The organism is Nonomuraea corallina (assembly GCF_027620315.1).
Taxonomy (GTDB): Bacteria; Actinomycetota; Actinomycetes; order Streptosporangiales; family Streptosporangiaceae; genus Nonomuraea; species Nonomuraea corallina.
In genome coordinates this window covers 1-45,901 of the sequence record NZ_JAPNNL010000038.1, presented here as the reverse complement: position 1 = coordinate 45,901, position 45,901 = coordinate 1, and the positions used below count along the sequence as shown (strand labels likewise).

Here is a 45,901-nt window from a genome sequence, read left to right as displayed (position 1 = left end):
CCGCCAGGTCCGGCAGCGGCCGGTGGCCGCGGTAGGCCGCCACCCGCCTGGCCAGCTCGTGCCGTTCGGCGGCCACATCCTCGGCCAGCGCGTCGGGCGTCAGCCCCAGCCGGTCCAGCAGCCGCAGGTCGAACACCGGCTCGCCGCCCTCCGCGATCGCCCCGACGCCGAGCTCCGGCGACGGCGGGTAGCCGATCTTGCGGGTGACGAGCACGTCGAGCACTCCGCCGAGCCCGCGCACGATCGGCTCGGCCACCTCCACCCCGCCCCGCGGCAGCGCGAGCACCACCGGGTCGCGGATGCCCGCCAGCCGCTCGGCCAGCCGCATCCCCGCCTCCGCACGGTCGACGAACACGCACTCCATGAGGTCCCCGTACCCTCGCATCCGCGTCTCCATCAGGAACGCCAGGACCGGCGGGCGGGGGGCCTTCCGGAGAGGGACCCCTCTCCGGAAGGCCCTCGGTTCACGGGCGGTTGCGGCCGGAACGGCGCATCTCCTTGTGGATGGACTTCCACCGGCTCTGCAGCTCCTTGCGCAGGCGCGCGTCCGTGCGGGAGGCCATCCACGCCGCCTCCCGCTGGAGCTTGCGCCAGCTCTCCAGCCGCCGCTCCGGGAGTCCGCCGCTCTCCAGCGCCGCCAGCACGGCGCACCCCGGCTCGCTCCCGTGGCCGCAGTCGTGGAAGCGGCACTCCCGCGCCAGCGTCTCGATGTCGGCGAAGACCCGGTCGACGCCCTCGTCCATGGCGTAGAGCCCGACCCGCCTGATGCCCGGCGTGTCGATGACGAGGCCGCCGCCGGGCAGCGGGATGAGCTCCCGGTGCACGGTGGTGTGCCGGCCGCGCCCGTCGGCGGCGCGTACCCGCTGGGTCTCCATCACCTCGCCGCCGGCCAGCGCGTTGACCAGGGTGGACTTGCCGGCTCCGGAAGGACCGAGCACGACGGCGGTGCGGGAGCCGTCGAGGTAGCCGCGGACGACGTCGACGCCCTCGCCGCGCAGCGAGGAGACGGCGTGCACGTCCACCCCCGGCGCGGCCTGCCGCACGTCGGCGAGCAGGTCGTCGAGGCCGTGCCCGAACAGGTCGGACTTGGTGACCAGCACCACCGGCGTGCCGCCGGACTCCCAGGCGAGCGCCACCAGGCGCTCGACGCGGCCCAGGTCGGCCAGGTCGGTGGCGTGCATGGACGGCTCGGTGACGAACACCACGTCGACGTTGGCCGCGAGCACCTGGCCCTGGCCGTCGCCTGACAGCCCGCCGCGCGAGTCGCGGCTGACGCCGCCGCGGACGAACGCGGTGGTCCTGGGCAGCACCTCGTCGAGCTCGTAGCGGCCCTCGGGCAGCGGCTTGAGCGCGGCCCAGTCGCCCACGCAGGGCAGCGCGACGGGGTCGGCGGCGGCCGCCCTGCGGACGCGGGCGCCGTGGTGGACGTGCTGCCGGCCGTCGGCGGCGATGACCTCGGCCGCCCCGCGGTCGACGCGGGAGACCCGGCCGGGCACGGTGCCGTCGGGCAGTTCGGCGGCGCGGGAATCGGTCCAGCCGAGCAGGGAAAGATCGAAAGACAACGGAGTCACACCTTTGCAGGTCGAGAAGGGAAACCGGGCGGTCTCAGGCGAACGCCCGGAGGGAGACGGCACGCAGGCAGAACAGAACGACCCGCATGGTCCTCACCTCCTCGATCCGTTTCGCCGCGACTCTACGCACTCCGTACGCGGGCCCGCAACGGGTTTTCGGCCTGCCCGGTTGAACCGCAGGGGCGGCGTTGCCGTACCACCTGCCGACGGACTCGAGAAAGGGGAATGATGCGACTGAGCACGTATCCCCCACCCTCGGCCGAGGGAGCACCCTCCATGGCCAAGCCGCGATTACGACACTGGCTGAGGCGCGTACGGCCCGACCCGGAGACGGTCGTGTCGGCCCTCTACCGGCAGTACCACCGGCCGCTGCTGTCCTTCGTGATGCGCCTGACCTCGGGTGACCGGCAGTGGGCCGAGGACGTCGTACAGGAGACCATGATCCGCGCCTGGCGCAGCGCCGAGCAGCTCGATCCGGAAGCGGCCTCGCTGATGCCCTGGCTGGCGACCGTCGCGCGACGTATCGTGATCGATGACCGGCGGCGCAGGGACGCCCGGCCCCAGGAGCAGGGTGACGGCCCGCTGGAGCACATGCCCGTGCCGGATGAGATGGAGCAGCTGCTGCACCAGGTGGTCGTGTCCGAGGCGCTCAAGGCGTTGTCGCCCGCGCACCGGGAGATCCTCAACGAGACGATCCTGCGCGATCGTTCGGTCAACGAGGCCGCGCAGGCGCTCGGCATCCCCGTGGGCACCGTCAAGTCCCGGGTCTACTACGCGGTGCGCGCGCTGCGCGTGGCGCTGGAGGAGAGGGGGGTGACGGCGTGACCTCGCGCGTGGAACACACCGACGTGGGCGCCTACGCCCTGGGGCTGCTGGACGAGGACGACCGGCTGGCGTTCGAGACCCACCTCCTCGGCTGCCGTTCCTGCGCGGCGGAGCTGTCCGACCTCGCGGGCGTCGCCCAGGCGCTGCACGGGCTCGGGCCGGTGACCGACGACCTCCCTGAGGATGAGCCCGCCGAGGTCATCGACCTGCTGCGGCGCAAGCAGGCGGCCGACCGCCGCTCCCGCAGGGGAACGTTTCTGCTCGGGGTCGCGGCCGCCGTCGCGCTGATCGCCGGCGGGCTGGTGCTCGGCGCGCAGATCGGCGCCCAGAACGCGCCACCGGCCGCCCACAGTCGGCTTGGCCCCGCGGAGCAGTTCTACGCGATGGGCACGCCCGTGCCGGGCACCGGCAGGGACGGCGTGACGGGCGGGCTGGTGCTGGAGTCCAAGGGCTGGGGCACCCACGCGGCGCTCAAGCTGTCGGGCGTCGAGGGGCCGCTGGAGTGCGAGCTGGTGGCCGTCGGCAAGGACGGCGACCGGCGGATCATGATGGGCTGGGCGGTGCCGCCCGACGGCTACGGCACCGCGGCCAACCCGAACCCGCTCTACATGCACGGGGCGGCCGCGCTGCCGATCGACCGGATCGACAGGTTCGAGGTCGTCACGGCGACGGGGCGCAACCTGCTCACGGTCGACGTCTGACGCCCGGCTCCTGGTCCGGTCACGCCGCGGCGATCCGCTCATCGGTATGTGGTGAGCCGGTCCGCCTTCTCGACCAGGCGTTTCCGGGGTACGGGAGATTTTTTCGTGAATCGTTGAACCCGAGGCGGTCCGGGGGCCGTACTGCTTGCCAGAACAGGGGACTCCTCCGAGGAAGTGACCGGCATGTCAGGGGACGTGCCGGCCGCGCCGAGCCCTTGTCACGGTGATGATCCGTCCACGACGTCGGGAGCCGTCCGGACGGATCTTCCGGCCGGGCGGCGGTCCTGCCTCGCGGACCGCCGTCCGGTCGGCGCCACCGGGGACGTCCGGCCAGGCCCCGGGAGCGACCAGGCCCCCGGGAGAGACCACGCCCCCGGGAGAGACCACGCCCCGCCTCACCCCGGGAGCCCGTGCGGCGGGGCGTCCCGCGCTCACCGCGCTCTGCGGAGTCCGTTTCGGCCGGATTCCGCTGGCCGGGCGTGATAGGTAATCGCCCCGTGGAATTCTTCTGTTATCACCGTGATCGACCCGGTTCGGCGGCGCTCCGCAGCGCCTTGGTGGAGGCGCACTGGTCCTACATGGACCGGTACGCGGACCAGCTGATCGCCCGGGGCCCGACCCTCGACCGGGGCGGTGAGACGGCCACCGGCAGCGTGCACATCGTCGATCTGCCGGATGCCGCCGCCGCGCGGGCGTTCGCCTTCGACGAGCCCACCTACCAGGCCGGGGTGTATCGGGACGTGCTGCTGCGGCGCTGGCGCAACGCGCTGGGGCGGACCATGTGGGACTTTCCCGGCGGCCGGGAAGGCGGCGACCGGTATCTGGTGCTCGGCTTCGGCTCAGGGGAGGCCGTCGACCTCGTCCCGCCGCCCGGCCGGGACGAGCTGATCGCGTACGGGCCGCTGCTGTCGGACGACGGCGCCGCCTGGCTCGGCACGGCGGCGCTGGTCCGGGCGCCGGACCGGGACGCGGCGCGCGCCGTCCTGACCGAGGACCGGTACGCCGGGATCGAGGTCCACGACTGGACGTTCGGCGGGCGGAGGTGACCGGACGCCGAGCGGCGCCGGCCTGAACAGGTCCGGGCGCCACCGAGAAGATCGGTGACGCCCGGGCGCGGGCGTCCTGCCGGTGGCGGGCGGTTACAGGCCGGGGGGAGGGAACTGGGCGGTGAGGTCGCTGATCTCGCGGTGGACCCGGGCGATGACGTCCTCGGCGTCGCCCTTGGCCAGGGCGGTGACGACCTCGTCCATCCACGCCCCGATCTGCCGCATCTCCGCCTCCTTCATGCCGCGCGAGGTGACCGACGGGGTGCCGATGCGGATGCCCGACGGGTCGAACGGCTTGCGGGTGTCGAACGGCACCGCGTTGTAGTTGGTCTCCAGGCCCGCCCGGTCGAGTGCCTGGGCGGCGGGCTTGCCGCCGATGCCCTTGGGGGTGAGGTCGAGCAGGATCAGGTGGTTGTCGGTGCCGCCGGAGACGAGGTCGAAGCCACGGGAGGCGAGCTCCTCGGCGAGGGCCTTGGCGTTGGCGACGACCTGGTGCGCGTACGCCTTGAAGTCGTCGGTGGCGGCCTCGCGCAGGGCGACGGCGATGGCCGCGGTGGTGTGGTTGTGCGGGCCGCCCTGCAGGCCGGGGAAGACGGCCTTGTTGAGCGCGGTGGCGTGCTCGTCGGACGTCGCCATGAGCATGGCGCCGCGCGGGCCGCGCAGCGTCTTGTGGGTCGTGGTGGAGATGACGTCGGCGTGACCCACCGGCGACGGGTGGGCGCCGCCCGCGACGAGACCGGCGATGTGCGCGATGTCGGCGGCCAGGACGGCCCCGACCTCGCGGGCGATGGCCGCGAAGCCCTCGAAGTCGACGGTGCGCGGGACGGCGGTGCCGCCGCAGAAGATGAGCTTGGGCCGGTGTTCGAGGGCCAGCTCGCGGACCTCGTCGAGGTCGACGCGGCCGGTGTCCTTGCGGACGCCGTAGCGGACCGGGTTGAACCACTTGCCGGTGGCGGAGACGGACCAGCCGTGGGTGAGGTGGCCGCCGAACGGCAGGCCCATTCCCAGCACGGTGTCGCCCGGCTGCAGGAACGCCATGTAGACGGCGAGGTTGGCGGGAGAGCCGGAGTAGGGCTGGACATTGGCGTGGTTGACGCCGAACAGCGCCTTGGCGCGCTCGATGGCGACGGTCTCGACCTGGTCGATGACCTGCTGGCCCTCGTAGTAGCGCTTGCCGGGGTAGCCCTCGGAGTACTTGTTGGTCAGGACCGTGCCGGTGGCTTCGAGCACGGCCTTGGAGACGTAGTTCTCAGAGGCGATGAGCTTGACGGTGTCGGCCTGGCGGCGCTCCTCGGCCTTGATCAGTTCGGCGATCTCCGGGTCGACGCTAGCGAGAGAACTCATGACTCTCCTGTCATCATTGACGTCCTTGCGAAGACCCAGGCGCTCGGCCTCCGCTCCCTTCCCGCTCCCCGGTGGTCGGTCCCACCTGATGCGCCAGTCGCGACACCTCCGACGATACTGGATGCGGAGGGGCTCACTTCGCCGTGATCAGCACGTTCCTGAGGACGCCGACGCGGAGGAGGTCCACGTCGACCGTCCTGACGGTCTCCGGCACGCGGCGGAAGACGGCGAAGAAGCGCATCGACTCACCGGCCGCGATGGTGTCGCCCGCTCCCCAGGACGTGCACGCGCATGTGCCGTCCTGGGCCATCGGCTTCCACGGCAGCGGCTCGTCACGGGCCACCAACTGGATGGAGGAGGCGTTGGTGTCACCCAGGAACCGCGTGGTGTGGAACTGGTACAGACTGATCGACTCGGCGCCGGCGTCGTTGGTGACCGTCCATTCGAGCTTGACGTCGGCGCCCTGACGGCGGAGCGAGTCGATTCTGACGCGGGCGCGGACCTTCTCGTTCCAGGCGTTGGTGTGCGTGAACGAGAGCTCCGCCCCGCCCGCCCCTGGCGTGACGACGCCGGTGGGCGTCTGACCGGGGGTGACGGCGGCCTGCGACGGCCCGCCCGACGCGGGAGGCGTGGCCGGCGCGGTGATCGTGCGGGTCGTGCCGGACGGCGGGGAGGTCCAGGGACGCCAGATCGCCAGCGTGCTCGCCAGCGTGACCGCGGCGGCGAGGGCGGCGGCCGCCACCGGCGCGAGCAGGCGGCGGGGTCGCGGCGCGGGCGGGGCGCCGGGGGGCGGGCTCCAGGAGTCGCTCACCATCTGGGTGGCGGTGGCCACCGTGGCGCTGGGGCGGCCCAGGAGGCGGTCGAGGAGCTCCTGGACCGTCGGACGCCTGGCCGGGTCCTTGTGCAGCGCCTGCTCCACCAGCGGGCGCAGCCGCTCGTCCAGGCCGTCGAGCGTGGGCACATGGTGGACGACGCGGTAGAGCACCTCGGGCACGGCGCCGGTGCCGAACGGCGGGCGGCCGGTGCCCGCGTAGGCGATGACGCCTCCCCAGGCGAACACGTCGCTCGCGGGCGTGGTGGGCAGGCCGCCGGCCTGCTCCGGGGCCATGTACGCGGGCGTGCCGGAGATCGTGGCCGACCGGGTGGCGTCGGGGTCGGCCAGCTGGGCGATCCCGAAGTCGATGACGCGCGGCCCGACGGCGCTGAGCAGGATGTTGGACGGCTTGAGGTCCCGGTGGACGACACCGGCCTGGTGGATGGCGGCCAGCGCGGTGGCCACGCCGACGGCCAGCGCCTCCAGGTTGGCGCCGGTCATCGGGCCCTGGGCGTCGATGACGGACGACAGGTCCGGGCCGTCGACGTACTCGGTGACGAGATAGGCGGTGCCGCCGTCGAACCCCGCGTCGAGCACGGGCGCGGTGCAGAAGCGCGCCACCCGGCGGGCGGCCTCGGCCTCCCGGTCGAAGCGCCGCCGGAAGTCCTCACGCCCGGCCAGCTCGGCGTGCAGAACCTTGAGCGCGACCGTGGTGAAGCCGGCGTCGTAGGCGAGGTAGACGGTGCCCATGCCGCCCTGGCCGAGCGTACGGATGAGGGTGTACGGACCGATTCGGCGACCTTGCGGAGTCACACCGCCATTGTGGCGACAGGTCCTGATGCGTGGTTGCGGAACGCTTGATCACGCGGACGTGATCTCATTTCGCGCGGCCGTCGCCGGGCCAGAGCCGGTCGACCTCGGCGTTGAGTATCGCCCCGATGAGCACGGCCAGGGCGGTGATGTAGAGCCAGAGCAGCAGGGCGATGGGCGCCGCGAGCGAACCGTACACGGACACGGGCGAGAACCAGGCGGCGAGCACGGCGCGCAGCACGGTGGCGCAGACGATCCACAGGAACAGCGCCAGGATGGCCCCGGGCAGCTCGCGGAACCAGCGGGTGCGCACGGGGACGCTGACGTGGTAGAGCACGCTCAGGAACAGCACCGACCCGACGATCACCACGGGCCAGTAGAGCAGGTCGATCGGGCCGGCGTACTCGGCGGGCAGCACCCCTTTGAGCAGCGTCGGGCCGATGACCAGGATGGGCATCACCACGATGCCGACGACCAGGCCGACCACGTACAGGCCGAAGGACATCAGCCGGGTGCGGATGATGCCGCGCTCCTCCCCCAGCCCGTAGGCGACGGAGATGAGGTCGACGTACACGTACAGCGCCCGCGACCCCGACCAGAGCGACAGCAGGAAGCCCAGCGAGATGATCGACACCTTGCTGGCGTCGTCCCTGAGCACGTCGGCGATGAGCGGGCGGACCACGGTGTCGATCGTGTCGGCGGTGAACAGCACGCCGGCCTGCTGGATGACCCAGACCTCGATGTCGCGCACCGCCTGCTTGCCGATCCAGGCGCCGAGCTTGGACAGCACGCCGATCAGGCCGAGCACGAACGGCGGCAGCGACAGCAGGGCGAAGAACGCCGCCTCACCCGCCAGGCCGGTGACCCGGTAGGTGACCCCGGCGTTCGTGGCGGCGCGCACGGTGGCCCACGACCTCGAGTCGCGCACCCAGCTGAGCCTGGCGCGGGCCGTCGAGGCACGCGACCTCTTCGGCTTCGAACCGCTACGCGCTTCCGTGGACGTCATGGGCACCCAACGCTCTGTCGCAGTGACTCTCCGGCAAGCTTACGTCCCAGTTCCCCTGCCCTACTCGTTGTCGACGATGCGCGCCCCCAGCGGCAGGAGCGAGACCGGGATCAGCTTGATGTTGGCGACGCCCATCGGGATGCCGATGATCGAGACGAACAGCGGGATGGACGTGATCACGTGGCCGGCGGCCAGCCAGATCCCGGCCACGACGCACCAGATGACGTTGCCGACGAGGGAGAGGGCGCCGGCCTGCGGATCGCGCACCACGGTCCGGCCGAAGGGCCACAGAGCGTAGGCGGCGATGCGGAACGACGCGATGCCGAACGGGATCGTGATGATGAGGATGCAGCAGATGATCCCGGCGAGGGCGTAACCGATGGCCAGCCAGAGCCCGGCGAAGACGAGCCAGATGACGTTCAGGAGGGTGCGCATGCTTCCAGCATGTCACCACGGGCTCCGAGGCACGGGCTGCGGGGGCACGGGCTCGGGGGCACGCTCAGCGTCCCCGGGGCGGCCGGCCTTCGCCCGGCGGGCCCGCGTACGCCTGCGCGATCCCCATCCACGCCGCCGCGGGCTCGCCGGTGATCTCCAGGGCGGTGTCGGACAGGTGGACACGCTGGGTGACGGCCAGGCAGAAGTCGAGCATCGGCCCGCGCACCACGCCGGCGGCGCCGTGCGGGCCCGCCGTCCACGGCTCGCCGCCCGGTGTGGTCAGCTCCACCCGCACCGGCTCGGCCGGCACGGGCAGGCCCCGTACGGTGAAGGCGTAGGGCAGGGCCATGACCCCGATGCGGGCGACGTGGCGCAGCCGGTCGGTGGGCTCGCGGGTGCGGCCGAGCGCGTCGGCGATGTCCTGGCCGTGCGCCCAGGTCTCCATCAGGCGGGCGGTGGCGAACGACGCGGCCGACATGTCGACCCCGTACCAGGGCAGGCGCCGTTTCGGCGGCAGCGTGGCGAGCACGGCGGTGAGCCGGGCCCACGCGGCGCCGAACCAGGCGCGCAGCTCGCCGGCGGGCATCCCGCGCGCCTGCTCCGCCAGCTCGTCGGGGGTGACGGCGGCGTCGGCGAGCTGGGCGCGGAAGGAGGCGGGATCGGTGATCGCGGTGTGGGCGGCGTCGTCGAACCAGGCCAGATGGCTCACCTGGTCGCGGATCGCCCAGCCGGCGGCGGGGGTGGGCCGCTCCCAGTCGCCGGGGTCGAGAGGGTCCAGGAGGGCTTCGAGCGAGGCGGTCTCGGCGCGGAGGTCGTCGAGCAGCTCGGCCATGAGGTCCACGGCCGCCAGCCTAGCCGAGAGCGATAATGCTGTCGTGATCTGCGACAGCTGCAAGGACAGGCGGCACGACGAGTGCCGTGGCGGCTCGTGGTGCGACTGCCAGCATCAGCCGGCCGACGGGGAACAGGAGCGCGAGTCGGAGTTCGGCTGGCCGCGACAGGGATGATCGAGTCCAGACTCTGGACCCGGTATTGGACATCTCGGACGGCCAGAGTATCTTCGTAAGCATGCCAGCGGACCCCATGCTCGTAGGCCGACGCCACGTCGACCTTCTGCGTGTCCGCAGTGCCATCTGTTGCGACGCCCGGTAATCACTCGTTTCTCACCGCTGAGCGCGTCGCACCCTTGATCTTCCCCTGCACTCGATGACGAGGCAGGAGGACGCCCGTGCGCGCGCCCATGAACACAAAGGACGCGCAATGAGCACCCCTGCCAGCCGGCACCACAAGCGCCCGCGCGGCGAAGGCCAGTGGGCCCTCGGTTACCGGGAGCCGCTGAACAAGAACGAAGAGCTGAAGAAGAACGACGACGGGCTGAACGTCCGCCAGCGGATCATCGACGTCTACTCCAAGCGCGGCTTCGACTCCATCGACCCCGCCGACCTGCGGGGCCGCATGCGCTGGTACGGCATCTACACCCAGCGCAAGCCCGGCATCGACGGCGGCAAGACCGCGATCCTGGAGCCCGAGGAGCTCGACGACCGCTACTTCATGCTGCGCATCCGCATCGACGGCGGCCAGCTCGACCTGCGCCAGCTCCGGGTGATCGCCGACCTGTCCAACGAGTACGGGCGCGGCACCGCCGACGTGACCGACCGGCAGAACATCCAGCTCCACTGGATCGAGATCGAGTCGGTGCCGGACATCTGGCGGCGGCTGGAGGAGGTGGGCCTGTCGACCACGGAGGCGTGCGGCGACACCCCGCGCACGATCCTGGGCTGCCCGCTGGCCGGGATCGAGGACGAGGAGGTGCTCGACGCCACCGAGCAGATCCGCGAGATCCACGAGCGCTACATCGGCGACCCCGCCTACTCCAACCTGCCGCGCAAGTTCAAGTCGGCGCTGAGCGGCTGCCCCGCCCACTGCACGGTCCACGAGATCAACGACGTGGCGTTCGTCGGCGTGGTCAACGAGCACGGCGAGAAGGGCTACGACCTGTGGGTCGGCGGCGGCCTGTCGACCAACCCGATGCTGGGCAAGCGCCTGGGCGTGTTCGTGTCGCCGGAACGGGCGAGCGACGTCTACGGCGGCGTCATCGGCATCTTCCGCGACTACGGCTACCGGCGGCTGCGCCACAGGGCCCGGCTGAAGTTCCTGGTCAACGACTGGGGGCCGGAGAAGTTCCGTGAGGTGCTGGAGACCGAGTACCTCAAGGAGCCGCTGCCCGACGGGCCCGCGCCGGAGCGTCCGCGCGGTGACCGGCGCGACCACGTGGGCGTCTTCCGCCAGAAGGACGGCCGGTTCTACGTCGGCTTCGCGCCCAGGGTCGGCCGGCTCAGCGGTGACCGGCTCCACCTCATCGCCGACATCGCCGAGCGGCACGGCTCCGGCCGGGTGCGGACCACGGTCGAGCAGAAGATGGTCATCCTCGACGTCACCGCCGACCAGGTCGACTCGCTCGTGGCCGAGCTGGAGGCCAACGACCTGCGGGTGAACCCGTCCACGTTCCGCCGCCAGACGATGGCCTGCACCGGCATCGAGTTCTGCAAGCTGGCCATCGTCGACACCAAGAACACCGCCGACAGGCTGATCGACGAGCTGGAGCGGCGGCTGCCGGAGTTCGGCGAGCCGCTCACCATCAACGTCAACGGCTGCCCCAACTCGTGCGCCCGCATCCAGACCGCCGACATCGGGCTCAAGGGCCAGCTCGTCATGGACGAGAACGGTCAGCAGGTCGAGGGCTTCCAGATCCACCTCGGCGGCTCGCTCGGCGTCAACCCGGGCTTCGGCCGCAAGGTGCGCGGGCTCAAGACGACCTCGGCCGCGCTGCCCGACTACGTGGAGCGGGTCGTGCGCCACTACGACGAGCAGAAGAAGGAAGGCGAGACCTTCGCCGACTGGGTGCAGCGCGCCGACGAGGCCGATCTCAAATGAGCGGCCGCGCGGTCCCCTTCCACTGCCCCTACTGCGGCGACGAGGACCTGGAGCCCTACCAGGATGACGGGGGCTGGTACTGCCGGTCCTGCGCTCGCGCCTTCAAGCTGAAGTTTCTCGGAATCGGGGTGAACATATGACGCTCGCCGACATCGAGGTCGACCTGCGGCAGCAGCGCGGCGCCCTCGATCTGCAGGACATCGTCGAATCCGCCGCGCTGTTCCTGGAGGGCGCGCCCGCCCGCGAGATCGTCCGCTGGGCCGCCGCCACGTTCGGCGACCGGCTGTGCCTGACGTCCTCCATGAGCGACGCGCTGCTGATCGACCTGGTCAGCAGGGTGAAGCCGGGCGTGGACGTCCTGTTCGTCGACACCGGCTACCACTTCGCCGAGACGGTCGGCACCCGCGACGCGGTGCGGCAGGTCTACGAGGTCAACGTCATCGACGTGCGGCCGTCGCGTACGGTCGAGGAGCAGGATCGCGACCTCGGGCCGCGGCTGTTCGGCCGCAACCCGGACCTGTGCTGCTTCCTGCGCAAGGTGGAGCCGCTCAACCGCGCGCTGGAGCCGTACCTCGCGTGGATCAGCGGCATCCGCCGCGACGAGTCCCCTTCCCGCGTCGGCACGAAGGTCGTGGAGTGGGACGCCAAGCGGCAGATGGTGAAGATCAACCCGATCGCCGCCTGGACGCAGGAGGACGTCGACAACTACATCGCCGACAACGGGGTGCTGATCAACCCGTTGCACTACGACAACTACCCCTCCATCGGGTGCGCGCCGTGCACCCGGCAGGTCGTGGAGGGGGAAGATCCGCGCAGCGGCCGCTGGGCGGGGCTGGGGAAGGTCGAATGCGGCATTCACCTGTGACCCCCGGCCGGCCGGTGCCGCTGGCAGGCGGGACCGGCCCGAGCGTCCCCATGGTGGCGGTGGCGCACGGCTCGCGAGATCCCCGTGCGGCCGCCACCGTGGCGGCGCTGCTCGACGAGGTGCGTCGGCTGCGTCCCTGGCTCCCCGTGCGGACCGCCTACCTCGACCACGCCACGCCCTCGCTCGGGCAGGCGCTGCACGGCCTGACCGAGGCGGTGGTGCTCCCGCTGCTGCTGACCGAGGCGTACCACAGCCGGGTGGACCTGCCGGCCGCGCTGCGCGAGGCGCGCGCCCGCGATCCGCGGCTGCGCGTCCGCTACGGCACGACCCTGGGCCCGCACCCGCTGCTCATGGCCGCCCTGGAACGCCGGCTGGAGGAGGCGGGCGTGCCGGCCGGCGACCCTGACACCGCGGTGGTGCTGGTGTCGGCGGGTTCCAGTGACGCGCGCGCCAACGAGGTGATCGCCCGGCTGGCCCGCGCCTGGCGCCGCCCCGCCGCCGCCCCGTCCTTCACCACCCGCTCCTTCACCACCCGTCCCTGCACCGGCCGTTCCTTCACCGACCGTTCCTTCACCGACCGTTCCTTCACCGACCGTCCCAGCACCGACCGTTCCTTCACCGACCGTCCCAGCACCGACCGGTCGTCCGGCCAGTCCTCGGAGGCTCGGGTCTCAGGGGTGCCGTCCGCCGTCCGGACCGGCAGGCCGGGCGAGGGTTGCGAGCCGCCGCGCGGCTGGTGGGCCGTCGAGCCCGCGTACGCCTCCGCCGCCTCACCGACGCCGGCGCAGGCCGTCGCCCGGCTCAAGGAGGCGGGCGCGCCGCGGGTGGTGGTCGCCCCCTACCTGCTCGCGCCGGGCTACTTCGCCGACAAGGTGCGCCGCACCGCGCTGGAGGCGGGCGCCGACGTGGTGGCCGACGTGCTCGGGGCCGCCCCCGAGCTGGCGCAGGTGCTGCTGGAACGGTACGAGTCGGCGCTGCGCGCCCCGGCGGACGACCTCAGGACCGCCTGACCGCACGTGACCGCCTCCGGCCGCCCCGGGCGTGCCGGAGGGCTGGGTCAGTGGCCGCGGCCGAGGGAGCGGTCGGAGTCGTCGCCGTGGAGCTGGCGCCAGTGCTCGCGCCAGGCCGACCAGCCGCGCTTGATCGGTTTGGCGCGCGAGTCGCCGAGCACCTTCACGTCGCCCATGACCGCGTAGGCGTGCACCCGCACCACCGGCACGTTCATGCCACGCGGCGCCTGCTCCACGTCGACCTTCTTGTCGCCCATGATCGCCAGGCCGTCGAGGTCGACGTTCACCCCGTCAGGAACGATGATCTTCACGTCCCCCATCACGGAGACGGCGAGGATCTCCACCAGGTCGGTGCGCACCTCGGCCTCGCGCAGGTCGAGCACCACGTCGCCCATGACGGCCACCGCGCCCAGCTCCTGGTCGATGCGCCAGGTGCCGCGCCGTTTGGTGTCGCCCATGACGCCGACGAACCAGCGCCGTTTCCTCCCCTCGCGCCGCCGCGCCGGCGGCGCGGGGGCGGCGACGGCGGGCAGGTCCTGCGTGAGCAGGGCCAGCTCGGCATGGGTGGTGGCGGTGTAGGCGGCCTCGGTGCGGTCGGTGAGCTCGGCCAGGGTGAGCCGGCCTTCGACGGAGGCCTCGCGAAGCAGCTCGACCACCGCCTCACGTTCGGCGTCGGAGGCGCGTACCTCCCCGGGGTCAGTCATACTCGCAACATATCGCGTTTTGACGGTGTCGCGGTCCTCCCCCGGGAGGAAAACGGGTGAACCGCTATCGACACGCACCACGTACCAGAAAGTGACACGGACCCCAGCATGGTCCCGGGGCGCGGCCGGGCCAGGCTAGGGTCCGTTGTCATGCATGAGGAACAGCTCTACCGGGCCGCGCTGGACGGCGACGAGAAGACCGTGAGCGAGCTGCTCGCCGACGGCGCCGATCCGGACCGGCCTTATGAGGGCGAGGAGGGCGGGCTGCCGCTGTGCGCCGCCGCCGCCCGTGACCAGGCGGCCGTCGCCGGGCTGCTGCTCGCCGCGGGCGCCGGGGTGGACACCCGGGAGGGCGGCGGCTGGACCGCGCTGATGTGGGCCGCCACCAACGGCGCCGCCGCGACCGCGCGGGTGCTGATCGGGGCGGGCGCCGACGTGGACGCCGCCAACGAGACGGGCGACACGCCGCTGACGCTCGCCGCCCGCCGGGGCGCGCTGGGCGTGGTGCGCGAGCTGCTCGACGCCGGCGCGGACCCGGCCCGCTACGACGGCGACGGCGACACGCCGCACGACATCGCCGCCGACTGGGTGGGCGTCCACCTGGAGGGCGCGCTGCTCGACCAGGTCGAGCAGGAAGACTGGACGTACGCGGTGCACCGGCAGTGGGCGGGCGACGGCACCGAGCTGGTCACCGTCACCGCCACCTCGCCCGACGGGTCGGAGACCGAGCAGGTGCAGGCGCAGCGCGGGCACGCCGCCATCGCGACCCTGCTGGAGGCGGCCGCGGGCGAGTGGGCGCCGATCGAGCGGCTCGTGGCGCGCGCGCTGGCCCACCGCGACCTGGACGAGGACGCGGAGACGTGGTGGGCGGCGGCCGACGCGCTGGCCGCGCGCGGCGACGACAAGACGTACGTGACCCTGACGGAGCTGTGCGCGAGCGAGGACGCCAGGGAGCGCGAGTTCGCCGTGGACGCGATCGCCCAGTTCGGCGTCTCCGGCGACGACCGGCCCTACCTGGAGCGGACGCTGCCGCTGCTGCGCCGGATGACGGTCACCGAGTCCAGCCCGCAGGTGCTGCGGTCGGTGCTGGCCGCGCTCGGCCACCAGGGCGACCCCCGGGCGCTGGCGCCGGTGCTCGACCTGATCCACCGCCCCGGTCACCAGCGCACGATGACCGACGCCATCGCGCTGGCCGACGTGCTGGCGGACGGGACGGCGCCGGACCACGCCGAAGGGCTGGCGCTGCTGATCGAGATGACCGGCGACGACGACGGCGAGGTGCGCGACTGGGCCACCGCGGGCCTGGCGGGGCTGGACGCCGACACGCCCGAGATCCGGGAGGCGCTGGCGGCCCGGCTGGACGACCACGTGCTGCGCGCGGTGGCGGAGGCGGCGCGCGGCCTGGCCAGGCGCGGCGACCCGCGCGCCGCCCACGGCGCCCGGCGGGTGCGGGCCGAGTCCGACGACCCCGAGCTGCTCGAACTGGTCGGCGACGTCCAGGACGCCTGAACGACGCCCGCAGGCCCCCACCCGGGGGCCGGGCGGGCGGCGAGAGGGGGCGTCCCTCGCGGTGAGTTCGCCGCCCCGCGATAAGGTCGGAAGGTCCACTGATCGACAGAGGGAGCAATTCGCATGGCCACGACTCGCACCGCCACGACGCAGTGGAAGGGCGCGCTGCTCGACGGTTCCGGCACCGTTTCGCTCGACACCTCAGGCGTCGGGACCTTCGAGGTGTCCTGGCCGTCCCGCGCCGAGGCCGCCAACGGCAAGACCTCGCCGGAGGAGCTCATCGCCGCGGCCCACTCGTCCTGCTTCTCCATGGCCCTCTCCCACGGCCTGGCCGGCGCCGGCACGCCTCCGGAGTCCGTGCAGACCAGCGCCGACGTCACCTTCCAGCCGGGTGAGGGCATCACCGGCATCGTGCTCACGGTCAAGGCCCACGTCCCCGGCATCACGGCCGAGCAGTTCCAGCAGGCCGCCGAGACCGCCAAGGCCAACTGCCCCGTCAGCAAGGCCCTGACCGGCACCACGATCACGCTGAATGCCGAACTGCTCTAGCCGTACCCCCGACGCGTGCGACAATTAGGTCACATGCGCGACGTCTGGCCGGGCGAACCTTATCCACTCGGCGCTACCTGGGATGGCGTGGGCACCCTTTTCGCGGTGTTCTCCGAGGTGGCCGAGCGGGTCGAGTTGTGCCTTTTCCACGACGACGGCTCCGAGGAGCGCGTCGACCTGCCCGAAGTGGATGGGTTCGTCTGGCATGGCTACCTGCCCGGCGTGATGCCCGGCCAGCGTTACGGCTACCGCGTCCACGGCGCCTACGACCCGGCGCACGGCCACCGGTGCAACCCCGCCAAGCTGCTGCTCGACCCGTACGCCAAGGCGGTCGACGGCGAGCTGCGCTGGAACGAGGCGGTCTTCTCCTACGACTTCACCGACCCGGCGAAGGTCAACCGGCTCGACAGCGCCCCCTTCCTGCCGAAGAACGTGGTGATCAACCCGTTCTTCGACTGGGGCAACGACCGGCCGCCGCGCGTCCCGTACCACCAGACCGTGATCTACGAGGCGCACGTGCGCGGGCTCACCATGCGCCATCCGGACGTGCCCGAGGAACTGCGCGGCACGTACGCCGGGGTGGGGCACCCGGCGGTCGTCGACCATCTGCTGTCGCTGGGGGTGACGGCGGTCGAGCTGATGCCGGTCCACCACTTCCTGCCCGAGCACTTCCTGGTGGCGCGGGGGCTGACGAACTACTGGGGCTACAACACGATGGCCTATCTCGCCCCGTACGGCGGCTACTCCAGCGCCGGGACGCGCGGCGAGCAGGTGCAGGAGTTCAAGGCCATGGTGCGGGCGCTGCACGAGGCGGGCATCGAGGTGATCCTCGACGTGGTCTACAACCACACCGCCGAAGGCGACCACATGGGGCCGACGCTGGGGTTCCGGGGGATCGACAACGTCGCCTACTACCGGCTGCACGACGCCGACCGGCGCTACTACCTGGACTACACCGGGTGCGGCAACTCGCTGAACGTCCGCTCGCCGCACGCGCTCCAGTTGATCATGGACTCGCTGCGTTACTGGGTGCTGGAGATGCACGTCGACGGGTTCCGGTTCGACCTGGCCTCGGCGCTGGCGCGGGAGCTGCACGACGTCGACCGGCTGAGCGCGTTCTTCGACCTGATCCAGCAGGATCCGGTGATCTCCCAGGTCAAGCTGATCGCCGAGCCGTGGGACGTGGGGCCGGGCGGCTACCAGGTGGGCAACTTCCCGCCGCTGTGGACCGAGTGGAACGGCAAGTACCGCGACACCGTGCGCGACTTCTGGCGGGGCAGCCACTCGGCGCTGCCGGAGTTCGCCTCGCGGCTGACGGGCTCGGCCGACCTCTACGAGACGTCGGGGCGGCGGCCGGTGGCCTCGATCAACTTCGTGACGTGCCACGACGGGTTCACGCTCACCGACCTGGTCTCCTACGACCGCAAGCACAACGAGGCCAACGGCGAGGGCAACCGCGACGGCACCGACGACAACCGGTCGTGGAACTGCGGCGCCGAGGGGCCGGTGGAGGATCCGGCCATCGTGCGGCTGCGCGAGCGGCAGCGGCGCAACTTCCTGGCCACGCTGTTCCTGTCGCAGGGCGTGCCGATGCTGTCCCACGGCGACGAGATCGGCCGTACGCAACGGGGCAACAACAACGCCTACTGCCAGGACAACGAGATCGCCTGGGTCGACTGGTCGGGGCTGCGCACGGAGACGCGGCTGCTGGAGTTCGTGCGCAAGCTGGCGGAGCTGCGCAGGCAGCACCCGGTGTTCCAGCGGCGGCGGTTCTTCCACGGTCGTCACCTCGACAACGGCGAGCGCGACCTGGTGTGGCTGACGCCCGGCGGGGCCGAGATGACGTCCGCCGACTGGCACGTCGGCTACGCCAAGTCGCTGATGGTCTACCTGAACGGCGACGCCATCACCGAGCCGGGGCCGCGCGGCGAGCGGATCGTGGACGACACGTTCCTGCTGCTGATCAACGCCCATCACGAGGACATGACTTTCACGCTGCCGGGCGAGGCGTTCGGCGGCGGCTGGACGCTGGAGCTCGACACCGCCGACGACGGCTGCGACAAGCCGTCCGGTGAGGAGCGCCTGGAGGCGGGCGACGTGGTGGCGGTGACGGCGCGTTCGATGACGGTGCTGCGCAGGCCGCGCGACTGAGTTGTCGGGGGCGTGTGCCAAGGTGGAGGAATGCGCCGCATCCATCCTGGCCCGGAGGACGATCCCGACCTCGTACGGGCCTACGCCTATCCCGAGGGACGGCCGTGGCTCCGCCTCAACATGGTGGTCAGCGCCGACGGCGCGGCCTGGGACCAGGGGCTGTCCGGAGGGCTGTCGGGCAGGGCCGACAAGCGGGTGTTCGGCGTGCTGCGCGGGCTGGCCGACGTGGTCCTGGTGGGCGCCGCGACCGTGCGGGCCGAGGGCTACGGGCCGGTCAAGCCGCGCGAGTCGTGGCGGGTGCTGCGGGCGGGCGGGCCGGCCGCGGCGCCGCTCGCGATCGTCAGCCGCGGCCTCGACCTCGACTTCGACGCGCCGCTGTTCCGTGAGGCGGTGAGCCCGACCCTGGTGATCACCTGCGAGAGCGCGCCGGAGGACCGGCGCAAGGCCGCGGCGGCGGCCGGTGAGGTGATCCTGGCCGGTGGCGAGGAGGTCGACCCGCGCCGGGCGGTGGCCGGGCTGCACGCCAGAGGGCTGACGCGGGTGCTGTGCGAGGGCGGGCCGCGGCTCAACGCCCAGTTCGCCGCGGCCGGGCTGGTCGACGAGCTGTGCCTGTCGGTGAGCCCGCTGCTGCTGGGCGGGGACGCGGCGCGGATTCTCGACGGCGAGCCGTCGCGCGCGCGGCTGGAGCTGAGGCAGGTGCTGGAGGAGGAGGGCGTGCTCTTCTGCCGCTACGTGAGGGAGATGTCACCATGACCGAGCCGACATCCGAAGCGCCTGAACCGACACCCGGAGCCGTGCCTGAGCCGGCTCCCAAGGCCGCCAGGAGGGCCAAGGAGCCGGAGCCGATCCCCGAGCTGGACCTGCCGGTCAGGCCGCCGGTCGGGCCGATGCTGGCCAAGCCGGTCAAGGCGATGCCCCGGCAGGACGGCACTCTGTTCTACGAGCCGAAGTGGGACGGGTTCCGCTGCATCGTGTTCCGCGACCGCGACGAGGTCTACCTCGGCAGCCGCAACGAGCGGCCGTTCACCCGCTACTTCCCGGAGCTGGTGGAGGCCGTCAGGGCGGAGCTGCCCGAGCGGTGCGTGCTCGACGGGGAGATCGTGCTGCCGCGCGGCTCCGTGCTCGACTTCGAGGCGCTGCAGCAGCGCATCCACCCCGCGGCCTCGCGGGTCAAAATGCTGTCGGAGCAGACGCCGGCCTCGTTCGTCGCCTTCGACCTGCTGGCCGTCGGCGACGAGGCGCTGATGGAGGCGCCGTTCGCCGAGCGGCGGGCCCGCCTGGAGGAGCTGTTCCCGCGCAGGGGCCGGTCGGTGCGTCTCACCCCGGTGACCAAGAACGACGAGCAGGCCGGCGAGTGGTTCGAGATGTTCGAGGGGGCCGGGCTCGACGGCATCATCGTCAAGCCCGGGGACCAGCCCTACATCCCCGACAAGCGGGTGATGTTCAAGGTCAAGCACGAACGCACCGCCGACGTGGTCATCGCCGGCTACCGCGAGCACAAGACGGGCCCGATCGTCGGCTCGCTCCTGCTCGGCCTCTACGGCGACGACGGCCGGCTGCACCACGTGGGCGTGGCGGCCTCGTTCCCGATGCAGCGCCGGGCCGAGCTGGTCGAAGAGCTCAAGCCGTACCTCGCCGACCTGGACGAGCATCCGTGGGGCCACTGGGCCCAGCAGGCGCAGGCCAACCTCGGCCGGCCGGCCGCCACGCCCGCCACCGGGGGGCAGCGCGTGCCGGGGGCGATCTCGCGCTGGAACGCCAAGAAGGACCTGTCGTTCATCCCGCTCCGGCCGGAGCTGGTGGTCGAGGTCGCCTACGACCAGATGGAAGGCGACCGCTTCCGGCACACCGCCCAGTGGCGGCGCCTGCGGCCCGACCGCACTCCCGAGTCGTGCACGTACGACCAGCTCGAACGGCCGGTTTCGTACAATCTCGATGACATTCTTGCTCGTTGAGGCGAACGATCGCTTATATATCGCTGTATGAGCACCGGTGAAGAGCTGCAGGCGGCCCTGTCCGCCCGCCGCGACCTCGGCCCCGACTACGACGACGCCCTCGCGGCGTCGTTCCTCGACAAGGTGGGGCAGGAGGTCGACCGGCGGGTCGACGAGCGTCTCCGGGCCGCCCCCGCCTCGCGGCAGCGCGGCCCGTCGGACGGCCAGCGGCTCGCCCTCGCCATCGTCTCGCTGTCGCTCGGCACGGGGGCGACGGTCGCGCTCGCCGTGGTCGGCGGCTTCAACCCGGCGTTCCTGGTGATCTGGGCGGGCATCGTCATCGTCAACATCGTCTTCAATAGCCCCCGCGCCTGACCGCCCGACCGCGCTTCCCGGCCGGCGGGCCGCCGGCGGCCTGCGGGCTAGGCGAGCCAGATGAGGCCGGCGAAGCGGCCGGGGTCCTGGCGGCGGTGGGAGTAGAGGTCGCCGGACTCGATGGTGCACCGGGCGTCGTGCCGCACGTCGGGCACCCCCGCCGAGCGGAGCTGCGCCTCGATGCCGGCGCGCAGGTCGAGCGCGGGCGTGCCCCAGGAGGTGGTGGAGCGCGCCGGCGGCACCTTGGCCGCCACCTGGTCGCGCAGCTCGGCGGGCACCTCGTAGCAGCGCCCGCACGCCCCCGGCCCGACGAACGCCACCATCCGCCCCGGCTCGGCCCCCTTGGCCGCCATGGCCTCGACCAGCACGGCGGCGATGCCCGCTTCCGTACCAGGACGCCCGGAATGAGCGGCGCCGGCCATGCGGGCCACCGGATCGGCCACCAGCACGGCCGGGCAGTCGGCGCCCAGGGACGCCAGCGCCAGCCCCGGCTCCGTGGTGAACACCCCGTCGACCGGCGGCGCGTCGTGGCCGAACGGCTCGCTCACGTACGCGACCTCGGCGCCGTGGACCTGCGGCATGAACACGATCGCCCGTACGCCCAGCTCGGCCGCGACCGCCTCGCGGTTGGCCCGCACGGCGGCGGGGTCGTCGCCGGTCAGACCGCCGAGGTTGCGCGTCCCGTACGGCGGGGCACTGACGCCGCCGTGGCGGTCGGTGACGGCGACGTGCACTCCTGGGACCAGCTCCATCCCACGATCTTATGACCGCCCCCGGGCGGCGGGCGGCGGTGACCGGCGAAAGGGGCACCATGATCCATAAAGGGCCGATAGATTCCCCCCATGATTGAGGAGATCAACGAGTCCGCGGCCCAGTCGCGGGCGTCGGTGCTGCGCAGCCGCGCCGAGTCGTACATCGCGTTGGGGCGCCACGACGCGGCGATCGCGGACCTGACCGAGTCGATCGCGCTCGTGCCGGACAACGCGCGCGCCTGGCGGCTGCGCGGCGAGAGCCACCGGCTCATCGAGCGGTACGAGACGGCGATCTCCGACTTCGACGAGGCGCTGCGGATGGAGCCCGACAGCGCGTACGCGCTGGGGTCACGCGGCCAGGCGTACGCCGCGCTGGGCCGCCACGACGAGGCGATGACCGACTTCGAGCACGCGCTGACCCTGTCGCCGGACTCGCTGTGGATCCTGGAGGCCAGGGCGGACGCGCTCGCCGACCTCGACCGCCTGGACGAGGCGCTCGCCGAACACGCCAAGATCATCGAGCTGGACGGCAGCCTGGCCCACTCCTGGCTGTCCCGGGGTGACCTCTACCAGCGGATGGGCCTCTATGCCGAGGCCATCGCCGACTACACCAGCGCGCTGGAGATCGACCCCGGCCACGTGCGCGCCCTGAGCCGTCGCGGGGAGGCGCTGCGCATGATCGACCAGTACGAGGACGCGCTGTCGGACCTCAACCGGGCCATCGAGCTGGCTCCCGACCATGACCGCGCCCTCGGCAGCCGCGGCGCGGTGCTGAGCGAGCTGGGCGACAACGAGTCGGCCCTGAAGGACCTCGACCGGGCGATCGAACTGGACGCCGAGTACGTCTGGGCCTATCGGGTGCGCGGCGAGATCCTCCAGGAGGAGGAGCGCCATGAAGAGGCGATCGCCGACTTCACCCGAGCCCTGCACCTGGAGTTCGGCGACTGACCCGGGCCCGGCTGACCCGCGGGTGGGGGCCCGGTTCGCGGGGCCCCCACCGGATCACAGCGCCAGCAGCGCGCCGGTCCGCAGCCGGTCGCCCGACAGCGGTCTCATCGCGATGCGCAGCAGGACGAGCGCGTTGTCGTCGCCCGCGATGCGGTTGGCGCTGAGCTCGCCGCACGACTGGCAGTGGTGGATGATCAGCCACTCGCCGTCGTCGCGGACCGTGACGCTGACCGGCGCCATGCGGCCCCGGCAGGCCGCCCGCCGGTCACCGGGCACACGGTGGTCGACGTGGCGGCTGGTCAGGCAGTTCGGGCAGTGGTTGCGGTGCGCGGTGCCCGGCGCGTGGACGGGCACGTCGAGGCGGCAGCCGACGCACCGGAAGGCGTCGCCGGGCTCGCCGTGCCTGACGTCCTTGCGGCGCTGCGGCCTGCGCCCGGCCGGTTTCCTGCGTGGCATGCGATCCGCCCCCGTCACAGGTCGCCGAACGTTTCCAGCGGAAACGGCGGCTGGGCGAGCGGGCGGACGGCCATCCGCATGAGGATGAGCTGGTTGTCGTCGCCGCTGATCGGGTTCGACGTCAGCTCTCCGCAGCGGGTGCAGCGGTGAATGATCATCCAGTCGCCGCTGCGCAGCACCGCGATGGAGATCGGCGCCATGCGCGAACCGCACTCCGACGGCCCGCCCTCGGCGCGGTCGAACACGTGCAGCGAGTGCAGGCAGCTCGGGCAGTGGTTGCGCCGTCCGCCTCCGGGGGCGGCGCCGGTCACGGTCAGCCCGCAGCGTACGCAGGCGAACGTGTCGGTCAGGACCTGACGGGTCTTGTGGGTGGACACCCTGGGGTACTCCTTGCCGGACATGCGGGAAAAGGGCAGCAAGGAAGCGCCATGCGGGCCTCGCGACGGTCAGGGCCGACGGGCGTACCGGTCCGGATGACTTGTTACGTACGGGTCCGGATGACGGTACGACCGCGCGTCACGGACGAGTCCGGACGATGGAACGACCAGGCGTCACGGACGAGTCCGGTTGACGGTACGACGAGGCGCGCGTGGCGCGGTCCCGGGCATAGACCCCCCGCTTTCCAGGGCGTGACCGCCCGTGAGACAAGTACCTGGACATCGGGAGCGTAGTCAGCCTCTGTACGGGATAGCCACCGATTTTCGACCGGCCGTGGGAGGGGTTCTTCGCGGCCGGGCTTCTCGGCAGGCGCCTCGGTCGTATCCCGGGCGGCGTTGTGGAGCAGGACTGGAGATGAACCGAATGATGTTCTAGGTTCGGGTGCATGGGCATCGGGCTGACGACTGAACACCGGGCACTCGCCGACTCCGTCCGCGGGCTGACGCGGCGGGAGGCGGGCCACGACGCGCTCGCCCGGCAGGGAGTGCTCGGGCTGCACGTGCCGGAGGATCGGGGCGGGCAGGGCTTCGGACTGCTGGAGCTGTGCGTGGCGTTGGAGGTGCTCGGCGAGCGCCGGGTGCGCGGCCCGTACCTGCCGACGGTGCTCGCCGCCGCGGCGGCCTCCCGCTCCCCCGCGGGCGCGGACCTGGTCGGCGGCCTGGCCGACGGCTCGCTGACCGCCGCCGTCGTCCTGCCGGCGGAACCACCCGCCCCGGACAACGGTCCGACGCTTGCATCCGGCACGAACGATGACCCGACGCATCCACCCGCCGCAGACGACGGACCGACGCGTCCGCCCGCCGCAGACGACGGACCGACGCATTCACCCGCCCCAGACGACGGTCCGACGCGTCCGCCCAGCACGGACGATGGTCCAGCGGGCCTCGTCGGCGGGCACGAGGTGGGTCTCCAGGAAGGGGTGTCGACTGACCGTCCTCACGCGGCCGGGCCGCGGATGGCGCTCGGCGCGGCGGAAGCGGACCTGTTCCTGGTGCCGATCGGGGCGGGCGGCTGGGCGCTGCTCGATCGCGCGGACGTCCTGGCCGAGCCGGTCAGCGGTGTCGACCTGGACCGTGACCTGTGCGCCGTGACCGTCGTGACCGTGCCCGGTGAGCGGGTGCTCGGCGCGGTGCCGGTGCGGGAGCTGGCCGCCGTCCTGCTCGCGGCGGACGCCTGCGGGGTCGCGGCCTGGGCGGTCGCCACGGCCGCGGAGTACGCGAAGGTACGCGAGCAGTTCGGGCGGCCCATCGGCCAGTTCCAGGGCGTCAAGCACCGGCTGGCCGCGGCGCTGGTCGTCGTGGAGCAGGCCCGCGCCGCCGTGTGGGACGCCGCCAGAGCCCTGGACGACCCCTGCCTGTGGCTAGGGGAACGACCTTCGGACGCCACCGCGCGGGAAGAGGCCCCCGTGCCCCCGCCGGCCGGTACGGCGTTGGGCGCGGAAGCGCGGCAGGCCGCGGCAGTGGCCGGTACGGCGTTGGGCGCGGAAGCGCGGCTGGCCGTGGGGGTGGCCGGGGTGCTGGGGGTGGAGGCCGGGGTGCGGTGCGCCGCCGACGCCATCCAGGTGCTCGGCGGCGTCGGGTACACCTTCGAGCACGACGCGCACCGCTACTACCGGCGGGCGCTGTCGGACAGGATGCTGGCCGGGGACCCCGGCGTGTGGGCGGGCGAGGTCGCCGCGCTGGCTCTCGGCGGGGTGCGCCGGTCGATGGAGCCCGACCTGCCCGAGGAGGCGGCCCCGCTCAGGGAAGCGGTACGGGCGCAGGCCGCGTCGCTGCGGGCCGCCGATCCCTCCGAGCGCCGCCGCCGGTTCGCCGAGGAGGGGTGGATCATGCCCCATCTGCCGGAGCCGTGGGGCCGGGCCGCCTCACCGCTCGAACAAGTGATCATCCACGAGGAGTTCCGCAGCCTGAAACGGCCCAACCTCGGCATCGGCGCGTGGGCGGTGCCGTCCATCGTCCGGCACGGGACCCGTGACCAGCAGGAACGCTTCCTGCCCGGGACGTTCACCGGTGAGATCGTGTGGTGCCAGTTGTTCTCCGAACCGGGCGCGGGCTCGGACCTGGCGGGCCTGTCGACCAGGGCCACCCGGGTGGAGGGCGGCTGGACGCTGACCGGGCAGAAGATCTGGACGTCCCTGGCCCAGTACGCCCACTGGGGCATCTGCCTGGCCAGGACCTCCCCGGACAGGCCCAAGCACGAAGGCATCACGTACTTCCTCGTGGACATGGCGGCTCCCGGCGTCACCGTCAGGCCGCTCAAGGAGATCAACGGCGACGCGCTGTTCAACGAGGTGTTCCTCGACGACGTGTTCGTGCCGGACGACCGGGTCGTCGGCGAGGTGGACGGAGGCTGGCGGGTGGCCCGCGACACCCTCGCCCACGAACGGGTCGCGCTCGGCGACTCGTGGGGGCCCGGGTCGCGGCACACCGACCTGGCCGCCTTCGCCGCCCGGCTGCCGCTGCGGGAGGCGCGACGCGAGCAGGCGGGCCGGCTGTGGGCGGAGGGCCAGGCCATCTCGGCGCTCGGCCTGCGCGTCACCCTCTCCCAGCTCGCCGCCGACCGCTCCACACCGGCCGCCCCGGCCGCCCCGGCCGGACCCGCCGCGAACGGCGTCCCTCCGAGCAGGGCCACCACCACGGCCGGCGCCTCTCCGAGCGGGGTCGCCACCGCGTCCAGCGCCTCTCGGGGCCTGATCGCCACCGCGTCCAGCGTCCGCAAACTGCTCGGCATGCGGCACGCCCAGGCGGTGTCCGAGTTCTGCTGGGAACTGGCGCCCGCCGACCCTCACTGGAGCCGCATGATCCTCGCGACCCGAGCCTTCACCATCGGCGGCGGCACCACCGAGGTGCAGCTCAACATCATCGCCGAGCGCGCCCTGGGACTCCCCCGCGACCCGTGACGCCTCCACCCCCCGTTGGCGCCGCTCACGCGTGGGTCCGGAGACGGCCCGCAGCTCCAGGGGAAGGTCAGTCGCGGGCCTTGCTCGGTTGGACGCGCTTCGGCTCGCCCGGCATCTTCGGATAGTTGGGCGGATAGGGCATGTCACCACGCTCGTCCTGGTCGTACCAGTCGAGGAGGGTCTCGATCGAGTACGCGTGATCGTCGATGGCGGCGTGCACGTCGCCCAGCTCGGCGAACCGGGCGGGCACCGTGCGGATGTCGAAGTCGCCCGGGTCGGCGTCCTCCAGCTCCTCCCAGGTGAGCGGGGTCGAGACCGGCGCGTGCGGGCGTGCCCGGACCGAGTAGGCGCTGACGACCGTGCGGTCACGGGTGTTCTGGTTGAAGTCGATGAACACCCGGTCGCCCCTCTCCTCCTTCCACCAGGCGGTGGTGACCAGGCCGGGGTCGCGTGCCTGCACCGCCCTGGCCAGCGCGATGCCGGCGTGGCGCACCTGCACGAAGTCCCATCGCGGCTCGATCCGGACGGCGATGTGGACGCCGCGGTTGCCCGAGGTCTTGACGAAGCCGGTCAGGCCCAGCTCTCCCAGCACGTCCCTGGTCAGGAAGGCGGCCCGGCGCACCGCGTCGAAGCCGACGCCGGGCTGCGGGTCGAGGTCGACCCGGAGCTCGTCGGGATGCTCGACGTCGGAGGCGCGGACCTGCCAGGGGTGGAAGTCGATGGTGCCCAGGTTGGCGCAGTAGGCGATGGCGGCGATCTCGGTGACCCTCAGCGAGTCGGCCGTCCGGCCGCTGGGGAAGGTGACGGTCACGGTCTCCAGCCAGTCGGGGCGCTTGGCCGGCATCCGCTTTTGGTAGATGGCCTCGCTCTGCACGCCGTCGGGGTGGCGCTTGAGGTTGGTAGGCCGGTCCTTCAGCGCGCGGAGCGCGCCTTCGCCCACACTGACGTAGTAGTCGACCAGCTCGCGCTTCGTCGCGCCGATCTCCGGAAAGTAGATCTTGCCGGGATTGGTGACCTTGACGGTCCGCTCTCCCACCTCGAGCTCGATGTACGGCGATGCCATGGGGACGAACCTACCCCGCGCCCCCGACAAACCACGTGGCCACGGAGGTGAAGGGGGCCCGTCCCGGAGCAGCACCGGTGGCGGGACCGGGAGCTCGACGGAACGGGCCCGTGAACGAGACCACTCGCGCCGCCGTTCCGGGCGCTGGCGCGCCACCCGGCCGGCCAGGCGATCGCCGGCGGCGCCAGCACGGGCGTGGGCTGTGCCGCTCTGGCGATCCGGCGAGTGATCCCGCCCCTGGCAGGAGGCGATGACACCCCCTTGCTGACAAAGACGCGAATTCTCCCCAGAAAGGATGCTTCCCCCGATGGAGATCTCTTTTTGCCGCATCTCGTACTCTGAACGTATGGACAAGGTGATCAAGAGTGAGGCCGAGTGGCGCGTCCAGCTCTCTCCGGAGGAGTTCCACGTGCTGCGTGAGGCGGGCACCGAACGCCCGTTCACGGGCGAGTACGTCGACACGAAGACGGAGGGCGTCTACGCCTGCCGGGCGTGCGGCGCCGAGCTGTTCAGGTCCGACACCAAGTTCGAGTCCCACTGCGGCTGGCCCAGCTTCTTCCAGCCGTCCGATTCCGACGCGGTGACGTTGATCGAGGACCGCAGCCACGGCATGGTCCGCACCGAGGTGCGGTGCGCGCGCTGCGACTCCCACCTCGGGCACGTCTTCCACGGCGAGGGCTACCCGACGCCGACCGACGACCGCTACTGCATCAACTCGATCTCGCTGAGGCTCGAACCCGCCGAGTGACAATCTGTTGACCGTACGTATCGGACAGGTCCGGCGGGTAGGACAGCCCGTGTGCCGGATCCATGTGCGTCACCGGTGGGTGACGATCGAGACGATCGGCCGCGTCGTCACACAGCGGTGCGAGAGGTGCTCGAAGACCCGGGTACGGGTGCGATGAGATCAGGGCGTCCCTGAGAGGACGCGCATTCCGGGGGGTGGCGGTGCCGGATGAGGTCGTCCTCGAAGCCCACGACCAGGCAGCGGCCGCGGACGGCGCGGCGTGCGCCCGGTCGCCGGCCTCCTCCCGCCGCCACGGCGCCCGGGCCCGACGCTCCCACCCGCTGAGGCGTCCGGCTCAGGGCAGGTCCGCCACCAGCTCGCGGACCGGCTTGCGGACGCCGGTGTAGAACGGGATCTCCAGCCGGGTGTGCCGCCGGGCCTGGGCGGCGCGCAGGACGCGCATCAGGTCGACGATGCGGTGCAGCTCGTCGGCCTCGAACGCGAGCATCCACTCGTAGTCGTTGAGCGCGAAGGACGAGACGGTGTTGGCCCGCACGTCGGGGTAGTCGCGCGCCATCCGGCCGTGCTCGGCCAGCATCGCCCGCCGCTCGGAGTCCTCCAGGAGGTACCACTCCAGGGAGCGGACGAACGGGTAGACGCACACGTACGCGCGCGGCTCCTCCTCGGCCAGGAAGGCCGGGATGTGTGACTTGTTGAACTCGGCGGGCCGGTGCAGCGCCATCGCCGACCAGACCGGGCGGCTGTGCCGGCCGAGGGCGGTGCGGCGGAAGCGGGAGTAGACGTCCTGCAGGGCCTCGGGCGTCGGCGCGTGCCACCAGAACATGTAGTCGGCGTCGGCGCGCAGACCGGCCACGTCGTAGAGGCCGCGGGTGACCACGTCCTTGCCCGCGGCCTGCTCCAGGAGCTCCTCGACCTCGGCGCCGACCTCGTCGCGGGCGCCGGTGAGCGGCTCGCTCGCCTGGAACACCGACCACATGGTGTAGCGGATCACCTGGTTGAGATCGCGGGCCTTGGGCCGCGCTGCGTCCTGCGTCATGACTCTGATTCTCCTCGCTGGGACAAGTGGTCCAGGATCCGGGTGGCGGCCGTGCGAGCGGTCGCGACGCAGGCGGGGATGCCCAGCCCGTCGTAGGCCGCTCCGCAGACCGCCAGCGCCGGCTGCCCGGACACGGCGGCGTGCACGCGCGCCACCCGGTCGATGTGGCCCACGTCGTACTGCGGCAGAGCGCCGCCCCATCGGGTGACGCGGGAGTCGAGCGGGAGCCCGCGCGCTCCCATGACCTCGCTCATCTCGGCCATGGCCAGCGAGACCAGCTCCGCGTCTTCGCGCTGCAGCAGGTGCTCCTCGCCGATCCGGCCGATGGAACAGCGCAGGAGCACCAGGTCGCGTGACAGGTGAGGCCACTTGACCGAGCTGAACGTGACCGCCTTGACGACCCGGCCTTCGACCGGCGGCACCAGGTAGCCGGTGCGCGCGGGCGGCTCGGGGAAGGCGGCGGCGGGGTAGGCGAGGCTGACGACGGCCATGCTGGCGTACTCGATGCGCGCCAGCTCGGCGGCGGCCGTCGGCACCTCGGCCTGGAGCAGGCGGGCGGCGGCGGGCGCGGGCACGGCGACGATCACCGCGTCCGCCTCGATGATCTCGGGCTCGGGCACCGGCCCGGCGACGAGCCGCCAGCCGTGCTCGGTGCGGTGCAGCTCGCGTACGGTGACGCCGGTCCTGACGTCGGCCCCGGACGCTTTGGCGACGGCCTCCGGCAGGGCGCCCATGCCGGCGCGGAGCGTGGTGAAGACGGGGCCCGCGCCCTTGGGGGCCTCGTCGACGATGTGCCGGGCGGCGGTGAGCAGGGAGCGCTCGGAGCGGGCCGCGGCGGCGACGCGCGGCATCGTCGCCTCCAGCGACAGCCTGTCGGAGCGTCCCGCGTACACGCCGCCGAGCAGCGGCTCGACCAGCCGGTCGAGCACCTCGCCGCCCATCCTGGCCCGGATGTAGGCGGCGACGGACACGTCGGTGCGGACCAGGGTGGCGGGCATGATCCGGTCGAGCGGCACCCGCAGCAGCCCGGCCGGCGACAGGATGCCGGACTTGGCCAGCTCGGCCAGGTCGGACGGCACGCCCATGACCTGGCCCTTGGGCAGCGACCTCAGCACGCCTCTGCTGTAGATGGCCGACGAGGCGGTGCCCGGGTGCACCAGGTCGTCGCCCATGCCCACCGCCCTGGCCAGCTCCTTGCCCTCGGGCCGCCTGGCCAGCATGGCCTCCGCGCCGACGTCGAGGCTGACCCCGGCCACCTCCGTCGCGTACAGCTTGCCGCCGACGCGGGAGGCGCCGTCGAGCACCGTCACCTTGATCTGCTCGCCCGCGCCCTGCTTGAGGTGCCACGCGGCGGCCAGGCCGGAGATGCCACCGCCGATGACGGCAACGTGTGCGCGATTCCCTTCCACGCTTCCTGACGCTACCGCCTCCCGGTCCCGGTCAGGAGACCGGGGGACACGCGCATCAGGGCCCGGCGAACAAGGCTCGCACGGCGGCCGTGCGCTCGTCGTCCCACGTGACGCCGGGGTCAAGTTCGAGGAAGGTGACGCCGATGCCGGCCGCCGCCAGGCCGATGAGCGACCAGTCGGCGGGCGTGGAGGCCCCGGTCGGGTTGGCGGGCACCCGGCGGGTGAGCAGCTCCGGGTCCGGCAGGGCCATCAGGACCAGCCCGCGCATGCTCGCGCAGGCCAGGGTCGCGATGAGCGGGAAGCCGCCGCCGGCCTCCGGGCGCGGCCGGTAGCCCAAGGCGGTCGCGACCAGCTCCCAGCCGCGCGCGACCCGGTCGACGAACCGCGACTCGGACAGTCGCAGCGCCTCCCCCACGTCGGCGCGCAGCTCGCCGTCGGGCAGGCTGAGGAACGTGGCCTGGAGTGCCAGGTAGGTGCGCCACCCGGCGGAGCGGTGGATGGCCTCGAAGTCGTCGGCGGCGCTCACCCGCAGCATCTCGGTGAGCAGGTCGTGCCTGCCCTGCGGGGTGGCCGGCTCGGCGGCGCGCCCGTCGAGCACCGAGCCGAGCAGCCGCCGGGTGGCCTCCTCGTCGACCGCGGAGGCGGGCGCGGCGCCGCGCGCCAGCTCGCGCAGCAGGTCGGCGTGGAAGAGATCCTTGTACGGCCAGCGCCGGTAGACCGCGGTGCGCGACACCCCGGCCCGTTGGATGACGTCTTCGACGCTGATGTGGTCGAGACCGACGGTCAGCCCGTCCTGCTCGACCAGGGCGAGCGCGGCGTCGAGCATCCGCCGCCGCGTCTCCTGGTCGCTCAGGCGCGGCCTGCGGCGGGGAGCGGACTCCGGCATGGACGCCTCCTGGGCGGCTTGGTACGTTGCGTCAATGAGACATGGTATCCCAAGTTTCTTCATTTTAGTGCTCGTGTTCACCGTGCCCTTCCTCGCCGTGGACGCGGTGATCGGCGCGCGGATCCTGCCCGGGCTCCCCCCGGCCGCGCTGGCGTTCGTCTGCCCGGCGGTCGCCGCGCTCTGGCTGGAGTACCGGCGGTCCGGGCCGGCGGGCGCGCGGGCTCTGCTCGCCCGGGCGTTCGACGGTCGACGGGTCAAGGCCACGATCTGGTACGTCCCCGTCCTGCTGCTGTATCCGGCCGTCGTGACGGCGTCGTACGTGGTGCTGCGGCTGACGGGCGCCGACGTGCCCGGACCCGACTTCTCGCTGACGCTGACGGTGCTGCTCGCGCTCGGATTCTTCGCCGGGGCCGTGTGCGAGGAACTCGGCTGGTCCGGGTACGCCACCGCGCCCCTGCGGGAACGGTGGGGCCCGCTGGGGGCCGCGCTCGTCCTGGGAGCGTTCTGGGCGGTGTGGCACTGGCCGGCGCTGCTGCTGGTGCAGCGGCCCGTGTCCTGGATCGCCTGGTGGTCGCTCGGCACCGTCGCCATCCGGGTGATCATGGTGTGGTTGTACGGCCGGACAGGGGACAGCGTCTTCGCCATGGCTCTCTTCCACATGACGGTCAACCTCGGCTGGCAACTGTTCCCCGTGAACGGGTCCCACTTCGACGTGCGGCTCGTCTCGACGATCACCGCCGCGGTCGCCGTGGCCGTCGTCGCCGCCGGAGGCCTGCGGTCGCGACACCGAGACGTGATCGTACCGTGATGGGTCCGATCAAACCCGACCCTGGCCGGAGCCGTTTACCGGTCATGAGGACAAAGCAGACGATCGCCGCGCTGCTGTCAGGGTGCGCGGCCCTGCTGCTGGCAGGATGCGCCGGAGGCGGCGAGGTGGCGTCGGTCGGGTCCGCGGACGCGCCCGCCGTCGCGGCCGAGCAGGCCCCGGTACGGCAGACGCGCGCCCCGGCGGGCGGCGACGGTCAGGCACGCGACGAGGCGGGGCGGGCCGGCGGCGAGGCGGGGCGGGACCCGGCTTCAGGTGTGGAGGTCACCCGGCAGGACCGGGAGGTGATCTACACCGGCCGGATGACGGTCCGGGTGAAGGACGTCGCGGTCGCCGCTCAGCAGGCCAAGGACATCGTCACCGGGGCGGGCGGCCATCTGGCCAAGGAGGAGACCCGCTCCTCCGAGCACGCGAACGCGTCGGCGGAGCTGGAGTTCAAGATCCCGCCCGCGCGCTATCCGGACGTGCTGACCCGGCTCGGCGGTGACCTGGGCGAGCGGCTGTCGCTGAACCAGCAGACGGAGGACGTCACCCTCATGGTGGCCGACGTGGAGAGCCGGGTGAAGTCGGCAGAGCGGTCACTGGAGTCGCTGCGCACGCTGCTGACCAAGGCGGACACGATCGGCCAGGTGCTGGACGTCGAGCGCGAGATCGCCGCGCGGGAGGCGAACCTGGAGTCGCTGCAGGCCCAGCGCAAGAGCCTGGCCGAGCAGACCGCCATGGCCACGCTCACGCTGCGGCTCGCGGGCCCGGCCGCGGCGGTGACGACGCCGTCGGACGAGCCCGCCGGGTTCTTCGGGGGTCTGCGGGCGGGCTGGGAGTCGCTCGTGACCTTCCTCATGGTGCTGGTCACGGCCCTCGGCGCGGCCCTGCCGTGGCTGGTGATGATCACCCCGCCGGTGGTGCTGGCGGCGGTGCTGCTGCGCCGGCGCCGACGCAGGACGGCGCCGCCCGCGTCCGGCCCGCCCGCCCCCGACCCGTCCACCGCGTGACACCACCCCTTCGCGGACGTACGGCCCGCACCAGCCCTCACCGTCCTCCCGAAGCCGCCTGAGGGCGAGGGTGGCCAGAGACCCGAACGATCAGGCCCGAGCGGTCACAGCGCGGGCGGTCGGGGCGGGGTCAGGAGGTGTGGACCAGGTCCGTCAGGCGTTTGAGCTGGTCGGGGTCGGTGGACGGGAGGACGCCGTGGCCGAGGTTGAACACGTGGCCCTCGGCCGCCTCCCCGCGCCGCAGCACCTCGCGGGCCTTGCGCTCGACGACCTCCCACGGGGCCAGCAGGATGGCCGGGTCGAGGTTGCCCTGCAGCGCCTTGCCGGGGCCCACCCGCCGGGCCGCCTCGTCGAGCGGCACCCGCCAGTCGACGCCGACCACGTCGGCCCCCGACTCGCCGAGCAGCCCGAGCAGCTCGCCGGTGCCGACGCCGAAGTGGATGCGCGGCACCCCCAGGTCGGCCAGCCCGGCGAAGATGCGCCGGGTGTGCGGCAGCACGAACGCGCGGTAGTCGTCGGCCGCCACCGCGCCCACCCACGAGTCGAACAGCTGGACGGCGGAGGCGCCGGCCAGCACCTGCAGCCGCAGGTGTTCGAGGACGATGCCGGCCAGCCGGTCCATGAGGGCGTGCCACAGCTCGGGCTCGCCGTACATCATGGCCTTGGTGCGGTCGTGGTTCTTGGACGGCCCGCCCTCGATGAGGTAGGAGCCGAGCGTGAACGGCGCGCCGGCGAAGCCGATCAGCGGCGTGCCGCCCAGCTCGCCGGTCAGCGCCTCGATCGCCTCGGTGACGTACGGCACGTCGCCGGGCTCCAGCGGGCGCAGCGCGTCGAGCCCGGCCCGGTCGCGGATCGGGTCGGCGACGACGGGGCCGACGCCGGGCTTGATGTCGAGGTCGATGCCGATGGCCTTGAGCGGCACGACGATGTCGCTGAAGAAGATGGCCGCGTCGACGCCGTAGCGGCGGACCGGCTGCATGGTGATCTCGACGATCAGGTCGGGCGTGGCGCACGCGGTGAGCATGGGCACGCCTTCGCGCGCCTTGAGGTATTCGGGCAGCGAGCGCCCTGCCTGGCGCATGTACCAGACAGGGGTGTGCGGGACGTCCTGGCGGCGGCAGGCGCGCAGGAAGGCGGAGTCGGCGAGATTCACCCTTCCAGGGTGCCATGGCGGTGCCGCGGTCCTGTCATCGGCGCGTTGTCGGGAAAATCCCGTCAGTCACCCCCCGATCCATGATCAGATGTACCGGTGGACGTTTCAGCGTCGGCCCTCGGAGTCGAGGCCGCCCCATGCGACAGCCTGCCGCCGGTCTCAGGCGGTCCAATTGTCGGCAAAGGCACCGCGCGGCATCGATTCGCCATCCACTTTCGGGACACGCCGAGCGCGTTGCACGGAATTGTCAGTCGCTCGTGCCAACGTCGGAGCCACGACCCGAAGAAAGGCCCCGGTTCGATGACTGGTGCGATGACAGCGTTGTGGAGTTCCGCGCAGTGCCGCAGCGGGCACTGCGCGTCCTGCGCCGGCGAGCGGCTGTTCGAGCAGCCGGTCTGCGCCGACGAGCACGAGCTCGGCGAGTGCCCGGAGTGGGCCTGCGTCTCGTGCGGCCATGCCGTCATCCTCGGTTCCGCCCAGCTCGCCCGCCCGGTCCGCCGGCTGGCGACGGTGTGACCGCGCACGATGAGCACCCCCGTGGTCCCCTTCCGTCCCCCTTCGACCTACTCTTCGACTATGACCCTCGGTGAGCGGCCACCAGCGCCCGCGGCGTTCCGCCGCGCGGCCGCGAGCCTGCGGCCGGCCGAGGTCAGGCCGGAGATCGAGCTGGAGGAGCTGCCCGCGCCCCAGCGCCTGGCCCCCCACTCGGCGGCGATCGGCGCGTCGGTCTACCGCGACGACGACGAGCTCGCGGTCGGCCGGCTGATCCTGCTCTACGACCCCGACGGCCAGCGCGGGTGGGACGGCCCGTTCCGGCTGGTGGCCTACGTGCGGGCCGACATGGAGCCGGAGATCACCTCCGACCCGCTGCTCGGGCCCGTCGCGTGGAGCTGGCTGACGGAGGCGCTCGAGGCCCACGACGCCGCCTACTCCGCCGCCGGCGGTACGGTGACAAGAGCGGTGTCCGAGGGCTTCGGCAACAAGGCCGACGACCCGGTCACCACCGAGCTCGAGTTGCGGGCGTCCTGGTCCCCCGCGCAGGAGGATCTGTCCGGTCACGTCGCCGCGTGGTGCGACCTCATGTGCGTGGCGGCCGGGATCCCGCCCCTCCCCCCCGACGTGGCCGCCATGCCTCGCAGACGCGAAGATCCGGAGAGTGACCGAACGACGTGAGGGCACCAGACAACACAGCAACGGTGTCATGAGGGCGGTGGACTCATGACCGAAGAACGGACGGTCGTCCCGCTCCTGGAGCCGCGTGACGGCATCCCGCCGATCGTCGCCGACGCGGCCGCCTACGCCCGCACCGTCGAGGCGTTCGCCTCCGGTTCCGGGCCGGTGGCGGTCGACGCCGAGCGCGCCTCGGGCTACCGCTACGGCAACCGCGCCTACCTCGTGCAGCTGCGCCGCGAGGGCGCCGGCACGGCGCTGATCGACCCGGTCTCCTGCCCCGACCTGTCGGCGCTCGACGAGGCCGTCGCCGGGGTGGAGATCGTGCTGCACGCCGCCTCCCAGGATCTGCCGTGCCTGCTGGAGCTGGGGTTCCGGCCGCGCTACGTGTTCGACACCGAGCTGGCCGGCCGGCTGCTCGGCTACGAGCGGGTGGGGCTCGGCACGATGGTGGAGACGGTGCTGGGGCTGCGCCTGGAGAAGGGCCACTCGGCGGCCGACTGGTCGACCAGGCCGCTGCCCGAGGCGTGGCTGCGCTACGCCGCGCTCGACGTGGAGGTGCTGGTGGAGCTCCGCGACGCGCTCCACCGGGAGCTGGTGGAGGCGGGCAAGCTGGAGTGGGCGCGCGAGGAGTTCGAGGCGGTGCTCAACACGCCGCCGCCGGCGCCGCGCGCCGATCCCTGGCGGCGCACGTCCGGCATCCACAAGGTGCGCAACGTGCGCGCGCTGGCCATCGTGCGCGAGCTGTGGACGATGCGCGACCGGATCGCCCGCGAGAACGACCTGGCCCCCGGCCGGGTGCTGCCCGACGCCGCGATCGTGACGGCGGCGCTGGAGGGACCGCGCACCAAGAAGGCGCTCACCGAGATCTCGGCGTTCACCGGCCGCAGCGCCCGCCGCCACATGAACGACTGGCTGGGCGCGGTGGCCAGGGCCCGGTCCCTGCCCGACAGCCAGCTCCCGCAGCCGAGCACGGCCGGTGACGGGCCGCCGCCGGCCAACCGCTGGGCCGACCGCGACCCGGCCGCCGCCAAGCGGCTCGCGGCGGCGCGCGCCGTGGTGGCGGCGCTGGCCGACGAGCACCACATGCCCACGGAGAACCTGTTGCAGCCCGACGCGGTGCGCAGGCTCACCTGGGAGCCACCCGAGGTGATCAGCGAGGAGAGCGTCACCGCCCGGCTGCGCAAGCTCGGCGCGCGGGAGTGGCAGCTCACGCTCACCGCGCGGCCTCTCGCGCAGGCGCTGGCCAGGCTGGAGCCTGCGCGCGAGGCCTGAGCGGCTCTTGACGCCTCAGGCGGCTCCGCCGTACGGTTCGGGAAAGCGCTTTCCGTGAAAGGATCCCCATGAGCGTGCGCACCATCGGCGTCGTGATGAACGGCGTCACCGGACGGATGGGCTACCGTCAGCACCTGGTCCGCTCCATCCTGGCGATCAACGAGCAGGGCGGTGTGACGCTCTCCGACGGCGAGCGGGTCACTCTCAGGCCGGTGCTGGTGGGCAGGAACGCCGACAAGCTCGCCCGGCTCGCGGCCGCCCACGGCATCCCCGACCACACCACCGACCTCGACGCCGCGCTGGCCGACGACGGCAACCTGATCTATTTCGACGCCCAGGTCACCTCGGCCCGGGTCAAGGCCGTGCTCAAGGCCGTCGACGCGGGCAAGCACGTCTACGCCGAGAAGCCCACCGCCGAGTCGGTGCAGGAGGCGGTCACGCTGGCCCAGGCGGCCACGGCCAAGGGCGTCAAGAACGGCGTGGTGCAGGACAAACTGTTCCTGCCGGGCCTGCTGAAGCTCAAGCGGCTGGTGGACGGCGGCTTCTTCGGGCGGATCCTGTCGGTGCGCGGCGAGTTCGGCTACTGGGTGTTCGAGGGCGACTGGCAGGAGGCGCAGCGCCCGTCGTGGAACTACCGGGCCGAGGACGGCGGCGGCATCGTGCTCGACATGTTCCCGCACTGGCACTACGTGATGGAGAACCTGTTCGGCCGGGTCACGTCCGTGTACGCGCACGCCACCACGCACATCCCGGAGCGGGTGGACGAGCGGGGCGAGCGCTACGCGGCCACGGCCGACGACGCCGCCTACGGGATCTTCGAACTGGAGGGCGGCGTCGTCGCGCAGATCAACTCCTCCTGGACGGTCCGCGTCAACCGGGACGAACTGGTGGAGTTCCAGGTGGACGGCACGCACGGCAGCGCCGTCGCGGGGCTGCGCGACTGCCGGGCCCAGCACCGCGCCGCCACCCCCAAGCCGGTCTGGAACCCCGACCTGCCGGTGACCGCCCGCTTCCGCGACGGCTGGCAGGACGTGCCGGACAACGCCGAGTTCGACAACGGCTTCAAGATCCAGTGGGAGCTGTTCGTCCGGCACGTGCTGGAGGACGCGCCGTTCCCGTACGACTTCGCCTCGGGCGCGCGCGGCGTGCAACTGGCCGAGCTGGGGCTGCGCTCGTCGGCGGAGGGCCGCAGGATCGAGGTGCCGGCGCTGTGAGGATCGACCTGCCCGGCGGCCCGTACACGCTGAGGGAGCCGGTCGCCTGGCCCTCCGGCGGCGGGCCCGCGACCTCCCGGGTGGTGTACGCGGCCGCGCACGTGGTGGCCGACCCGCTCGGCGACAACACCCCCGGTTCCCCGGCCGCCGTCGACTGGGACGCCACGCTGCGTTTCCGCCGCCATCTGTGGTCGTACGGGCTGCGGGTCGCGGACGCGATGGACACCGCGCAGCGCAACATGGGCCTGGACTGGGCCGCCACCCGCGAGCTGATCAGGCGCGGCGCCGCCGAGGCGGCCACGCTGGGAGACCCCGCGGAGCTGCTCGCGTGCGGCGCCGGCACCGACCACGCGCCGGACGCGGCGGACCTGGACGCGATCACCGCCGCATACGCCGAGCAGGTGGAGACCGTCCAGGAGACCGGCGCCGGCGTGATCATCATGGCGTCCCGGCAGCTCGCCCGGGTGGCGGGCGGGCCGGAGGACTACCACCGGGTGTACGGGAAGCTCTTCGGGCTGGCCGACCGGCCGGTGATCCTGCACTGGCTGGGCGAGATGTTCGACCCCCACCTGGCCGGCTACTGGGGCGCGGCCGACGTCGCGACGGCCACGGAGTCGTTCCTGGAGCTGGTGCACGCGCACGCCCCGCTGGTGGACGGGGTGAAGGTGTCGCTGCTGGACGAGGAGCACGAGGTGCGGCTGCGCGCCGCGCTGCCCGCGGGCGTCCGGCTCTACACCGGCGATGACTTCAACTACCCGTCGCTGATCAGGACGGGCTCGCACGCGCTGCTGGGCATCTTCGACGCGATCGCCCCGGCCGCCGCCGCGGCGCTGCGGGCGCTGGACGCCGCCGAGGCCGCCGCCGGCGAACGGGAGAGGGATCGGCTGCTGGCCTCGTACGAGGAGATCCTGGCGCCGACGGTGCCGCTGTCGCGCAAGATCTTCGAGGCGCCGACGTTCCACTACAAGACCGGGATCGTGTTCCTGGCCTGGCTGAACGGGCACCAGGACGCGTTCGCGATGGTGAACGGCGCGCAGTCGGCCCGGTCGCTGACGCATCTGGCGGAGGTGTTCCGGCTGGCCGACCAGGCGGGGCTGCTGACCGACCAGGAGCTCGCGGTGCGCCGGATGCGGGCGCTGCTGGAGGTGAACGGGCAGTGAGCCTGTCGCTGAACCAGTGGACGACGCGGCGCTGGTCGCTGCCCGAGGCGGTGGACGGCTGCGCCAGGCACGGGCTGGAGGCCGTCGGGCTGTGGCGGGAGAAGGTGGCCGAGACGGGACTGGCGCGCAGCGCCAAGCTGGTGCGCGAGGCGGGGCTGCGGGTGTCGTCGCTGTGCCGGGGCGGCTTCCTGACGGCGGGCGGGCTGCCCGGCGAGGAGGGCCGGCGGGCGTTCGCGGCGGCGCTGGAGGACAACCGGCGGGCCGTGGACGAGGCCGCCGACCTCGGCGCGGCCTGCCTGGTGATGGTGGTGGGCGGGCTGCCGGGGGTGCCGCCCGGCGAACCGCCGGCCGCCGGGTTCTCCCGCGACGTCGCCGGGGCGCGTGAGCGGGTGGCCGAGGCGCTCGCCTCGCTGGCCCCGTACGCGGGAGAGCGCGGGGTCAGGCTGGCCCTGGAGCCGCTGCATCCGGTCTACTGCCCGGACCGCGCCGTGCTGTCCACCCTCGGGCAGGCGCTCGACCTCGCGCTGGCGTACCCGCCGGAGCAGGTCGGGGTGGTGGTCGACACCTTCCACGTGTGGTGGGACCCGGCGCTGCGTGAGCAGATCGCCAGGGCGGGCCGGCGGATCGCCTCCTACCAGGTGTGCGACTACCTGCATCCGCTGCCCGCCGACGTGCTGCTGGGGCGGGGCATGATGGGCGACGGGGTGATCGACTTCCCGCCGATCAGCCGGGCGGTGGCCGCCGCCGGATACACCGGTGACGTCGAGGTGGAGATCTTCAACGCCGACGTCTGGGCGGCGGATCCGGACGAGGTGGTGGCCCTGATGAAGGAGCGCCACGCCGCCCTCGTGGCGCCCTGGCTCAGCCCTCGGCGGTGACGGTGCCGGCGGCGTTCACGTCACCGCCCTGGCTCAGCCCTCGGCGGTGACGGTGCCGGCGGCGCCGTTGACCGTCACCCGCTCGCCCGAGCGGATGCGGCGGGTGGCGTCGGGGACGCCGACCACGGCGGGGATGCCGTACTCCCGCGCCACCACCGCGCCGTGCGACATGGCGCCGCCCATCTCCATGACCAGCCCGCCCGCGGTGAGGAACAGCGGGGTCCAGCCGGGGTCGGTGGACGGGCAGACGAGGATCTCGCCGGGCTCCAGGTGGGCGCCGACCGGGTCGAGCACCACCCGGGCCGTCCCCGTGACGGTCCCGGCCGAGGCCGGGGTGCCGGTGATCGCTCCGTCCGGGGCCGCGCCGGCGAGCTGGGCCTCGGGCTCGGTGCCGTCGGACAGCATGATCCGCGGCACGTGCCCGCGGCGGCGCTCCCGCTCGTGGACCTCCCGCCGGGCGGCGACGGTCTCCCGCAGGCCGCGCCCCGTGCCCGCCACCGCCGCCTCCAGCTCGGCGAAGTTCAGGAAGAACACGTCCCGCGGGGCGTCGAGCACCCCCGTCTCCACCAGGTGGCCGCCCACCTTCAGCAGGTCGGCCCGGACGCCCGCGAGCACCTTCACCAGCAAGAACTTGGGCAGCTCCCGCAGCCCCGTGAGCTGCCTGGCGCGTCCCAGGGCGAACCGGACGACCGCGGCCCTGACCCGGCCCCGCCGGCGCGCGGCGGCCACGGCCTCGGCCACCGCCCGCCGGGCGGCCGCCTCTCCCCGGGCGAACTGCGCGGCCGGGTCGTGGCCCGCCTGCCCGCCGGCCGCGAGGTCCGGGCGCAGGTAGTTGGCCAGCGCGCCGAGGATGTGGTCGGGCTCCTCCGACCAGCGCGGCACGCCCAGGTCGATCTCGGCGACGCCGCGGTGCCCGTACACGTCGAGGAAGGCGGCGATCCCGCGCTGGGCCGCCGGAGGCAGCGTGCCCGCCCGGTAGCGGCGCGCCAGCTCGGCCACCGGCTCGCGCCGGAACGGCTCGGGCTCGGCGCGCGTGGCCAGCCGCCACAACTCCAGGTCCATCTCGGTGGTCGGGTTGTGCGGCACGGCGCGCAGCACGTCCTGCAGCTCCGCGAGCGACCTGCCGGACAGCTTGGCCGCCAGCCCGTACAGGCCGTATCCGGTGAGCGCCATCGGCATGACGGAGACGATCCCGGGGAAGGCGCCGCCGAGCATCCGCTCGGCGTGCCGCAGCCGGTCGGCGGGCGTGGCCGTCCCGGGCAGTCGCAGCCGCGCGTCCAGGTCCTCGCCGAGCTTGCGGGTGTACGCGAGCGCGCGCTCCGGGCGGAAGAGCGCCCACGCCACCTTGGCGGGCACCCGCAGGCGGCGCGCGGCGCGGACGGCGGTCCGCAGCAGCGGACGGCGCGAGGCGTGCACCACCGACAGCCGCGGGTCGGCGGTCAGCTCCCGCACCAGCGCCACCGCGCGGGCCTCGCCCACCTGGAGGATCCGGGGCAGGATCGCCCGTCCCGCGCGGCTGCGCAGCGGGACGGTGAGGTCCAGCCAGAGCCGCTCCCCCGCCACGGCCATCGCCGGCGGCCCCTGGCGCGGGTTCGCGGGCGGACGGCCGATCGCGGCGGCCGCGCCGGAGCCGATGAGCTTGAACGCCGCCAGCCCCAGGGGCGTGAGCGGCCCCATGACGCCCTGCACGACGTTGACCGAGAAGTAGACCCGCAGGCCGGCGCCCCTGGACTCGGGCAGCGGGTACAGGGTCGTGATCGGCCTGGACTGGGTGAGCCAGAGGGCGCCGTCGGGCCCGATGGCCCACTCGGTGTCCTGCGGCGCGCCGAAGTGCGCCTCGGCCCGCGCGCCGAGCGCGGTCAGCTCCCGCACCTGCGCGTCGGTCAGGCACAGCCCGCCGGACCCTTCGGCGACGCCCGGCAGGCCCCTGGCGGGCGGCCGGTCGCCGGGGCGGCGTTCGCGGATCTCGCCGGTGCGGGTGTCGGCGACGAACCGGTCGGGGTTGACCGCGCCGGACACGACGGCCTCGCCGAGGCCGGGGGCGGCGTCGATGACGGCCTCGTGCCGCCGGCCGGTCACCGGGTTCGCGGTGAACATCACCCCGGCCACCTGGGCGTCCACCATCGCCTGCACCACGACGGCCAGGGCGACGCCGGCGTGGCCGACGCCGTTGGCCTCCCGGTAGGCGACGGCCCTGTCGGTCCAGAGGGAGGCCCAGCAGCGGCGGACCGCGTCGAGCACTTCCCGCGGGCCGGTCACGTCGAGGTAGGTGTCCTGCTGCCCGGCGAAGCTGGCGAACGGCAGATCCTCCGCCGTGGCCGACGACCGCACCGCCACCGGCACCGAGCCCTTCTTCCCGTGCGTCACGGCCGCCGACAGTCTTGCGTACGCGGCCGTGACGGCCTGCTCGACGTCCGGTGGGACGGGGGCGGCGAGCAGGCGCTCGCGGGCCCGTGCCGCCAGTCCGTCGCCGCCGGCGGCGATCAGCGCGGGCAGGCCCGCCGCGTCGGCGACCCGCCGGTAGGCGTCGGTCGTGACCACCACGCCGGGCGGCGCCGGCAGGCCCCCGGCCATCAGCTCGCCGAGCCCGGCCGCCTTGCCGCCGACCTCGGCGATCAGGTCGCCGCGCACCTGGGAAAGGTCCAGCACCATCGTTCCTCCCGCCCTCGTGCCTTCGAGTCTTCACCGTGCGGGCGGAGAATTCAACAATCGATGAACGATCAGATGGCCAGCGGCACCCCGTCCAGGTCCCACGCCGGGTCGACCGGGATGCCCAGCTCGGCGAGCGCCGTCGGGCCCACGTCCACCAGCCGGGGCCGCACCAGCGACAGACCGCCCAGGTCCGCGCCCAGCCGGGCGGCGATGACGAACACCCGGCGCTCCTCGTCCGTGACGCCGCCGTGCCCGCCCTCGTCGACGTGGCCGTGGTCGGTGGTCACCAGCACCGTCCAGCGCTCCTCCGCGTACGAGGGACGGGCCCGGATCGCGTCGAGGAAGCGGCCCAGGGCGGCGTCCTGCACCGTCAGCGCGGCGGCGTACTCGGGGCACAGCGGCCCCAGCTCGTGCGCCACCTCGTCGGTGTCGCCCAGGTAGACGAACGTCAGGTCCGGCCCGGTCTCCGCCAGGTGGCGCTCGGCCTCGGCGGCGATCCGCTCGTCGGCGCCGGCGAAGGTGAGCGCGTAGCCGTCGAGGACGAGGCGGTGACCGATGGCGCGGCCGAAGGCGCCGTGCTCGTCGAGGGCGGCCCAGGAGAAGAACGCCGCGGTCGACAGGCCGGGCCGCGCCTCCTGCGCCCGCGTCAAGAAGTCCGGATATTTCGTGAACTGCGCTCCGGCGAACCCATTGTCCACCACGCCATGCTTGTCCGGCCACACCGCGCTGACGATCGACGACCACCCCGGCCCGGAGTCGGTCCTGGCCCTGATCACGCGCTCACCGGGCGGCGCGGGCTCCGCCGGAGGCTCCGGGACGACCTCGCCGGGGGACTCGGTGCGCGGGGCCGCCTCCTCCCCGTACGGCAGCAGGCTCGTGCCGTACGCGCCCGCGGACATCAGCGACGTCAGGACCGGCGGGCGCAGCGCGCGCAGCCGGTCGAAGCGCAGGCCGTCCATCCCGACGACGAGCACCTTCTTCCTCAGCTGGGACATTCCACCATCTAAGCGCCAAATCGCCGAATCCACGCGGCAGCCCCCGGAAGGATCTCCTCCACCGGCGCCACCTGGGGGTACCACGTGCGCTCCCACTCCAGCGACACCCAGCCGCGGTAGCCGGCCGCGCGCAGCAGCCCGCCCGCCTCCTCCAGCGGCACCGATCCGGTCCCCATCGGCACCGGCGTGGTGTCGGCCGCCGAGACGGCGTCCTTGACCTGGACATAGGCCAGGAAAGGACCGAGCGCGGCCAGCGTGGCGGCCGGGGACTCGCCGGCGCGCCACGGGTGGAGCAGGTCCCACAGCGCCCCGGCCGTCGCGGGGCCGCCGGCCTCGGCCAGCAGGGCGGCCACGGCGGCCCCGGTCGGCATCTTGTCGTGGGTCTCCACCAACACCCGCACGCCCAGCTCCGCCGCCGTACCGTGGACCGCCCCGATCCGGCGCGCGCCGAGCGCGGGGTCGTCGCCGCGCGGGAACACCCGCACCCCCGGCGCGCCCAGGTCGGCGGCCAGCTCCAGATCTGCGCGGAGCGCCCCGGCCACCGCGTCGTCGTCGCCCGGCTCGCACACCCCGACGTACCCGGCGAGCGCCGCGATCTCCAGCCCGGCCTCCTCGACCCGGCGCCGCACCGACAGCCGCTCCCGGCGGCCGAGCCCGGCGTGCACGCCGGTGTCGGGGTGCAGGCGCAGTTCGAGCCCCGCGCAGCCGGCCCGGCGGCCGGTCTCGATCGCCTCGTCCAGGCCCGCTCCCGGCATGCCCAGCGTGCTGAAGGCCAGCCGCATCACGCCGTCACCGCAGGTCCCTGACGCTCTCGCGGAGCACGACCTCGCCGGCCACCTGCTCCACGACCACGCCCTCGTCCGTCGTCAGCGCCAGCTCCAGGGCCCGCGCGCCCATGTCCTTCAGCGGCAGCCGGACCGTCGTCAGGGCGGGCACCTGGTCACGGAGCGTGGCGATGTCGTCGAACCCGGCCACCGACACGTCCTGCGGCACCCGGAGCCCGCGCTCCCGGTAGGCGGCCAGCGCCCCCACGGCCATCACGTCGTTGACCGCGAACACGCAGGTCGCCTCGCCGGTGCGGGCCGCGGCCGCGTAGCCGCCGTCCCGGTCGAACGGGCCGTGCACGACGAGCGGCTCCGGCAGCCCGAGCTCGCGCAGGGCGGAGACGAACCCGGCGCACCGGTCGGCGGCGGTCATCAGGTGGGGCGGTCCCGCGAGCACGGCGAAGCGGGTGTGGCCCAGCCCGGCCAGCGCGCGGGCCAGCGCCGCGGCGCCCTCCCGGTTGGCGGGCGCGACGGTGTTGGCGCCCAGCAGGTCCTGGCCGACGCAGGCCACCCGGCCGCCGCTCGCCCGGTAGGCGTCCAGCTCGGCGATCAGGCGGCCGGTGACCTCGGGGTCGGCCACCCGGGACCCGGCCAGCAGGACGGCGCGGACCCGCTGCGCGTGCAGCGCGGACACGTACGCGATCTCCTGCTCCGGGTCGCGGTGGGTGGTGCCGACCATCACCAGCAGCCGCTCCCCCGCGGCGGCCCGCATGGCGCCGTCGGCCAGCGCGGCGAAGTACGGGTCGGTCAGGTCGTGGACCACGATGCCGATCACGTTGCTCGCGCCCCTGGCGAGCGTCTGGGCCGCGGTGTTGGCGCGATAACCCAGTTCGTCGGCGGCGCGCTCGACGCGCGCCCGCAGCGTCGCGCCCACCTGGCGGGTGCTGCCGTTGAGCACCCGCGAGGCGGTCGCGAGCGAGACGCCCGCCTGTTTGGCGACGTCCTCCAGCGTGACCACGAGACCCCCCAGGAAAAACGGACTCCAGGATGCCCGACGAGCACCCGGATCCGCATCCTTGCACGTCTCAGGCCCAGGGGAACAGGATGTCGAACAGGCCCCGCCTGGTCTCCTGCGGCTGCGGCGCCTGGGTCGGGGGCTGGTCGGCCCCGTCGCCGGCACCGTCGCCGGCACCGTCGCCGGCCGTGTCCTCCTCCGTCCGCGGCTCGGGCCTGGCGCTGGTCTCCGGCTCGTCGGTCCCCTTCATCGGAGCCCGGGTCTCCGCGCTCGACGGCTCGGGCTCGGGCTCGGCGGACCGGGCGCGCGTCCGGGTGGGCTCCGGCTGGGGCTCGGCCTCCTCTTGCGCGGCCGTCCGGGTCGGGCGCGCCCGCGTGGGCGCGGTGGCCGGCGTGTCCGACGGGGTGACCGAGGGCTCGGGGGTGGCCGGGTCGGTCGCCTCGTCGACGGGGGCGTCCGTCTCCGTCTCCTCGGCCGCGGGGGTGCTCAGGTCGCCGACGCTCGCGCAGCGCCCGCCCGCGCAGGGGTCGTCGGAGGAGGAGCCGGTGAGCATCCAGCCCGCGCCCACGCCCAGCACCACGACCGCCGC

At 73.2% G+C, this 45,901-nt stretch carries 45 protein-coding genes, 3 pseudogenes and 1 riboswitch; of the genes and pseudogenes, 27 read left to right on the top strand and 21 right to left on the bottom strand.

What is annotated here, in order from left to right:
- Window positions 1-385 (bottom strand): annotated as a pseudogene (locus OUY22_RS12690) (phosphoribosyltransferase); the annotation flags it as partial.
- Between the two features lie 79 nt (window positions 386-464).
- Window positions 465-1,571: a ribosome small subunit-dependent GTPase A gene (rsgA, locus tag OUY22_RS12685; RefSeq protein ID WP_270155082.1), complete on the bottom strand. Its 1,107-nt coding sequence runs from the start codon at window positions 1,569-1,571 to the stop codon at window positions 465-467.
- 276 nt (window positions 1,572-1,847) lie between these two features.
- Here rsgA and OUY22_RS12680 point away from each other — a divergent pair, with 276 nt between their 5' ends.
- From OUY22_RS12680 to OUY22_RS12670, 3 genes are all read left to right on the top strand, one after another.
- Window positions 1,848-2,396: a sigma-70 family RNA polymerase sigma factor gene (locus OUY22_RS12680; protein ID WP_270155081.1), complete on the top strand. Its 549-nt coding sequence runs from the start codon at window positions 1,848-1,850 to the stop codon at window positions 2,394-2,396.
- Window positions 2,393-3,097, top strand: a complete 705-nt coding sequence (locus OUY22_RS12675) for an anti-sigma factor family protein (protein ID WP_270155080.1) — start codon at window positions 2,393-2,395, stop codon at window positions 3,095-3,097. The genes OUY22_RS12680 and OUY22_RS12675 overlap by 4 nt, the downstream gene beginning before the upstream one ends.
- A 497-nt stretch (window positions 3,098-3,594) precedes the next feature.
- On the top strand, window positions 3,595-4,143 hold the full coding sequence (locus OUY22_RS12670; protein ID WP_270155079.1) for a YciI family protein: 549 nt from the start codon (window positions 3,595-3,597) through the stop codon (window positions 4,141-4,143).
- Between the two features lie 93 nt (window positions 4,144-4,236).
- Here OUY22_RS12670 and glyA read toward each other — a convergent pair whose 3' ends face one another.
- From glyA to OUY22_RS12645, 5 genes are all read right to left on the bottom strand, one after another.
- Window positions 4,237-5,487: a serine hydroxymethyltransferase gene (gene glyA, locus OUY22_RS12665; RefSeq protein ID WP_270155078.1), complete on the bottom strand. Its 1,251-nt coding sequence runs from the start codon at window positions 5,485-5,487 to the stop codon at window positions 4,237-4,239.
- Between the two features lie 26 nt (window positions 5,488-5,513).
- A riboswitch (ZMP/ZTP riboswitch) is annotated at window positions 5,514-5,598 on the bottom strand.
- Between the two features lie 22 nt (window positions 5,599-5,620).
- Window positions 5,621-7,114 carry a serine/threonine-protein kinase gene (locus OUY22_RS12660; RefSeq protein ID WP_270155077.1) on the bottom strand — a complete coding sequence of 498 codons (1,494 nt, stop codon included), beginning with the start codon at window positions 7,112-7,114 and terminating at the stop codon, window positions 5,621-5,623.
- A gap of 64 nt (window positions 7,115-7,178) precedes the next feature.
- Window positions 7,179-8,039 (bottom strand): YihY/virulence factor BrkB family protein, encoded by an 861-nt coding sequence (locus OUY22_RS12655; protein WP_270155076.1) that lies wholly within the window; start codon window positions 8,037-8,039, stop codon window positions 7,179-7,181.
- A gap of 138 nt (window positions 8,040-8,177) precedes the next feature.
- Window positions 8,178-8,552: a YccF domain-containing protein gene (locus OUY22_RS12650; protein WP_270155075.1), complete on the bottom strand. Its 375-nt coding sequence runs from the start codon at window positions 8,550-8,552 to the stop codon at window positions 8,178-8,180.
- Window positions 8,553-8,616: 64 nt separating this feature from the next.
- On the bottom strand, window positions 8,617-9,384 hold the full coding sequence (locus OUY22_RS12645) for a TIGR03084 family metal-binding protein (protein WP_270155085.1): 768 nt from the start codon (window positions 9,382-9,384) through the stop codon (window positions 8,617-8,619).
- Window positions 9,385-9,427: 43 nt separating this feature from the next.
- On the opposite strand from OUY22_RS12645, the gene OUY22_RS12640 reads away from it, so the two are divergent.
- The 7 genes and pseudogenes from OUY22_RS12640 (at window position 9,428) to OUY22_RS36880 (ending at window position 13,361) form a co-directional block, all read left to right on the top strand.
- A complete protein-coding gene (locus OUY22_RS12640) occupies window positions 9,428-9,559 on the top strand; it encodes a hypothetical protein (protein ID WP_270155074.1) in 132 nt (43 codons plus the stop codon).
- Between the two features lie 61 nt (window positions 9,560-9,620).
- Window positions 9,621-9,704, top strand: a complete 84-nt coding sequence (locus tag OUY22_RS36890; protein WP_354532976.1) for a putative leader peptide — start codon at window positions 9,621-9,623, stop codon at window positions 9,702-9,704.
- A gap of 108 nt (window positions 9,705-9,812) precedes the next feature.
- Window positions 9,813-11,486 carry a nitrite/sulfite reductase gene (locus OUY22_RS12635; RefSeq protein ID WP_270155073.1) on the top strand — a complete coding sequence of 558 codons (1,674 nt, stop codon included), beginning with the start codon at window positions 9,813-9,815 and terminating at the stop codon, window positions 11,484-11,486.
- Window positions 11,483-11,626: an Insertion element protein gene (locus OUY22_RS12630; RefSeq protein ID WP_148030414.1), complete on the top strand. Its 144-nt coding sequence runs from the start codon at window positions 11,483-11,485 to the stop codon at window positions 11,624-11,626. Before OUY22_RS12635 ends, OUY22_RS12630 begins: the two co-directional genes overlap by 4 nt.
- On the top strand, window positions 11,623-12,351 hold the full coding sequence (locus tag OUY22_RS12625) for a phosphoadenylyl-sulfate reductase (protein WP_270155072.1): 729 nt from the start codon (window positions 11,623-11,625) through the stop codon (window positions 12,349-12,351). The genes OUY22_RS12630 and OUY22_RS12625 overlap by 4 nt, the downstream gene beginning before the upstream one ends.
- 50 nt (window positions 12,352-12,401) lie before the next feature.
- Window positions 12,402-12,842 (top strand): annotated as a pseudogene (locus OUY22_RS36885) (sirohydrochlorin chelatase); the annotation flags it as partial.
- A 186-nt stretch (window positions 12,843-13,028) separates the two neighbouring features.
- On the top strand, window positions 13,029-13,361 hold the full coding sequence (locus tag OUY22_RS36880) for a CbiX/SirB N-terminal domain-containing protein (RefSeq protein WP_408638153.1): 333 nt from the start codon (window positions 13,029-13,031) through the stop codon (window positions 13,359-13,361).
- A 47-nt stretch (window positions 13,362-13,408) separates the two neighbouring features.
- Here OUY22_RS36880 and OUY22_RS12615 read toward each other — a convergent pair whose 3' ends face one another.
- A complete protein-coding gene (locus OUY22_RS12615) occupies window positions 13,409-14,065 on the bottom strand; it encodes a DUF1707 SHOCT-like domain-containing protein (protein ID WP_270155070.1) in 657 nt (218 codons plus the stop codon).
- 150 nt (window positions 14,066-14,215) lie between these two features.
- Between OUY22_RS12615 and OUY22_RS12610 the strand changes: the two genes are divergently transcribed.
- From OUY22_RS12610 to OUY22_RS12585, 6 genes are all read left to right on the top strand, one after another.
- On the top strand, window positions 14,216-15,574 hold the full coding sequence (locus tag OUY22_RS12610; RefSeq protein ID WP_270155069.1) for an ankyrin repeat domain-containing protein: 1,359 nt from the start codon (window positions 14,216-14,218) through the stop codon (window positions 15,572-15,574).
- A 123-nt stretch (window positions 15,575-15,697) separates the two neighbouring features.
- On the top strand, window positions 15,698-16,123 hold the full coding sequence (locus OUY22_RS12605) for an OsmC family protein (RefSeq protein ID WP_270155068.1): 426 nt from the start codon (window positions 15,698-15,700) through the stop codon (window positions 16,121-16,123).
- Window positions 16,124-16,156: 33 nt separating this feature from the next.
- Complete coding sequence (glgX, locus tag OUY22_RS12600) at window positions 16,157-18,274, top strand: glycogen debranching protein GlgX (RefSeq protein WP_270155067.1); 2,118 nt, start codon at window positions 16,157-16,159, stop codon at window positions 18,272-18,274.
- Window positions 18,275-18,304: 30 nt separating this feature from the next.
- Complete coding sequence (locus OUY22_RS12595) at window positions 18,305-19,027, top strand: pyrimidine reductase family protein (protein WP_270155066.1); 723 nt, start codon at window positions 18,305-18,307, stop codon at window positions 19,025-19,027.
- Between the two features lie 101 nt (window positions 19,028-19,128).
- Window positions 19,129-20,229: an ATP-dependent DNA ligase gene (locus tag OUY22_RS12590; RefSeq protein WP_333486669.1), complete on the top strand. Its 1,101-nt coding sequence runs from the start codon at window positions 19,129-19,131 to the stop codon at window positions 20,227-20,229.
- 27 nt (window positions 20,230-20,256) lie between these two features.
- Window positions 20,257-20,583, top strand: a complete 327-nt coding sequence (locus tag OUY22_RS12585; protein ID WP_270155063.1) for a hypothetical protein — start codon at window positions 20,257-20,259, stop codon at window positions 20,581-20,583.
- A 47-nt stretch (window positions 20,584-20,630) separates the two neighbouring features.
- Here the strand turns inward: OUY22_RS12585 and pgeF are convergent, their stop codons facing one another.
- Window positions 20,631-21,335, bottom strand: a complete 705-nt coding sequence (pgeF, locus tag OUY22_RS12580) for a peptidoglycan editing factor PgeF (protein ID WP_270155062.1) — start codon at window positions 21,333-21,335, stop codon at window positions 20,631-20,633.
- 90 nt (window positions 21,336-21,425) lie between these two features.
- Here pgeF and OUY22_RS12575 point away from each other — a divergent pair, with 90 nt between their 5' ends.
- Window positions 21,426-22,283 carry a tetratricopeptide repeat protein gene (locus OUY22_RS12575; RefSeq protein WP_270155061.1) on the top strand — a complete coding sequence of 286 codons (858 nt, stop codon included), beginning with the start codon at window positions 21,426-21,428 and terminating at the stop codon, window positions 22,281-22,283.
- 54 nt (window positions 22,284-22,337) lie between these two features.
- Here the strand turns inward: OUY22_RS12575 and OUY22_RS12570 are convergent, their stop codons facing one another.
- Both OUY22_RS12570 and OUY22_RS12565 read right to left on the bottom strand, forming a co-directional pair.
- Window positions 22,338-22,739 carry an RNHCP domain-containing protein gene (locus tag OUY22_RS12570; protein ID WP_270155060.1) on the bottom strand — a complete coding sequence of 134 codons (402 nt, stop codon included), beginning with the start codon at window positions 22,737-22,739 and terminating at the stop codon, window positions 22,338-22,340.
- A 14-nt stretch (window positions 22,740-22,753) separates the two neighbouring features.
- Window positions 22,754-23,140: an RNHCP domain-containing protein gene (locus OUY22_RS12565; RefSeq protein WP_408638152.1), complete on the bottom strand. Its 387-nt coding sequence runs from the start codon at window positions 23,138-23,140 to the stop codon at window positions 22,754-22,756.
- 422 nt (window positions 23,141-23,562) lie between these two features.
- Here OUY22_RS12565 and OUY22_RS12560 point away from each other — a divergent pair, with 422 nt between their 5' ends.
- The gene (locus tag OUY22_RS12560) at window positions 23,563-26,076 is read left to right on the top strand and encodes an acyl-CoA dehydrogenase (RefSeq protein WP_270155058.1); all 2,514 of its coding nucleotides are present in this window, start codon (window positions 23,563-23,565) and stop codon (window positions 26,074-26,076) included.
- Window positions 26,077-26,143: 67 nt separating this feature from the next.
- Here the strand turns inward: OUY22_RS12560 and ligD are convergent, their stop codons facing one another.
- On the bottom strand, window positions 26,144-27,139 hold the full coding sequence (ligD, locus tag OUY22_RS12555) for a non-homologous end-joining DNA ligase (RefSeq protein ID WP_270155057.1): 996 nt from the start codon (window positions 27,137-27,139) through the stop codon (window positions 26,144-26,146).
- Window positions 27,140-27,485: 346 nt separating this feature from the next.
- Between ligD and msrB the strand changes: the two genes are divergently transcribed.
- Window positions 27,486-27,887, top strand: a complete 402-nt coding sequence (msrB, locus tag OUY22_RS12550; protein ID WP_270155056.1) for a peptide-methionine (R)-S-oxide reductase MsrB — start codon at window positions 27,486-27,488, stop codon at window positions 27,885-27,887.
- A 334-nt stretch (window positions 27,888-28,221) separates the two neighbouring features.
- On the opposite strand, the gene hemQ is transcribed toward msrB, so the two are convergent.
- The 3 genes from hemQ to OUY22_RS12535 are packed head-to-tail and all read right to left on the bottom strand — an operon-like array spanning window position 28,222 to window position 31,218.
- Window positions 28,222-28,923 (bottom strand): hydrogen peroxide-dependent heme synthase, encoded by a 702-nt coding sequence (gene hemQ, locus OUY22_RS12545; protein WP_270155055.1) that lies wholly within the window; start codon window positions 28,921-28,923, stop codon window positions 28,222-28,224.
- Entirely contained in the window at window positions 28,920-30,332 is a 1,413-nt protein-coding gene (hemG, locus tag OUY22_RS12540) for a protoporphyrinogen oxidase (protein ID WP_270155054.1), read from the bottom strand. The genes hemQ and hemG overlap by 4 nt, the downstream gene beginning before the upstream one ends.
- 55 nt (window positions 30,333-30,387) lie before the next feature.
- Complete coding sequence (locus tag OUY22_RS12535) at window positions 30,388-31,218, bottom strand: TetR/AcrR family transcriptional regulator (protein ID WP_270155053.1); 831 nt, start codon at window positions 31,216-31,218, stop codon at window positions 30,388-30,390.
- A 67-nt stretch (window positions 31,219-31,285) separates the two neighbouring features.
- Here OUY22_RS12535 and OUY22_RS12530 point away from each other — a divergent pair, with 67 nt between their 5' ends.
- Together OUY22_RS12530 and OUY22_RS12525 are read left to right on the top strand one after the other, a co-directional pair.
- On the top strand, window positions 31,286-32,026 hold the full coding sequence (locus OUY22_RS12530; protein ID WP_270155052.1) for a CPBP family intramembrane glutamic endopeptidase: 741 nt from the start codon (window positions 31,286-31,288) through the stop codon (window positions 32,024-32,026).
- A 44-nt stretch (window positions 32,027-32,070) separates the two neighbouring features.
- Complete coding sequence (locus OUY22_RS12525) at window positions 32,071-33,036, top strand: DUF4349 domain-containing protein (protein ID WP_270155051.1); 966 nt, start codon at window positions 32,071-32,073, stop codon at window positions 33,034-33,036.
- A 130-nt stretch (window positions 33,037-33,166) separates the two neighbouring features.
- Here the strand turns inward: OUY22_RS12525 and hemE are convergent, their stop codons facing one another.
- Window positions 33,167-34,189 carry a uroporphyrinogen decarboxylase gene (gene hemE / locus OUY22_RS12520; protein ID WP_270155050.1) on the bottom strand — a complete coding sequence of 341 codons (1,023 nt, stop codon included), beginning with the start codon at window positions 34,187-34,189 and terminating at the stop codon, window positions 33,167-33,169.
- 312 nt (window positions 34,190-34,501) lie between these two features.
- Between hemE and OUY22_RS12515 the strand changes: the two genes are divergently transcribed.
- The 6 genes from OUY22_RS12515 (at window position 34,502) to OUY22_RS12490 (ending at window position 39,886) form a co-directional block, all read left to right on the top strand.
- Entirely contained in the window at window positions 34,502-34,705 is a 204-nt protein-coding gene (locus OUY22_RS12515; protein ID WP_270155049.1) for a hypothetical protein, read from the top strand.
- A gap of 60 nt (window positions 34,706-34,765) precedes the next feature.
- A complete protein-coding gene (locus tag OUY22_RS12510; RefSeq protein ID WP_270155048.1) occupies window positions 34,766-35,362 on the top strand; it encodes a DUF3000 domain-containing protein in 597 nt (198 codons plus the stop codon).
- Window positions 35,363-35,407: 45 nt separating this feature from the next.
- Window positions 35,408-36,634 carry an HRDC domain-containing protein gene (locus OUY22_RS12505; RefSeq protein ID WP_270155047.1) on the top strand — a complete coding sequence of 409 codons (1,227 nt, stop codon included), beginning with the start codon at window positions 35,408-35,410 and terminating at the stop codon, window positions 36,632-36,634.
- Window positions 36,635-36,702: 68 nt separating this feature from the next.
- Window positions 36,703-37,848 (top strand): Gfo/Idh/MocA family protein, encoded by a 1,146-nt coding sequence (locus OUY22_RS12500; RefSeq protein ID WP_270155046.1) that lies wholly within the window; start codon window positions 36,703-36,705, stop codon window positions 37,846-37,848.
- The gene (locus OUY22_RS12495) at window positions 37,845-39,008 is read left to right on the top strand and encodes a dihydrodipicolinate synthase family protein (RefSeq protein ID WP_408638151.1); all 1,164 of its coding nucleotides are present in this window, start codon (window positions 37,845-37,847) and stop codon (window positions 39,006-39,008) included. The genes OUY22_RS12500 and OUY22_RS12495 overlap by 4 nt, the downstream gene beginning before the upstream one ends.
- Window positions 39,005-39,886, top strand: coding sequence for a sugar phosphate isomerase/epimerase family protein (locus tag OUY22_RS12490; RefSeq protein ID WP_270155045.1), 882 nt, complete (start codon window positions 39,005-39,007; stop codon window positions 39,884-39,886). Before OUY22_RS12495 ends, OUY22_RS12490 begins: the two co-directional genes overlap by 4 nt.
- 33 nt (window positions 39,887-39,919) lie before the next feature.
- On the opposite strand, the gene OUY22_RS12485 is transcribed toward OUY22_RS12490, so the two are convergent.
- From OUY22_RS12485 to OUY22_RS12465, 5 genes and pseudogenes are all read right to left on the bottom strand, one after another.
- The gene (locus OUY22_RS12485; RefSeq protein ID WP_270155044.1) at window positions 39,920-42,538 is read right to left on the bottom strand and encodes a PEP/pyruvate-binding domain-containing protein; all 2,619 of its coding nucleotides are present in this window, start codon (window positions 42,536-42,538) and stop codon (window positions 39,920-39,922) included.
- A gap of 68 nt (window positions 42,539-42,606) precedes the next feature.
- Window positions 42,607-43,533: an alkaline phosphatase family protein gene (locus OUY22_RS12480; RefSeq protein WP_270155043.1), complete on the bottom strand. Its 927-nt coding sequence runs from the start codon at window positions 43,531-43,533 to the stop codon at window positions 42,607-42,609.
- An 8-nt stretch (window positions 43,534-43,541) separates the two neighbouring features.
- The gene (locus OUY22_RS12475; RefSeq protein ID WP_270155083.1) at window positions 43,542-44,315 is read right to left on the bottom strand and encodes a sugar phosphate isomerase/epimerase family protein; all 774 of its coding nucleotides are present in this window, start codon (window positions 44,313-44,315) and stop codon (window positions 43,542-43,544) included.
- Window positions 44,316-44,322: 7 nt separating this feature from the next.
- Window positions 44,323-45,315, bottom strand: a complete 993-nt coding sequence (locus tag OUY22_RS12470; protein ID WP_270155042.1) for a LacI family DNA-binding transcriptional regulator — start codon at window positions 45,313-45,315, stop codon at window positions 44,323-44,325.
- A 67-nt stretch (window positions 45,316-45,382) separates the two neighbouring features.
- A pseudogene (locus OUY22_RS12465) lies at window positions 45,383-45,901 on the bottom strand (hypothetical protein); the annotation flags it as partial.

What these genes read in the sequence shown, in the direction of transcription:
- glyA (WP_270155078.1), bottom strand. Translation starts at nt 5,487, where the DNA reads ATGAGTTCTCTCGCTAGCGTCGACCCGGAGATCGCCGAACTGATCAAG.
- glgX (WP_270155067.1), top strand. Translation starts at nt 16,157, where the DNA reads ATGCGCGACGTCTGGCCGGGCGAACCTTATCCACTCGGCGCTACCTGG.
- hemQ (WP_270155055.1), bottom strand. Translation starts at nt 28,923, where the DNA reads ATGACGCAGGACGCAGCGCGGCCCAAGGCCCGCGATCTCAACCAGGTG.
- OUY22_RS12605 (WP_270155068.1), top strand. Translation starts at nt 15,698, where the DNA reads ATGGCCACGACTCGCACCGCCACGACGCAGTGGAAGGGCGCGCTGCTC.
- OUY22_RS12635 (WP_270155073.1), top strand. Translation starts at nt 9,813, where the DNA reads ATGAGCACCCCTGCCAGCCGGCACCACAAGCGCCCGCGCGGCGAAGGC.
- OUY22_RS12525 (WP_270155051.1), top strand. Translation starts at nt 32,071, where the DNA reads ATGAGGACAAAGCAGACGATCGCCGCGCTGCTGTCAGGGTGCGCGGCC.
- OUY22_RS12485 (WP_270155044.1), bottom strand. Translation starts at nt 42,538, where the DNA reads ATGGTGCTGGACCTTTCCCAGGTGCGCGGCGACCTGATCGCCGAGGTC.
- pgeF (WP_270155062.1), bottom strand. Translation starts at nt 21,335, where the DNA reads ATGGAGCTGGTCCCAGGAGTGCACGTCGCCGTCACCGACCGCCACGGC.
- OUY22_RS12625 (WP_270155072.1), top strand. Translation starts at nt 11,623, where the DNA reads ATGACGCTCGCCGACATCGAGGTCGACCTGCGGCAGCAGCGCGGCGCC.
- OUY22_RS12565 (WP_408638152.1), bottom strand. Translation starts at nt 23,140, where the DNA reads ATGTCCGGCAAGGAGTACCCCAGGGTGTCCACCCACAAGACCCGTCAG.
- OUY22_RS12585 (WP_270155063.1), top strand. Translation starts at nt 20,257, where the DNA reads ATGAGCACCGGTGAAGAGCTGCAGGCGGCCCTGTCCGCCCGCCGCGAC.
- ligD (WP_270155057.1), bottom strand. Translation starts at nt 27,139, where the DNA reads ATGGCATCGCCGTACATCGAGCTCGAGGTGGGAGAGCGGACCGTCAAG.
- msrB (WP_270155056.1), top strand. Translation starts at nt 27,486, where the DNA reads ATGGACAAGGTGATCAAGAGTGAGGCCGAGTGGCGCGTCCAGCTCTCT.
- OUY22_RS12645 (WP_270155085.1), bottom strand. Translation starts at nt 9,384, where the DNA reads ATGGCCGAGCTGCTCGACGACCTCCGCGCCGAGACCGCCTCGCTCGAA.
- OUY22_RS12505 (WP_270155047.1), top strand. Translation starts at nt 35,408, where the DNA reads ATGACCGAAGAACGGACGGTCGTCCCGCTCCTGGAGCCGCGTGACGGC.
- OUY22_RS12650 (WP_270155075.1), bottom strand. Translation starts at nt 8,552, where the DNA reads ATGCGCACCCTCCTGAACGTCATCTGGCTCGTCTTCGCCGGGCTCTGG.
- OUY22_RS12630 (WP_148030414.1), top strand. Translation starts at nt 11,483, where the DNA reads ATGAGCGGCCGCGCGGTCCCCTTCCACTGCCCCTACTGCGGCGACGAG.
- OUY22_RS12610 (WP_270155069.1), top strand. Translation starts at nt 14,216, where the DNA reads ATGCATGAGGAACAGCTCTACCGGGCCGCGCTGGACGGCGACGAGAAG.
- OUY22_RS12500 (WP_270155046.1), top strand. Translation starts at nt 36,703, where the DNA reads ATGAGCGTGCGCACCATCGGCGTCGTGATGAACGGCGTCACCGGACGG.
- OUY22_RS12570 (WP_270155060.1), bottom strand. Translation starts at nt 22,739, where the DNA reads ATGCCACGCAGGAAACCGGCCGGGCGCAGGCCGCAGCGCCGCAAGGAC.
- OUY22_RS12615 (WP_270155070.1), bottom strand. Translation starts at nt 14,065, where the DNA reads ATGACTGACCCCGGGGAGGTACGCGCCTCCGACGCCGAACGTGAGGCG.
- OUY22_RS12475 (WP_270155083.1), bottom strand. Translation starts at nt 44,315, where the DNA reads ATGCGGCTGGCCTTCAGCACGCTGGGCATGCCGGGAGCGGGCCTGGAC.
- OUY22_RS12680 (WP_270155081.1), top strand. Translation starts at nt 1,848, where the DNA reads ATGGCCAAGCCGCGATTACGACACTGGCTGAGGCGCGTACGGCCCGAC.
- OUY22_RS12535 (WP_270155053.1), bottom strand. Translation starts at nt 31,218, where the DNA reads ATGCCGGAGTCCGCTCCCCGCCGCAGGCCGCGCCTGAGCGACCAGGAG.
- OUY22_RS12515 (WP_270155049.1), top strand. Translation starts at nt 34,502, where the DNA reads ATGACAGCGTTGTGGAGTTCCGCGCAGTGCCGCAGCGGGCACTGCGCG.
- OUY22_RS36890 (WP_354532976.1), top strand. Translation starts at nt 9,621, where the DNA reads ATGCCAGCGGACCCCATGCTCGTAGGCCGACGCCACGTCGACCTTCTG.
- OUY22_RS12560 (WP_270155058.1), top strand. Translation starts at nt 23,563, where the DNA reads ATGGGCATCGGGCTGACGACTGAACACCGGGCACTCGCCGACTCCGTC.
- OUY22_RS12480 (WP_270155043.1), bottom strand. Translation starts at nt 43,533, where the DNA reads ATGTCCCAGCTGAGGAAGAAGGTGCTCGTCGTCGGGATGGACGGCCTG.
- OUY22_RS12595 (WP_270155066.1), top strand. Translation starts at nt 18,305, where the DNA reads ATGCGCCGCATCCATCCTGGCCCGGAGGACGATCCCGACCTCGTACGG.
- OUY22_RS12510 (WP_270155048.1), top strand. Translation starts at nt 34,766, where the DNA reads ATGACCCTCGGTGAGCGGCCACCAGCGCCCGCGGCGTTCCGCCGCGCG.
- OUY22_RS12575 (WP_270155061.1), top strand. Translation starts at nt 21,426, where the DNA reads ATGATTGAGGAGATCAACGAGTCCGCGGCCCAGTCGCGGGCGTCGGTG.